Source organism: Cupriavidus sp. 05T313 (genome assembly GCF_056396665.1).
Map to the genome: position 1 here is coordinate 1 of NZ_JBFTLX010000015.1, position 55668 is coordinate 55668.

General features: G+C 65.1%; 56 protein-coding genes and 3 pseudogenes (1 of these 59 only partly in view). 24 read left to right on the forward strand and 35 right to left on the reverse strand.

What is annotated here, in order from left to right; all coding sequences use genetic code 11:
• Positions 1-173 precede the first annotated feature (173 nt).
• From icmH to AC1DKD_RS05755, 4 genes and pseudogenes are all read left to right on the forward strand, one after another.
• Positions 174-1406 carry a type IVB secretion system protein IcmH/DotU gene (gene icmH / locus AC1DKD_RS05740; RefSeq protein WP_441629334.1) on the forward strand — a complete coding sequence of 411 codons (1233 nt, stop codon included), beginning with the start codon at positions 174-176 and terminating at the stop codon, positions 1404-1406.
• A gap of 86 nt (positions 1407-1492) precedes the next feature.
• Positions 1493-1771 carry a PAAR domain-containing protein gene (locus tag AC1DKD_RS05745; protein ID WP_441629336.1) on the forward strand — a complete coding sequence of 93 codons (279 nt, stop codon included), beginning with the start codon at positions 1493-1495 and terminating at the stop codon, positions 1769-1771.
• Positions 1772-1819: 48 nt separating this feature from the next.
• The gene (locus AC1DKD_RS05750; protein ID WP_441629338.1) at positions 1820-2092 is read left to right on the forward strand and encodes a hypothetical protein; all 273 of its coding nucleotides are present in this window, start codon (positions 1820-1822) and stop codon (positions 2090-2092) included.
• Between the two features lie 167 nt (positions 2093-2259).
• Positions 2260-2433: pseudogene (locus AC1DKD_RS05755) on the forward strand (LysR family transcriptional regulator); the annotation flags it as partial.
• A 9-nt stretch (positions 2434-2442) separates the two neighbouring features.
• Here the strand turns inward: AC1DKD_RS05755 and AC1DKD_RS05760 are convergent.
• Together AC1DKD_RS05760 and AC1DKD_RS05765 are read right to left on the reverse strand one after the other, a co-directional pair.
• Complete coding sequence (locus AC1DKD_RS05760) at positions 2443-2790, reverse strand: HigA family addiction module antitoxin (protein ID WP_441629340.1); 348 nt, start codon at positions 2788-2790, stop codon at positions 2443-2445.
• 68 nt (positions 2791-2858) lie between these two features.
• Positions 2859-3626 (reverse strand): IclR family transcriptional regulator domain-containing protein, encoded by a 768-nt coding sequence (locus AC1DKD_RS05765; protein ID WP_477143065.1) that lies wholly within the window; start codon positions 3624-3626, stop codon positions 2859-2861.
• A 111-nt stretch (positions 3627-3737) separates the two neighbouring features.
• Between AC1DKD_RS05765 and AC1DKD_RS05770 the strand changes: the two are divergent.
• From AC1DKD_RS05770 to AC1DKD_RS05780, 3 genes and pseudogenes are all read left to right on the forward strand, one after another.
• Positions 3738-5366, forward strand: a pseudogene (locus tag AC1DKD_RS05770) (bifunctional sugar phosphate isomerase/epimerase/4-hydroxyphenylpyruvate dioxygenase family protein); the annotation flags it as partial.
• A 33-nt stretch (positions 5367-5399) separates the two neighbouring features.
• Positions 5400-5973: pseudogene (locus AC1DKD_RS05775) on the forward strand (beta-keto acid cleavage family enzyme).
• Between the two features lie 118 nt (positions 5974-6091).
• Positions 6092-6640 carry a shikimate kinase gene (locus tag AC1DKD_RS05780; protein ID WP_441629348.1) on the forward strand — a complete coding sequence of 183 codons (549 nt, stop codon included), beginning with the start codon at positions 6092-6094 and terminating at the stop codon, positions 6638-6640.
• A 48-nt stretch (positions 6641-6688) separates the two neighbouring features.
• On the opposite strand, the gene AC1DKD_RS05785 is transcribed toward AC1DKD_RS05780, so the two are convergent.
• Positions 6689-7912 carry a benzoate/H(+) symporter BenE family transporter gene (locus AC1DKD_RS05785; protein ID WP_441629350.1) on the reverse strand — a complete coding sequence of 408 codons (1224 nt, stop codon included), beginning with the start codon at positions 7910-7912 and terminating at the stop codon, positions 6689-6691.
• Positions 7913-8044: 132 nt separating this feature from the next.
• Here AC1DKD_RS05785 and pdxR point away from each other — a divergent pair, with 132 nt between their 5' ends.
• Complete coding sequence (pdxR, locus tag AC1DKD_RS05790) at positions 8045-9538, forward strand: MocR-like pyridoxine biosynthesis transcription factor PdxR (RefSeq protein ID WP_441629352.1); 1494 nt, start codon at positions 8045-8047, stop codon at positions 9536-9538.
• 58 nt (positions 9539-9596) lie between these two features.
• On the opposite strand, the gene AC1DKD_RS05795 is transcribed toward pdxR, so the two are convergent.
• The 6 genes from AC1DKD_RS05795 to soxC form a co-directional block, all read right to left on the reverse strand.
• Positions 9597-10484: an ABC transporter permease gene (locus tag AC1DKD_RS05795; protein WP_441629353.1), complete on the reverse strand. Its 888-nt coding sequence runs from the start codon at positions 10482-10484 to the stop codon at positions 9597-9599.
• Positions 10485-10502: 18 nt separating this feature from the next.
• Positions 10503-11354: an ABC transporter ATP-binding protein gene (locus tag AC1DKD_RS05800; RefSeq protein WP_441629354.1), complete on the reverse strand. Its 852-nt coding sequence runs from the start codon at positions 11352-11354 to the stop codon at positions 10503-10505.
• Position 11355: 1 nt separating this feature from the next.
• The gene (locus AC1DKD_RS05805; protein ID WP_441629355.1) at positions 11356-12390 is read right to left on the reverse strand and encodes an ABC transporter substrate-binding protein; all 1035 of its coding nucleotides are present in this window, start codon (positions 12388-12390) and stop codon (positions 11356-11358) included.
• Positions 12391-12458: 68 nt separating this feature from the next.
• A complete protein-coding gene (locus AC1DKD_RS05810) occupies positions 12459-13385 on the reverse strand; it encodes a TauD/TfdA dioxygenase family protein (RefSeq protein WP_441629356.1) in 927 nt (308 codons plus the stop codon).
• Between the two features lie 209 nt (positions 13386-13594).
• Positions 13595-14191 (reverse strand): c-type cytochrome, encoded by a 597-nt coding sequence (locus AC1DKD_RS05815; RefSeq protein ID WP_441629357.1) that lies wholly within the window; start codon positions 14189-14191, stop codon positions 13595-13597.
• Complete coding sequence (soxC, locus tag AC1DKD_RS05820; RefSeq protein WP_477143066.1) at positions 14178-15458, reverse strand: sulfite dehydrogenase; 1281 nt, start codon at positions 15456-15458, stop codon at positions 14178-14180. The genes AC1DKD_RS05815 and soxC overlap by 14 nt, the downstream gene beginning before the upstream one ends.
• Before the next feature lie 235 nt (positions 15459-15693).
• Between soxC and AC1DKD_RS05825 the strand changes: the two genes are divergently transcribed.
• The 5 genes from AC1DKD_RS05825 to AC1DKD_RS05845 all read left to right on the forward strand — a co-directional run bounded on the left by AC1DKD_RS05825 (position 15694) and on the right by AC1DKD_RS05845 (position 20391).
• The gene (locus AC1DKD_RS05825; protein WP_477143067.1) at positions 15694-16791 is read left to right on the forward strand and encodes an ABC transporter substrate-binding protein; all 1098 of its coding nucleotides are present in this window, start codon (positions 15694-15696) and stop codon (positions 16789-16791) included.
• 4 nt (positions 16792-16795) lie between these two features.
• A complete protein-coding gene (locus AC1DKD_RS05830; protein WP_477143068.1) occupies positions 16796-17650 on the forward strand; it encodes an ABC transporter permease in 855 nt (284 codons plus the stop codon).
• Positions 17651-17674: 24 nt separating this feature from the next.
• Positions 17675-18496 carry an ABC transporter permease gene (locus AC1DKD_RS05835; RefSeq protein ID WP_441629361.1) on the forward strand — a complete coding sequence of 274 codons (822 nt, stop codon included), beginning with the start codon at positions 17675-17677 and terminating at the stop codon, positions 18494-18496.
• 40 nt (positions 18497-18536) lie between these two features.
• Complete coding sequence (locus tag AC1DKD_RS05840) at positions 18537-19379, forward strand: ABC transporter ATP-binding protein (RefSeq protein ID WP_441629362.1); 843 nt, start codon at positions 18537-18539, stop codon at positions 19377-19379.
• A 61-nt stretch (positions 19380-19440) separates the two neighbouring features.
• Positions 19441-20391 (forward strand): TauD/TfdA dioxygenase family protein, encoded by a 951-nt coding sequence (locus AC1DKD_RS05845; protein WP_477143069.1) that lies wholly within the window; start codon positions 19441-19443, stop codon positions 20389-20391.
• A gap of 55 nt (positions 20392-20446) precedes the next feature.
• Here the strand turns inward: AC1DKD_RS05845 and AC1DKD_RS05850 are convergent, their stop codons facing one another.
• The 5 genes from AC1DKD_RS05850 to cyoA all read right to left on the reverse strand — a co-directional run bounded on the left by AC1DKD_RS05850 (position 20447) and on the right by cyoA (position 25704).
• The gene (locus AC1DKD_RS05850) at positions 20447-21559 is read right to left on the reverse strand and encodes a substrate-binding protein (RefSeq protein WP_441629364.1); all 1113 of its coding nucleotides are present in this window, start codon (positions 21557-21559) and stop codon (positions 20447-20449) included.
• A gap of 182 nt (positions 21560-21741) precedes the next feature.
• On the reverse strand, positions 21742-22107 hold the full coding sequence (locus AC1DKD_RS05855) for a cytochrome o ubiquinol oxidase subunit IV (RefSeq protein ID WP_035866677.1): 366 nt from the start codon (positions 22105-22107) through the stop codon (positions 21742-21744).
• Positions 22107-22745, reverse strand: a complete 639-nt coding sequence (cyoC, locus tag AC1DKD_RS05860) for a cytochrome o ubiquinol oxidase subunit III (RefSeq protein ID WP_035866678.1) — start codon at positions 22743-22745, stop codon at positions 22107-22109. Before cyoC ends, AC1DKD_RS05855 begins: the two co-directional genes overlap by 1 nt.
• 8 nt (positions 22746-22753) lie before the next feature.
• Entirely contained in the window at positions 22754-24730 is a 1977-nt protein-coding gene (cyoB, locus tag AC1DKD_RS05865) for a cytochrome o ubiquinol oxidase subunit I (protein WP_477143070.1), read from the reverse strand.
• 8 nt (positions 24731-24738) lie between these two features.
• Entirely contained in the window at positions 24739-25704 is a 966-nt protein-coding gene (cyoA, locus tag AC1DKD_RS05870) for a ubiquinol oxidase subunit II (RefSeq protein ID WP_477143071.1), read from the reverse strand.
• A 637-nt stretch (positions 25705-26341) separates the two neighbouring features.
• Here cyoA and AC1DKD_RS05875 point away from each other — a divergent pair.
• From AC1DKD_RS05875 to AC1DKD_RS05885, 3 genes are all read left to right on the forward strand, one after another.
• A complete protein-coding gene (locus tag AC1DKD_RS05875) occupies positions 26342-27310 on the forward strand; it encodes an aliphatic sulfonate ABC transporter substrate-binding protein (RefSeq protein WP_441629366.1) in 969 nt (322 codons plus the stop codon).
• A gap of 111 nt (positions 27311-27421) precedes the next feature.
• A complete protein-coding gene (locus AC1DKD_RS05880; protein ID WP_276288202.1) occupies positions 27422-28696 on the forward strand; it encodes an O-acetylhomoserine aminocarboxypropyltransferase/cysteine synthase family protein in 1275 nt (424 codons plus the stop codon).
• A gap of 505 nt (positions 28697-29201) precedes the next feature.
• On the forward strand, positions 29202-30014 hold the full coding sequence (locus AC1DKD_RS05885; protein ID WP_441629367.1) for a MetQ/NlpA family ABC transporter substrate-binding protein: 813 nt from the start codon (positions 29202-29204) through the stop codon (positions 30012-30014).
• 130 nt (positions 30015-30144) lie between these two features.
• On the opposite strand, the gene AC1DKD_RS05890 is transcribed toward AC1DKD_RS05885, so the two are convergent.
• Positions 30145-30561: an NUDIX hydrolase gene (locus tag AC1DKD_RS05890; RefSeq protein ID WP_441629368.1), complete on the reverse strand. Its 417-nt coding sequence runs from the start codon at positions 30559-30561 to the stop codon at positions 30145-30147.
• Positions 30562-30819: 258 nt separating this feature from the next.
• On the opposite strand from AC1DKD_RS05890, the gene AC1DKD_RS05895 reads away from it, so the two are divergent.
• Positions 30820-31818, forward strand: coding sequence for an aliphatic sulfonate ABC transporter substrate-binding protein (locus AC1DKD_RS05895; protein ID WP_441629369.1), 999 nt, complete (start codon positions 30820-30822; stop codon positions 31816-31818).
• Positions 31819-31867: 49 nt separating this feature from the next.
• Here AC1DKD_RS05895 and AC1DKD_RS05900 read toward each other — a convergent pair whose 3' ends face one another.
• Positions 31868-32725, reverse strand: a complete 858-nt coding sequence (locus AC1DKD_RS05900; protein WP_441629370.1) for an SDR family NAD(P)-dependent oxidoreductase — start codon at positions 32723-32725, stop codon at positions 31868-31870.
• A 120-nt stretch (positions 32726-32845) separates the two neighbouring features.
• Here AC1DKD_RS05900 and AC1DKD_RS05905 point away from each other — a divergent pair, with 120 nt between their 5' ends.
• A complete protein-coding gene (locus AC1DKD_RS05905; RefSeq protein WP_441629371.1) occupies positions 32846-33799 on the forward strand; it encodes a GlxA family transcriptional regulator in 954 nt (317 codons plus the stop codon).
• Positions 33800-33836: 37 nt separating this feature from the next.
• Here the strand turns inward: AC1DKD_RS05905 and dmpG are convergent, their stop codons facing one another.
• From dmpG to poxR, 15 genes are all read right to left on the reverse strand, one after another.
• On the reverse strand, positions 33837-34889 hold the full coding sequence (gene dmpG, locus AC1DKD_RS05910) for a 4-hydroxy-2-oxovalerate aldolase (RefSeq protein ID WP_441629372.1): 1053 nt from the start codon (positions 34887-34889) through the stop codon (positions 33837-33839).
• Between the two features lie 24 nt (positions 34890-34913).
• Complete coding sequence (locus AC1DKD_RS05915) at positions 34914-35879, reverse strand: acetaldehyde dehydrogenase (acetylating) (protein WP_441629373.1); 966 nt, start codon at positions 35877-35879, stop codon at positions 34914-34916.
• Positions 35880-35934: 55 nt separating this feature from the next.
• Positions 35935-36255 carry a 2-hydroxymuconate tautomerase gene (locus tag AC1DKD_RS05920; RefSeq protein WP_441629374.1) on the reverse strand — a complete coding sequence of 107 codons (321 nt, stop codon included), beginning with the start codon at positions 36253-36255 and terminating at the stop codon, positions 35935-35937.
• Positions 36197-36985: a 2-oxo-3-hexenedioate decarboxylase gene (gene dmpH / locus AC1DKD_RS05925; RefSeq protein ID WP_441629375.1), complete on the reverse strand. Its 789-nt coding sequence runs from the start codon at positions 36983-36985 to the stop codon at positions 36197-36199. Before dmpH ends, AC1DKD_RS05920 begins: the two co-directional genes overlap by 59 nt.
• A 39-nt stretch (positions 36986-37024) precedes the next feature.
• Positions 37025-37807 carry a 2-oxopent-4-enoate hydratase gene (gene dmpE, locus AC1DKD_RS05930; protein ID WP_477143072.1) on the reverse strand — a complete coding sequence of 261 codons (783 nt, stop codon included), beginning with the start codon at positions 37805-37807 and terminating at the stop codon, positions 37025-37027.
• A gap of 8 nt (positions 37808-37815) precedes the next feature.
• The gene (locus tag AC1DKD_RS05935) at positions 37816-39270 is read right to left on the reverse strand and encodes a 2-hydroxymuconic semialdehyde dehydrogenase (protein ID WP_441629377.1); all 1455 of its coding nucleotides are present in this window, start codon (positions 39268-39270) and stop codon (positions 37816-37818) included.
• 121 nt (positions 39271-39391) lie between these two features.
• Positions 39392-40324, reverse strand: coding sequence for a catechol 2,3-dioxygenase (locus AC1DKD_RS05940; RefSeq protein ID WP_477143073.1), 933 nt, complete (start codon positions 40322-40324; stop codon positions 39392-39394).
• 66 nt (positions 40325-40390) lie between these two features.
• Positions 40391-40732 carry a 2Fe-2S iron-sulfur cluster binding domain-containing protein gene (locus AC1DKD_RS05945; RefSeq protein ID WP_441629379.1) on the reverse strand — a complete coding sequence of 114 codons (342 nt, stop codon included), beginning with the start codon at positions 40730-40732 and terminating at the stop codon, positions 40391-40393.
• A gap of 13 nt (positions 40733-40745) precedes the next feature.
• Entirely contained in the window at positions 40746-41813 is a 1068-nt protein-coding gene (locus AC1DKD_RS05950) for an NADH:ubiquinone reductase (Na(+)-transporting) subunit F (RefSeq protein WP_441629380.1), read from the reverse strand.
• Between the two features lie 56 nt (positions 41814-41869).
• Entirely contained in the window at positions 41870-42229 is a 360-nt protein-coding gene (locus tag AC1DKD_RS05955; RefSeq protein ID WP_035866711.1) for a phenol hydroxylase subunit P4, read from the reverse strand.
• Between the two features lie 39 nt (positions 42230-42268).
• Positions 42269-43783 carry an aromatic/alkene/methane monooxygenase hydroxylase/oxygenase subunit alpha gene (locus tag AC1DKD_RS05960; protein WP_477143074.1) on the reverse strand — a complete coding sequence of 505 codons (1515 nt, stop codon included), beginning with the start codon at positions 43781-43783 and terminating at the stop codon, positions 42269-42271.
• A gap of 41 nt (positions 43784-43824) precedes the next feature.
• Positions 43825-44097 carry an MmoB/DmpM family protein gene (locus AC1DKD_RS05965; RefSeq protein ID WP_035866715.1) on the reverse strand — a complete coding sequence of 91 codons (273 nt, stop codon included), beginning with the start codon at positions 44095-44097 and terminating at the stop codon, positions 43825-43827.
• A 10-nt stretch (positions 44098-44107) separates the two neighbouring features.
• Positions 44108-45103, reverse strand: coding sequence for an aromatic/alkene monooxygenase hydroxylase subunit beta (locus tag AC1DKD_RS05970; protein ID WP_441629381.1), 996 nt, complete (start codon positions 45101-45103; stop codon positions 44108-44110).
• A 66-nt stretch (positions 45104-45169) separates the two neighbouring features.
• Positions 45170-45388: a phenol hydroxylase subunit gene (locus AC1DKD_RS05975; RefSeq protein WP_477143075.1), complete on the reverse strand. Its 219-nt coding sequence runs from the start codon at positions 45386-45388 to the stop codon at positions 45170-45172.
• A 1208-nt stretch (positions 45389-46596) separates the two neighbouring features.
• A complete protein-coding gene (gene poxR / locus AC1DKD_RS05980; protein ID WP_441629382.1) occupies positions 46597-48309 on the reverse strand; it encodes a phenol degradation transcriptional regulator PoxR in 1713 nt (570 codons plus the stop codon).
• Between the two features lie 176 nt (positions 48310-48485).
• Between poxR and AC1DKD_RS05985 the strand changes: the two genes are divergently transcribed.
• Complete coding sequence (locus tag AC1DKD_RS05985) at positions 48486-49442, forward strand: patatin-like phospholipase family protein (RefSeq protein ID WP_477143076.1); 957 nt, start codon at positions 48486-48488, stop codon at positions 49440-49442.
• An 81-nt stretch (positions 49443-49523) separates the two neighbouring features.
• Positions 49524-50741 carry a CaiB/BaiF CoA transferase family protein gene (locus tag AC1DKD_RS05990; protein WP_441629384.1) on the forward strand — a complete coding sequence of 406 codons (1218 nt, stop codon included), beginning with the start codon at positions 49524-49526 and terminating at the stop codon, positions 50739-50741.
• A gap of 90 nt (positions 50742-50831) precedes the next feature.
• On the opposite strand, the gene AC1DKD_RS05995 is transcribed toward AC1DKD_RS05990, so the two are convergent.
• The 4 genes from AC1DKD_RS05995 to AC1DKD_RS06010 form a co-directional block, all read right to left on the reverse strand.
• Positions 50832-51485 (reverse strand): peroxiredoxin, encoded by a 654-nt coding sequence (locus AC1DKD_RS05995; RefSeq protein WP_035862536.1) that lies wholly within the window; start codon positions 51483-51485, stop codon positions 50832-50834.
• Positions 51486-51651: 166 nt separating this feature from the next.
• Entirely contained in the window at positions 51652-52878 is a 1227-nt protein-coding gene (gene phaZ / locus AC1DKD_RS06000) for a polyhydroxyalkanoate depolymerase (protein WP_441629385.1), read from the reverse strand.
• Between the two features lie 76 nt (positions 52879-52954).
• Entirely contained in the window at positions 52955-53167 is a 213-nt protein-coding gene (locus AC1DKD_RS06005) for a DUF2905 family protein (protein ID WP_441629386.1), read from the reverse strand.
• A gap of 298 nt (positions 53168-53465) precedes the next feature.
• Positions 53466-53630 (reverse strand): FmdB family zinc ribbon protein, encoded by a 165-nt coding sequence (locus AC1DKD_RS06010; protein WP_035810592.1) that lies wholly within the window; start codon positions 53628-53630, stop codon positions 53466-53468.
• A gap of 246 nt (positions 53631-53876) precedes the next feature.
• Between AC1DKD_RS06010 and AC1DKD_RS06015 the strand changes: the two genes are divergently transcribed.
• From AC1DKD_RS06015 to fabV, 4 genes are all read left to right on the forward strand, one after another.
• A complete protein-coding gene (locus tag AC1DKD_RS06015; RefSeq protein ID WP_441629387.1) occupies positions 53877-54287 on the forward strand; it encodes a hypothetical protein in 411 nt (136 codons plus the stop codon).
• A gap of 66 nt (positions 54288-54353) precedes the next feature.
• A complete protein-coding gene (locus tag AC1DKD_RS06020; RefSeq protein ID WP_441629388.1) occupies positions 54354-54602 on the forward strand; it encodes a hypothetical protein in 249 nt (82 codons plus the stop codon).
• A gap of 133 nt (positions 54603-54735) precedes the next feature.
• On the forward strand, positions 54736-55098 hold the full coding sequence (locus AC1DKD_RS06025; RefSeq protein ID WP_477143077.1) for a hypothetical protein: 363 nt from the start codon (positions 54736-54738) through the stop codon (positions 55096-55098).
• Between the two features lie 125 nt (positions 55099-55223).
• Positions 55224-55668 carry the beginning of an enoyl-ACP reductase FabV gene (fabV, locus tag AC1DKD_RS06030; RefSeq protein WP_441629390.1) on the forward strand. Its footprint extends 746 nt past the window's final position, so the window shows 445 of its 1191 coding nt (coding positions 1-445); the start codon lies at positions 55224-55226; the stop codon falls past the right edge of the window.

Below are 55668 nucleotides of genomic sequence, written 5' to 3' on the forward strand. Positions count from 1 at the left end.
CTGAACATCATCGCCAAGACACTGAAACTGGACCTGCCGTTCAAGATCGAGGAACACGTCACCTACACCAAGGAACAGCGTGAACTCGTCAAACAGAAACTGCGCGATCTTGGCTACACCGTGACGGATGCGCCATACCCGGTTACGCCGGCGGATTGAGGGAGACGTTGACCATGGACGCGCAGAAGAAGCCCGAACCCGCGACGGACACGCCGCCCTCAGCCAGTGGCATGGCACAAGCACTGAGTAATGACGGCAAACCAGCCGCTATCAATTCGGAAGAACCCAGGCCGAAGAGGCGCGTGATTCGGCCGCCACCCACCATGGAACAGCGCTTGAAGACGATGCTGTCGGCGCCGAATCCACTGATGGAAGCCGCCTGGCCACTCGCTCTCGCTGTTGCGGAGATGCCGCCGGTGAAGGATCGGGAGATGGTTCCGCATCTCCATGACATCGTGACAGCGGAGTTGAAGGATTTCCAGGAACTGGCCGAACGGGCGAACATCAAGCACGAACATATTGTCGCTGCGCACTATTGCCTCTGCAGCGCCATCGATGAAGGCGTTCAGCGGCACGATTGGGGGCAAGGCTGGTGGACGACGAACAGCTTGCTGGTCCTGCACCATCAGGACAACCGGGGCGGCGAGCGCTTCTTTCAGCTGCTGGCCCGGCTGCTGAAAAACCCGACGGAGAACATCGACGTCATCGAGGTGATGTACATCCTGCTGTCACTGGGATTCCAAGGCCGCTATTGCAAGATGCCAGATGGAACACAGCGTATCAATGCCATTCGCCGGCGGCTGTACGACCTGCTGCTACAGCATCGCGGCCCCGTACCGAAAGCACTGTCGCCCCACTGGAAGCCCGCACCGCCTGGCCGCTTCCCCCCGCTGCGCGTCATACCTGTCTGGATCACCGTAGCGCTATCCTCGGTGATCCTCCTCGGAATGTTCATCTCGTTCAAATATCAGCTGTTGGTCAAACAGCGCGAAGTGCTGCAAATACTCACGGACATCGGCAACATGAAGCCACCGCCCCCGCCCATGCCACTACGGCTCACAGAGCGCTTGAAGGACGAGATTGCGCGCGGTGTGGTGGCCGTCAAGGACGATTACCGCCGCAGCACCGTGGTGTTTCGGGGCGACGATATGTTTGGCGCAGGCCAGGCCGAGGTACGCAGGAAACTATTACCAGCGCTCGATAAGCTGGCCGCCGAGTTCAACAAGGTGGAGGGCACGGTGCAGATCATCGGCCATAGTGACAACCAGCCGATCAAGAGCGCCCGCTACCCATCGAATCAGGCACTGTCCGAGGAGCGCGCCACCGTGGTCAGCGAATACCTCGCCAGCAGGGCGTCGCCAAGGAGCGGCTGGAAGCCGTCGGCAAGGGGGATAGCGAGCCGTTGACGGACAACGCCACCGCAACCGCACGCGCCACCAACCGCCGCGTCGAAGTGGTCGTCACCCAATAAGCCAGTTCAGGAGAACACAGGATGCAACGCAGACTCATCAAGAAGGGCGACAAGACCAGCCACGACGGCGTGGTCGCTACCGGGTCCGAGGTGGACCTGCTGGACGGCCAGCCGATGGCCCGCCTGGGCGATCTGGTGGACTGCCCCCAGCACTACCCGGACGGGCGGCCGCACGGCATCAACAAGATCATCGAAGCGACCTCCGGCCTGATGATTGGCGAGCGTCCCGCTGCCTGCGAAGGCGATGGCACCGAATGCGGCTGCGTGCTGATCGGCAGTTCGGACGCCATGGCAGGCTGACTTGGCTCGATACGCTCTACGCACCTTCCCAAACTCAAGGAAACAAGCATGCAGTATTTCGCATTCGGCATCATATCCGTGTTCTCCGCCCTCCTGTTTCCGGCGATCTATCTGGCCGGTTATGGGCTGCGCCGGATCGGCGCCTGGTTCAATCGCGCCGATCCGCCCCGCGACCGTGTTGGTGCCTATGTCATCGCCGCCCTGTTGTTCGGCTTCCTAGTGGGCTCGCTCCTGCAACCCTTGTGGGACTGCCTGCAGACCGGTGAGTCGCTAGGGACATGCGTGATGCGGCATTCGCCAACTGCCGGCCTTGGACAGTGAAGTGCAGGACTGGCTCGCCCGGGATCAACCAGTTGGCCCAACGAGCGGACGGTTCGTCGGCGGGTGAAATCCGAGCCATGGGAAAGCGCGGCACTGACCGTGGGCCTGTCAGGCGATAAGAAGTTGCGCTGCCGAGCTGGCCGCCGCTGTGATCTGCCGCAGGAAACGATGCGCTGGTGCGGGTGCTGCCGGCTGACCGGCAACCAGCCGATGTGTGGGCGGTGACGACCGCGCGGGCTTCGGGGTCGGCCAAGATGCGGGTGTGCATCGATTTTTTGAAAGCGCAGCTTACCGAAGGGCCGCATGTGCTGGCGACGGCGTTGGGGGATGGTGGGGAGTGAGTGGATCCATCACGCCGCCAGCGGCGCAATCTCGCGAGCTATCGCTTCGCCGGCGGCCGCTTGCGCAACGCGCAAGTCATAGGTCGCTTGCAGATTCGTCCAGAATTCAGGCGTGGTGCCAAAGTGCCGCGTCAGGCGCAGCGCAGTATTCGGCGAAATGGTGCGGCGGCAGCGCACGATGTCGTTGATGCGCGGTGCCGGCACGTGCAGGGCCACCGCGAGCGCATTCGCGGACATATTGAGTGGAACGAGGAAGTCCTCGCGCAGGATTTCTCCCGGGTGTGCCGGCTCGATCGTTTCACCGGTTGCGACATCCGAGAGGTCGACCTTGTTAAGGTCCGCACGTTTGATTGTCATGGTGGCCTCGGTGGTCAGTGATAGTCAGTTGGCCGGCAAACACACACTCTTGCGGCGCGCCTGGTTGCTCACAACACCCGCATGATCGATATCGCCGTATCCTGCAAAACCTGCAACACCCGCTCCAGCGCCTGCTCCGCGCTCTCCTCCCCGATCTGCATATTCACGCTCAGCGCGGCGATCACTTTCCCATGGCGATCCCGCAGCGGCACCGCCACCCCCCGCACGCCGATCTGCAACTGCTGCTCGACCAGCGCATAACCCTGCGCGCCCGCCTTCCTGATCTCGGCCAGCAGCCGGTCCTGCTGCATGATCGTGTACGGCGTGTACGGCGTCAGCACGACGTCTTCCAGCCACGCMTTGACCCTGTCCTCAGGCTCCGAGGCCAGCATCATCACGCCGGCGGAAGCCAGCGGCGCCGGCACGCGCGCACCCAGCACAAAACCCGTATTCATCACCCGGCTCGTACCCGTACGGCAGATAAACACCAGTTCCCATGCATCCAGCACGCTCAGGTACGCCGGCTCGCCGACCGCCGCCGTGATCTGCTGCAGGAAAGGCTGCACCGTGCGCGGCAGGCGCGCCGAGTCGAAGTAGGACCAGCCCACCTTGAGCACGCGGGGGGTCAGGCTGAACAGCGTGCCGTCGCTGGTGGTATAGCCCAGATGCTCCAGGGTGAGCAGATAACGTCGTGCCGCGGTACGTGTGAGGCCCGTCAGCTGGGCCGCCTGCGTCGGCGTCAGGCGCGGATGATCGTTATCGAAGGCCTCCAGGATGGCCAGGCCCTTTTCCAGTCCGGCAATCCAGTCGCGCCGGTTCAGCGGTTCTTTATCCATAGCGATAACCCTAGTTCCGAGCGCCAGTCGCTCTCAATGGCGCGATTATCGCACGTATGCGCGCGGATTGCGCTTGTTGCTGCGTCAGATCGGTCCTAACCTTCCCCTACGGCGCGCGCTGAACGCAAGTTCGACGTGATGGAGGAACTGGGCGCGCGCATGGTGCTGGTCTGCAGCAATGTGCAGGGCATCGCCATCGACGATCCCGCGCGCGCCGCCGCCGACCTGCGCGCCATGGCCGAAGCCGCGGCGAAGCGCGGGCTCCTGGTGGGCTTCGAGGCGCTGGCCTGGGCCCGGCACACCAGGCTGTGGCGGCAGGCATGGGATATCGTGCGGCGGGCCGACCACCCCGCGCTGGGCCTGATCCTGGACAGCTTCCACACGCTCTCGCTGGGCGACACGCTGGAAGGCATCGACGAAGTGCCGGCGGAGAAGCTGTTCTTCGTGCAACTGGCCGATGCGCCCCGCATGAGCATGGACGTGTTGTCGTGGAGCCGGCACTACCGCAACTTTCCCGGCCAGGGCGATCTCGCCGTGACCGAGTTTGCACGCGCGGCCATCGGCGCGGGCTATCGCGGACCACTGTCGCTGGAGATCTTCAACGACGAATTCCGCGCGGCGCCCGCGCGCCTGACCGCGCAGGATGGCCTGCGCTCGCTGATCTGGCTCGAATCCGAAGCCGGGGGCCCCGCCCTGCCAGCCGCGCCGCATTTCGGCGGCGTCGACTTCCTGGAATTCGCGGTGGACTATGTAGCCGGACGGGAACTGGGCACGCGGCTGCGTTCGCTGGGCTTCAGCCACGCCGGCCGCCACCGCTCCAAGGCGGTGGACCTGTACCGCCAGGGCGGCGTCAATATCATCCTCAACGCCGAGCAGGACAGCGCCGCCGCGGAGCACTTCCAGCTTCACGGGCCTTCCGTCTGCGCGCTCGGGCTGAAGGTGGACGACGCCCAGCGCGCCGTCTCGCGTGCGCGGGCCTTGCTGTGCAAGGAATGGCGCGAGCCCATCGGCCCGGACGAGCGCAGCATTCCCGCGGTGCGCGCGCCGGACGGCATGCTGTTCTACCTGATCGACGAGAAGGACTCGGACCGCAGCATCTACGAGAGCGACTTCGTGCTGGAACCCGGCTGCGCCGACGACACAGGCGCGGGCCTCACGGCCATCGACCATATCGCCCAGGCCTTGCCACCGCACCGGCTCGACAGCTTCGTATTGTTCTACAAGACGGTGTTCGGCCTGCAGGCCGAGGCGCTGCACGAGATCGCCGACCCGTACGGACTGGTGAAAAGCCGCGCCATGGTCAGCCCGGAGCAGAACATCCGGATTCCGCTCAACGTCTCGGAAAGCAGCCGCACCGCCACCGGCAGGTTCGTCACGGCCTATGCCGGCTCGGGCATCCACCACATTGCCTTCCGTACGCCCGGCCTGAGCGCCACGCTGGAGCGCATCGTTCCCGCCGAGGCCGCCATGCTCCACGTGCCCGACAACTACTACGACGATGTCGGCGCGCGGCTCGGACTGGACGACGCGCTGCTGGAGCGCCTGCGCCGGCAGCAACTGCTCTACGACAAGGATGCCGGCGGCGAATTCCTGCACGCCTACACCGAGCCCTTCCACGACCGCTTCTTCTTCGAGCTGGTGCAGCGCGACGGCTACCTCGGCTTCGGCGCGGCCAACGCCTCGCTGCGCATGGCGGCCCAAGCCCTGGCCAGCCGCAACCACAAGGCCCGGCCCGCCTGAGGCGGGCACCACAATCGTTCCCCGGAGTTTCAAATGCAAGAACCCTGCATCATCTCGGTGGCCATCACCGGCTCGGTCCCCCGCAAGACGGACAACCCCGCCATCCCCATCTCCGTCGCGGAGCAGATCGAGAGCACGCACGAGAGCTTCGAGGCGGGCGCCACGCTGGTCCACCTGCACGTGCGCGACGAAGCCGGGAACTCCAGTTCGGACCCCGCGCGTTTCGCGCAATTGCAGGACGGCATCCGCAAGCACTGCCCCGGCATGATCGTGCAGTTCTCCACCGGCGGACGCGGACGCGCCATGGAGCAGCGCGGCGCCATGCTCGACCTGCGCCCCGACATGGCCGGTGGAGCAACTGAAGAAGGTGCTGCCTGGCGCGACCTGGACCGCGGCGGGGATCGGCCGGCACCAGCTGGAAGTCAACCACTGGACGCTGCAACTCGGCGGCCACTGCCGCACCGGCCTGGAAGACAACGTGCGCTGGGACAAGGACACGCTGGCCGCCAGCAATGCGCAACTGGTCGGCCGGGTAGCGCAGTTGTGCGCGGAGTATGGCCGCGCCGTGGCCACGCCCGCGCAAGCGCGGCAGCTGCTCGGTCTGTGAAGCCCCTTGTACCGAAGCCGCCGAAGCAACGGAACACCGTGCCGTTTTGAGCGGCGCCCATCTCGTGCTAACGTAGAGAAGACCGAATCCGGAGCCTGCCGCTGGCTCCCCCCCACACTTGGACTTCGAAAACCTCTTCTTCATCGGCTTCATGGGCGCCGGTAAGACCACCATTGGCCGGACGGTGGCGCGCCGGCTGGGGCTGCCTTTTTTCGATACGGATCACGAAATCGAGGCGCGTTGCGGCGTGCGCATTCCCACTATCTTCGAGCTGGAAGGCGAGGAAGGCTTCCGCCAGCGCGAAACCCGCACGCTCGACGAGTTGACACAGCGTAAAGGCATCGTGCTGGCCACCGGCGGCGGCGCCGTGCTGCGCCCGGAAAACCGCGAGATGCTGCGCTCGCGCGGCTACGTGATCTACCTGAGCGCTTCACCCGCGGAGTTGTGGCAGCGCACCCGGCGCGGCCGCAACCGCCCGCTGCTGCAAGGCCCCAACCCGCGCGCCACGCTGGAAGCCCTTTACCGGGTACGCGATCCGCTCTATCGCGAGGCGGCGCACCTGGTCATGCCCCCGCACGGCGAGAGCGTGGCGAATGCCGCCGGACGCGTGCTTGCGAAGCTCGGGCTCGAAAACTCGACTCTGCTGCGTCCGCAAGGCGATAGATAAGGCCACTCCTCAGCCTGTGGCAGCGGTCGCGGCGGGGTATAAAGTGGATTAGCCGCACCTGGAACATCTGAAACTGCCATGGATCAATCCATGCACAACCAGACCGACAAGCAATCCCCAGAATGCACCGCCAAGCCCGAATAGCGTGACGTCGGCCGCTGTCGCCAGAAATGTCATCAAGGCCGTTTCACGTCCACGTGGATCGCCCAGCGCGGTTGCGAGGCTGCCGCCAATTGCCCCCAGCAAGGCGAGGCCAGCCAGCGTGGTAATGAAAGTCGCGGGGAGCACCACAAACAACGTCACCAGGGTCGTACCGAACACACCGACGAGCGTGTAGAACACCCCGCAGGCAAGGCCGGCGATGTACCGCCTGGCTGGATTTTCGTGCGCCTCCTTGCCCGTGCAGATTGCCGCCGTTATCGCTGCCACATTGAATGCATGGGAGCCGAAAGGCGCCATCAGCAGGGAACCAAGCCCGGTCACCGTAAGTATGGGATTGGCACTGGTCTTGAAGCCGTCGTTGCGCAGCACCAGCATTCCCGGCATGTACTGGCCGGTCAGCGTGATCAGGAACAGTGGGAGCGCAACGCTAAACACCGCGTTGAGCGAGAAGGCTGGCGTGGTCAGCACGGGTGCAGCCAAACTCAGCGCAACACTCTGGAAGCTGACCTGCCCCAGCCCAAGCAACAGCATGATGGCGATCACCAGTACGCCAATGATCGCATAACGCGCCGTAAAGCGGCGCAGCACTGCATAGCTGAGAATCAGTGCGCCTACCAACAACGGATCAACGCCCGCGCCACCAAAGGCACCCATGCCAAAGCGCAGCAAAATGCCAGCCAGAAGGCCTGCCGCGATGCCTGATGGGATCATCTTCACGACCCGCTCGAAGTAGCCCGACAGCCCCAGCACCACAAAACCAAGGGCGGACAGCATATAGGCGCCGATGACTTCCGGATAAGGCGTATTCGGCAGTACTGAAATGAGAAAGGCAGCTCCTGGCGTAGACCATGCCGTGATGATTGGCTCGCGATAACGGTAACTCAGCCAGGCCCCGGTCACTCCGACGCCGATCGAGATCGACCAGATCCATGAAGCGGTCAGCTGGGGGCTCAGTCCAGCGGACTTCGCGCCCTGGAGCACCAGAATAAAGGTCCCACCGTAGTTGACGATCACCGAGATCAGCGCCGCAACGATTGGATGCAGCAAGTCGTCTGATCGGCGGACCGTCGCCGTCAAGGGGGCCGTGCTTGAGTCTTTGATTGGTTGCATAGGTCCCGAGTTTGCGGTCTAAATGGTCTATTTTGAATATCCACTTATATATAATTAATCAGACCACTTTGTGACCCAAGCGCCTTTTGCAGCGCTTGCCCAGGCACACACAGACCAGACCAAATCGCCCTTGTGAAGACGCGCGCCACTGCTTATCCGATCTGGACCGGCTTCCTGCCGTCACAAGACGATCCCCTATCCCTGCGCGAGCAACTGGTGCGTTTTTTTCGCAGAGGCATCGCGGATGGCACCTTGCAGGCAGGCATCCGGCTTCCGGCATCGCGGGTACTGGCGCTGGAACTCGGCATGTCGCGAATGACTGTCACCGATGCCTACGAGCAGCTGATCGCCGAGGGGTTTCTGCAGGCGCGTCAGGGCGCGGGTACCTATGTGGCGGCCCGGATCGGCAACAAGGCGCAATCGCTATGCACGCCTGTAGCCCCGCGGCAAGCAACGATGGGGTCGGCACGCGCGCGACTGCTGGTCGGTCCCGATTCAATGTCGGTCGCGCATGCGGCGTGGCCACTGACCCCGGGTCTGCCAGCCCTGGATGCATTCCCCTACGCGCTATGGGGCCGCCTTGAGGGCCGCATCTGGCGCCGGCGCACGCCGCCGGATTTTTCGTATGGCGACCCGCAAGGTTTCCTGCCATTGCGAGAAGCGCTGGCGGAGTATCTCGGCGCGGCGCGCGGTGTAAGCTGCCGTTCGCACAACATCGTCGTTACCCCCGGCGCGCAAGCGGCAATCCTGATCGCAACGCTAGCGCTCACGGATAGCGGGGATCGCGTTTGGGTGGAGAATCCCGGATACGATGCCGCCTATCGCAGCCTTTTGCTATCCGGAGTGAGCGCGGTCGGTATTCGCGTGGATGCAGAAGGCCTGGATGTGCTCGATGGGCGCTCGCGCGCGCCCGATGCAAAGCTTGCGGTGGTGTCGCCCTCGCACCAATACCCGCTGGGCGTCACCATGAGCCTGGCACGGCGCCTAGCACTCTTGCAGTGGGCCCACGATGCCGATGCGTTCATTCTTGAAGATGATTACGATAGCGAGTTCCACTACGATTGCGCGCCGACGACTGCCCTGAAAGCACTTGATGGCGACAACGGACGCGTGATCTATATCGGTACACTTAGTAAGCTGCTGGCCCCAGGCCTGAGGCTGGGATTCCTGGTCGTGCCCGACGATCTGATCGATATTCTGCAAAAAGTGCGCAATGGCAGCGGCCACCGTGTGCCGATGTCGCTGCAGGTCACTGCCGCAGAATTTGTCGGCAACGGCCATCTCGGCACGCATATTCGCAGAACCAAATCGCTCTACGCGCAACGGCGCTCTGCCTTGCTGTCGGCTATCAGTGCCGCAGGCAGTGGAGATCTGTCCGTCTTGACCGCTACCACGGGACTGCATCTCCTTGCGGAGTTACCCGATGATTGCGACGACCAGGCGCTGGTAGCCGCCGCACGGGCACAACAGATTGGCGTCGCGCCGCTATCGGGATTCTTCGCGCCGCCGTGCACAAGCGCGCGGCAAGGCTTGCTGATGGGTTTTGGCAATACCCCCGCGGAATCCATGCCAGGCGCCATCCAGACACTGTGCCGGCTGATCGAAACACAGCGCACTTCGCGCTGAAGCCAGTCGTCGCCGCTGGCGCTCTGCCCGCTCCACGCCGTTGCGGGCCAATACCGCCTTAGTGCTGCATGCCCCAGCGGCGCACTGTCACGCGTTCCAGCGTCTTGAACACCAGGTTCTCCACCAGCAGGCCGATCAGGATCACCATGGCCAGGCCGGCGAACACGCGGTCGGTGTACAGCTCGTTGCGGTTCTGGAAGATGTACCAGCCCAGCCCGCCCTTGCCAGACGACGCGCCAAACACCAGCTCGGCCGCGATCAGCGTGCGCCAGGCGAAGGCCCAGCCGATCTTCAGACCGGACAGGATGGCGGGCAGCGCGGCCGGCACCAGGATCAGCAGCACATAGCGCAAGCCGCGCAGCCCGTAGTTGCGCCCGGCCATGCGCAGGGTGTCGGGCACCCCGCGAAAGCCCGCATAGGTGTTCAGTGCCAGCGGCCACAGCACCGAATGCACCAGCACGAACACCAGGCTCTTGCTGCCCAGCCCGAACCACAACAGCGCCAGCGGCAGCAGCGCGATGGCCGGCAGCGGGTTGAACATGGCGGTCAGCGTGTCCAGCACATCGCGCCCCAGCTCGGTCGAGACCGCCAGCGTGGTCAGCACGAAGGCCAGCACGATGCCGCCGGCGTAGCCTTGCAGCAGCACCGACATGGAGATGCCCGCCTTGGTCAGCAGCTCGCCATTGCCGATGCCTTCGGCAAAGGCGCGCGCGGTGGCGAGAAAGCCCGGCAACAGCAGGTCGTTGTCCTGCACGCGCGCGATGATTTCCCACAGGCAGGCCAGCACCGCCAGGATCAGCGCCTTGCGCAGCCAGCCTTGCTGCCACAGGCGTTGCGGCCAGGGCAAGGCGCGCGCCACCGGCAAGGCGGTGAAGGGTTCGAGCTTGCGCTCATATTCGGCGCGGACCACCGTGGTGGCGGGAATAGATGACGTGCTTGTGCTCATGGTCGATCCTGGCGGGGCTCAGCGCGCCTGCGCGGTGCGTGCCGTCGACGGCGCGGCGTGCGGCGGCTCGTCGAACAGCAGATGATGGATGCGTTGCGCGGTAGCCTGGAACTCCGCGCCCCCCTGGCTGGCCAGGTCGTACTGGTGGCTGTTGAGTTCGGCGCGCACGCGCCCCGGATGCGGCGACAGCAGCAGGATGCGGCTGCCGACCACCAGCGCTTCCTCGATCGAATGCGTGACGAACAGCAGCGTGAAGGCGGCGTCGTTCCACAGCGCCAGCAATTCCTCCTGCATGCGCCGGCGCGTCAGCGCGTCGAGCGCGGCAAAGGGCTCGTCCATCAGCAGCACCTTGGGCCGCATCGCCAGCGCGCGGGCAATCGCCACGCGCTGCTTCATGCCGCCGGACAGGGTGTGCGGATAGGCATCGGCGAAATTCGCCAGCCCGACTTTGTCGAGAAAATGCAGCGCGCATGCCGAGGCCTCGCGCCGTGACATGCCGCGTGAGCGCACCAGCGGGAACATCACGTTCTGCCGCACCGTCTTCCAGGGCGGCAACTGGTCGAACTCCTGGAACACCACGATGCGGTCGGGGCCGGGCGCGCTGACGGGCACGCCCTCCAGCCGGATCTCGCCCTCGCACGGCGGCACGAAGCCCGCCACCGCCTTGAGCAGGGTCGACTTGCCGCAGCCCGAAGGGCCAAGCAGCACAAAGCGATCGGCGGCATGGACATCAAAGCTGACCTGGTGGGTGGCCCGCACCACGCGCTCGCGGGTGCGGTACTCCAGCGAGACGCCGTCGACCTGCAACAGCGGCGTGGCTGCGGCGGGGCGCGCGGAAACCACGCGTAGCGGGGAAGGCTGCACGGCCATGTCAGCTACCCTGGGCAGTGGCCGGGTCCTGGAAGAAATAGTCTTGCCAGGATTTCGGCTGGTTGCGGATGGCGCCCACCCGATGCATGAACTCGGCCAGCGCGAAGGTGTTCTGCGGCGTGACCTTGAACTGCACCTGCGGGTTCTTCAGGATCTTGACCAGCAGCGCGCGGTCGATCCGGGCCTTGTTCACGCGGATATACAGGTCGGCCGCAGCTTCCGGGTTGGCAGTGGCGAACCGTGCCGCCTCGGCCAGCGCATCGACAAAGGCGCGATAGGTCTTGGGATTGTCATTGCGGAATTTCTCGGTGGCGTACAGCACCGTGGCCGAGCTGGGGCCGCCCAGCACGTCATACGAGTTCAGCACGATGCGCGCATTGGGGTTGCCGGCCAGTTCCTGTTCCTGGAACGGCGGGTTGCCGAAGTGGCCGCTGATCTCGGTGCCGCCGGCGATGATGGCCGCGGCCGCATCGGGGTGCGGCACCGCCACGGTCCACTTGTCCAGGCGGTTGAATTCCTTGTCGCCCCATTGCCTGGCGGCGGCAAGCTGCAGCACGCGCGACTGCACCGATACCGACACCGCGGGCAGCGCGATGCGGTCCTTGTCGGTGAAATCGGCAATGGTCTTGACCTTGGGATTGTTGCTGACCAGGTAGTACGGGAAGTTGCCCAGCGACGCCACGCCCTTCACATTCTGCTTGCCGTGCGTGCGATCCCACATCGTCAGCAAGGGCCCCACGCCGGCGCCGGCGATATCGATCGCGCCGGACAGCAGCGCATCGTTGACGGCCGCGCCGCCGGACAACTGCGTCCACTCCACCTTGACATCGACGCCCTGCTGCCTGCCGTGTTTCTCGATCAGTTGCTGGTCGCGCGCCACGTTGAGCAGCAGGTAGACTACGCCGAACTGCTCGGCGATGCGGATCTTCCCTTCCGCACGGGCCGCGCCGGACATCGCCATGCCGGCAGCCAGCGCGAGCGCGACGGCGCCACGCGGCCAGCGGGCGGAGAAGAGACGGGAACGAAGCAGGGACATGCGGAACTCCGGTGGATTCGGTTCGGTGGATTCGGTATGGGACAGGATGATCCGGACGTGCGTGCCGGTCAGACCGGCAGGTCGCCCTCGATCGTGGTGCGATACATCACGCGGCGCAGCGACTCCGGGCAGCCGGCGGCCAGGTGCAGCAGCGAGCGGTTGTCCCAGAACACCAGGTCGTGCTCCTGCCATGCGTGGCGATAGACGTGTTCCGGCTTCACGCTATGCGCGAACAGTTGCGCCAGCAGGTCACGGCTTTCATCCTCGGGCAGCCCGGCGATGCGCGTGGTGAAATGCTCGCTGACGAACAACGCGCGGCGGCCGGTCTCCGGATGCGTGCGCACCACCGGCTGCAGCACCGGCGCCACCTGCGCGATCTGCTCGGGCGTCAGGTTGGGACGCCACGGGCTGCGTTGCTGCAACTCGGCGTACCTGGCCAGGTAGGTGTGCTCGGCATTGCGCCCTTCCACCGCGCTCTTCAGGTGCGCGGGCAGCGTCTCCCAGGCCAGGTGCATGTTGGCGAACAGCGTATCGCCGCCCTCGGCCGGAAGCTCCTGCGCATGCAGCAGCGAGCCCAGGCTGGGCTTTTCCTTGTACGAGAGATCGGAATGCCAGAAATGCCCGGCGTCGCCCAGGCCGATCGGCTTGCCGTCCTTGAGCACATTGGAGACGATCAGTATCTCGGGATGACCGGCGAGCTGGAACTGATGCAGCACATGGATCTGCAACGGCCCGAAGCGGCGGCTGAAGGCGATCTGCTGTTCCGGCGTGATGCGCTGGTCGCGGAACACCACCACGTGATAGTCGAGATGCGCGCGATGGATGCGCGCGAAGTCTTCCGCGGACAGCGGCTCGGACAAGTCCAGGCCGATGATCTCCGCGCCGAGCGGCGCCTCGAACGGACGGATCTCGAAAGCGGCGCTGCCGGAAGCAGCGGCTGAAACGGCGGGGGCGGCAGCAAGCGTGAATGAGGCCGTGTGGGTTCCAATCGTCATGACAGGCTCTTAAGCGGGGGACCTAAAACGGAAGACCTAAAGTGCGGATCCGATATCGGATCCAGGTGCGATGCCGTTTCCGGCAAAAGCCGGGCCCTGCACCGCTCGTTCTCAAGCTTTGCACTGTAGAGTTCCAGGCCTGCAGCGGTCAACGAATGAAATCGCTGCCGCTTATCCGTTTAACGCATATCCATGTCTTTACATTGGACTCAGGGTCGCGCCGCACAGGCGTTGCGGCAGGGCACGTTGGCGGTATCGGGCCGGCCGTCGGCAACGAAGCCATCGCGGTTCGGCATCCGCACCTGCGGTAGGGTCCGCGCATCGAGCACAGCCTCCGCGGGCACAATGCCGTTCAGATGCAGCAGGTAGGCCGTGACCGCATAAACCTCGTCCGCTTTCAGGCTTTGCGGCGCGTTGTAAGGCATCGCGCGATTGATGAAATCGAACACCGTGGTCGCATACGGCCAGAAACTGCCGATGGTCTTCAGCGGCGGCTTGCCATTCGCGTGCGCGCTCTTCAGACTCCCTTGCGCGCCCACCAGCGCATCGGCCGGTTTGCCTTCGCCCTTGATGCCGTGGCACGCGGCGCATAAGTTTTCGTAGACCTGCTTGCCGCGCGCCACGCTGCCACTGCCCGGCGGCAGGCCGGCGCCATCGGGCGTGACGTCGATATTCCATGCGGCGAGATCGCGCTCGCTGGCCAGCAGGCCCAGGCCATAGGTCTGCGCCTGTGCCCGCGGGCACACCGCGACCATCGCCAGCAGGACAGCACCAAGGGATCTACGGAGAGTGTCAGGCGCGCGCATTGGCAATCCTCCCGTCGGCGCCCACGCGCCATGCCTGGATGGCGTTGTAGTGATAAGTGGACTCGTAGCCGCGCGCGGCCACCAGTTGATCCGGCAAGGGCTGCACATTGCCGGCCTCGTCGATGGCGCGGCTTTGCAGCACCGCGGGGCCGCCATCCCAGCGCCACGACAGCCGGAAGCGCGTGAGCGCACGGTCGAGCACGGGATCCTGCAGCTTTGCCTCGCGCCAGCTGCGGCCGCCGTCCACGGATACGTCCACGCGCCGGATGCGGCCATGGCCGGACCACGCGAGCCCGGAGATTTCATGGAAGCCCCTGTCGCGCAGCACGTGATCCGGCGCGGGAAACGTGATCACCGATTTCACGTCCATCAGGAAGGTGAACTGGCGCGCGCTACCGTCGGGCAGCGAGTCGGTGTACTTCGCGGTTTCCTCGCGCGTCATGAACGGCTCGCGCCCGAGCTTGAGGCGGCGCAGCCACTTGATGCTCATATTGCCTTCAAAGCCCGGCAGGAACAGCCGCAGCGGATAGCCGTGCTCGGGCCGCAGCATCTCGCCGTTCTGCGCGTAGACGAGCAGCGCATCCTCCAGCGCCTTGGCCATCGGCACGCTGCGCGTCATCGCCGCGGAATCGGCTCCCTCCGCCAGCACCCAGGCCGCTTCCGGCTGCACGCCCACCTCTTCCAGCACGACGGAGAGCGGCACGCCGGTCCACTCGCAGCACGACAGCAAGCCGTGGCTGATCTGTACCGAAGTGGCGCTCGGCGCGCGCCATTCGCGCCCGGTATTGCCGGAGCATTCGAGAAAGTGAATGYGCGACACCGATGGCAGCCGCACCAGGTCGTCCATGGTGAAGATGCGCGGACGATCCACCAGCCCATGCACGGCCAGCCGGTGCAGGGCAGGATCGATCAGCGGGATGCCGGCGTGGTGGCGCTCGAATACCAGGCCCGTGGGCGTGATGATGCCGTGCAGGTCTTGCAGCGGCGTCATCGATGAGTTGGCGCCGGGCATCGGCGCGGCGCCCCGGTTGCGCCGGATCACGTTCTTCTCGAACTCAGCGGGCTGGCCGTAGGCGCGCCACAGCACCGGCTCGCCGGGCGCGCGCGTCCACGGCGGCACCGTCAGCGCTTCGGCACGCGCCGTGGCTGGCGCAGCCGCCGCGAGGGCACCGGCGCCAAGCGCCACGCCGCCCAGTCCTGCACCCTGGCGCAGGAAACGGCGCCGGCCGGATTGCGGCTGCGCGTTCTTCTCGTTCTTGTTCGTCATGGGCTCGCCAAGGTCACGGTTCGAAAATGGCGCACTCTATGCCACCCCGCTGCTTCGCGGAACGAAGGATAACGCATGCCCTTATGCGTGGCCGCGCAAACATTGCCACCTGCGGCGCATATGCGCGCAGCCCATAACCAAAGCCAAAAACATTCCTTCTGCCGCGCCGGCAGCACCGCGTATCTTGAGAGCCGTCGATTCACTCTTCACCGCTTTGCACAGGGATACAGCCAAGATGGCAATCACGCGACGAACCCTTCTCAAACGCCTTGCCGTATCCAGCCTGGGTGCCGCCGCTTCCGCCAGCCCGCTGAGCGCATTCAGCGCCAGCGGCGCCGCCAGGCCCGACGTGATCCGCATTGGCGTGGCGCAGCCGGCCACCGGCACGCCGCCGAGCTTCGCGGGTAGTTCGATGGCCATCGCCCATGCGCGCGGATGGCTGGAGGAAGCGTTCAAGCCCTCGGGCACGCCTATCGAATGGTTCTTCTTCAAAGGCGCGGGCCCGGCGGTGAACGAGGCCATCAGCACCAACCAGCTCGACTTCGCCATGCAGGGCGACCTGCCCGCCATCGTGGCGCGCGCCGCCGGCCTCAAGACGCGGCTGGTGCTGGCCACGGGCGTGCGCACCAATATCTATATCGGCGTGCCGCCCGACTCCCCGCTCAAGACGGTGTYGGACCTGCGCGGCAAGCGCGTGTCGCTGTTCAAGGGCACCAATATGCATCTGCCGGCATTGCGCCTGCTTGAGGCCAATGGCCTCGCCGAAAAAGACCTGCGGCTGCTGAACCTGGACACCGCCGGCTACCTGGCCGCGCTGACAACACGCGATATCGACGGCGCCATCGGCGCCATGGACATCCTGCGCCTGCGCGACAAGGGCGCGGTGCGCATCCTTTACTCCAGCAAGAGCCAGTCGCCGATCTACACGCGCCAGAGCCATGTGCTGGTGACCGACGCCTTCGCCAGCAAGTATCCGGAAGCCACCCAGCAACTCGTCAAGGCGGCGGTGCAGGCCGCGCGCTGGGCCTCCGACGAGAAGAACCGCGAAGACGTGCTGCGCACCTGGGCGCGCGCCGGCACGCCTTACGAGCACTGGAAGGAGGACTATGAAGGCGAACCGCTGCGCGTGCGGCTGAACCCGAACTTCGACCCCTTCCTGGTCAGCCGCTACAAGGACGCCACCGAGCAGGCCTACCGCCTGCGCCTGTCGCGCGCCAGGTTCGATGTCGACCAGTGGATCGATACGAGCTTCCTCAAGAACGCGCTGAACGACCTGAGCCTGCAGAGCTACTGGCCGGTCTACCAGCCGAACGGCAAGATTCTCGGAGCCTGACGCGATGGCCGCCGACGATTCCCTTGCGCTGGCCCGGCCTGTTTCAGCCGGGCCAGCGCCCGAGCACGGCGGCAAGGCGCACCGCCACTGGCGCCCCGGCCTGCATCACGCCGCCTGGCTGCTGGCCTGGCCGGTGCCGCTGGCGCTGCTGCTGGCCTGGTACGTGGCGGCACGCTTCGCATGGATCCCGCCGCAGGTCCTGCCCGCGCCCGACGCGGTCTGGCACACGCTCGCCGAGCTGTACCAGAGCGGCGAGCTGCAGGCCAACCTGGCCGTCAGCGCGCTGCGGGTGGCGGGCGGCTTTGCCCTGGGCCTGGCCGGCGGGCTGGCGCTGGGCGTGGCGATGGGCCTGTCGCCCGGCTTCCGCGATTACGTCTATCCCACCTTCAAGGCCTTCAGCCAGGTGCCCGTGCTGGGCTGGCTGCCGCTGCTGATGCTGCTGGTAGGCATCGACGAAGCGCTCAAGATCATCCTGATCGCCAAGGCCTCGCTGGTGCCGATCGCGCTCAATACGTACAAGGGCATCCAGAACGTGCCCACGCGCTATATCGAAGTGGCGCGGGTGCTGAAGTTCACGCGCTGGCAACTGCTGTCGCGGGTGGTGTTTCCCGCCGCGGCCGCGCCGGTCTGGAATGGCATCCGCTATGGGCTGACGCACGCCTGGCTGGCGCTGGTGGTGGTGGAGCTGCTCGCATCATCCGAAGGGCTCGGCTACATGATCGTTTATGGCAGGCAACTGTTCCAGCTCGATATGGTGATCGCCGCGGTGATCGTGGTGGGCGCGGTCGGGTTCGCGCTGGACAAGGTGCTGGCGCTGGCCGAGCGCGCGGTGCTGCGCTGGYGCAAGCCGGGCCTTTGATCGCTGCAATACAAGGAGGCCAGGATGGCCAATGCAATCACGACGCCAACCACCCGATCCGCCAGCGCACGTGCCGTGCGCATGCCTCGCGCGCTGCGCGGCTGGGTCCTGCCGGTCGCGCTGATCGTCCTCTGGTGGGCCGCGGTGCGTTTCGGCTGGAGCACCTCGCCGCTGCTGGTGCCGGTTTCCAAGGTCTGGGACACGGCGGTGCAGCAGGTGCGCAGCGGCGCCCTCTTCGTGGCGCTCTCCGCCAGCCTGTGGCGCGACCTGGCGGGCTTCGCGCTCGGCGCCAGCGTGGGCCTGGTGTTCGGCACCGCGCTGGGGCTGTCGCGGCTGTTCGAGCAATTGTTCGGCCCGACCTTCCACACCATCAAGCAGATCTCGCTGTTTGCGTGGATTCCGCTGATCTCGGTGTGGTTCGGCCTGGGCGACACCGCCAAGGTGGTGTTCCTGTCGCTGGCGGCGTTCTTCCCCGTGGTGCTCAATACCTTCGAAGGCATCCGCGGCGTGCCCGCGGACCTGCTGGAAGTGGCCCGCGTGCTGAAGTACTCGCGCTGGCAGGTGCTGCTGCGCGTGGTGCTGCCGTCGGCCTCGCCGTCGATCTTTGCCGGCATCCACCTGGCCCTGATCTACGCATGGCTGGCCACGCTCGGCGCCGAGTACATGCTGGTCTCCGGCAAAGGCATCGGCAATACCATGACCGATGGCCGCGAGAATTTCTGGATGGACCTGGTGATCTTCGGCGTGATCGTGGTCGGGCTGGTCGGCTTCACGCTGAACTGGATCGCCAGCCGTATCGAAAGCCGCCTGCTGGCATGGCGCGGCCGCTCCGTCGCCGCGTTCTGAATCGCCGGCTCTCCCAACAACTCACTGGAGAAACCCGCTCATGGCCCATGCCGGCACGCTCAGCATCGAGCACCTGCGCAAGCAATATGAAGTCAAGGGCGAGCCCTTGCCCGTACTGGAAGACATCACCCTCTCGATCGCGCCCGGCGAGTTCGTCAGCATCGTCGGCGCCAGCGGCTGCGGCAAATCCACGCTGCTGCGGCTGGTGGTGGGGCTGGAGGAGGACTACAAAGGCGAGATCCTGCTCGACGGCAAGCGCGTGGCCGGCACCAGCCTGGACCGCGGCATCGTGTTCCAGGAGCACCGGCTGTTTCCCTGGCTGACGGTGGAGCAGAACATCCGCATGGCGCTGCTCAACGCCGACCTGACCGAGGCCGGGAAACGCCGCACCGTGCGCGAGCATATCGGGCTGGTCGGGCTGGCCGGCTTCGAGACCGCGTTTCCGCACCAGCTCTCCGGCGGCATGTCGCAGCGCGTGGCCATCGCCCGCGCGCTGGTCACGCGCCCGGAGATCCTGCTGCTGGACGAACCCTTCGGCGCGCTCGATGCGCTGACCCGCGCCTACCTGCAACAGGAGCTGCACCGCATCTGGCAGGCCGAGGGCATCACCATGATCCTGGTCACGCACGATGTGGAGGAAGCCATCTACCTGGGCGACCGCGTGGTGGTGATGGAACCGCGCCCCGGCCGCATCCGCCGCATCCTGCCGGTGCCGCTGGCGCATCCGCGCGACCGCGCGGCGCTGTCCTTCGCGCGGGTCAAGGACGATGTGCTGCAGGAATTCACCGGGCGCCCGGCCGACCTGGCCGAAGCGCCCATCCGGCGCCTGCCGGATCCCGACGCCGGCGGCGGGTTGCCGCCGCATATCCGGTTCGCGATCTGAATCGCACCCTATATTGCTCCCCTGATCGCGCCCTTTATTGCCACCCACAGGAGAATCCCAGATGACCCAGCAGCAAACCGCAGCCCAAGTCACGCTAGACATCCACCCGGTAGCGGGGCGCATCGGCGCCGAGATCCGCGGGCTAAAGCTGGCGCCGGACCTCGATGCCGCCACCTTCGGCGCCGTGCGCGCCGCGCTGTTGCGCCACAAGGTGCTGTTTTTCCGCGGCCAGGACCACCYCGACGATGCCGCGCAGGAAGGCTTCGCCAGCCTGTTCGGCACACCGGTGCCCCACCCTACCGTGCCCTCGCGCGACGGCACGCGGTTCCTGCTCGAACTCGATTCCGGGCACGGCGGCCGTGCCAACTCCTGGCATACCGATGTGACATTCGACCTGGCCTACCCGCAGGTCTCCGTGCTGCGTGGCGTGGTCATTCCGGAGGCCGGCGGCGACACCGTGTGGGCCAATACGGCGACGGCCTACCTGGATCTGCCGGAGGCATTGCGCGAACTGGCCGACCGGCTCTGGGCGCTCCACACCAACGACTACGATTACGCGGCCACCCGCAATACGGCCAGCACCGAGGCCATCAAGCGCTATCGCGAAGTGTTCACTTCCGCCATCTACGAAACCGAGCACCCGGTGGTGCGCGTGCATCCGGAGACCGGCGAGCGCACGCTGGTGCTGGGGCATTTCGTCAGGAAGCTGCTGGGCTACTCGTCGTCCGATTCGCAGCATCTGGTTTCCGTGCTGCAGGATCACGTGCATCGCCTGGAAAACACCGTGCGCTGGCGCTGGCGCGCGAACGACGTGGCGATCTGGGATAACCGCGCGACGCAGCACTATGCGATCAACGACTACGGCGACGCGCACCGCGTAGTGCGCCGCGTGACCATAGCGGGCGATGTACCGGTCAGCGTGGATGGGAGGCGGAGCGTGGCGGTGAAGTCGGGGGCGCCCAGGCACGGCGAGCCGGCTAATCACGCTGCCCCGGCAAGCGCGGCGGCCTAAGGCAACGGCATGCGGGTCCGCGCCGGGCGGTTCGCGCCCGGCCACTTTGCATTGCCTAGCTGATGCCTTGCATGCACTCCTTCGGATCGACAACCCCCAGGCTTTTGACAATCCTGAAGCTGCCGTTGCTTGCCTGTGCAATGTACATGTTCATGCGAACGTGATGCTGACCGGGCACCATTTCAGCCGGACCACCGGGCCCTTCAGCAATCCTTGCGTGGTCTAGCGCCTTGATGACATCCTCCTGCTTTAGCGAGCCCGCCTCCTTGACCGCAGCCTCCCAGAGCCTCAGGCCCCGGTACATGCCCGAACACGCGCTGCCGGCAGTGAACCTGGCAGTGCCCGGATAGCGCTTGTCGTACTGATCGATCAGTGTCTTGCTGAAGGCATCGCTGACGTTCTGGTAGTAGTCGAGGCAACTGTACAGGCCCTCCACATGCGCGGCCGGCACCAGGTTCAGGAAATTCTCGTCGAAATACGTGCAGACTATGTATCCGCCTCGCTGCGTGAAACCGGAGCGGTAGAGCTGCTCGAGGAACGGCGTGAGCCCGGGAGGGACGATGGTATTGAATACCACCTCTGCGCCAGTGGACGCGATCAGGTCGATTGTCTTGCCATAGTCGGCGTGATCGAGGGGAAAGTACTCCTCTCCGGCAATCGAGCCGCCGTGGGCCGTGACAACCTGACGGACCTTCTTGTTCATCGTGCGCGGCCAGATATAGTCCGCTGACGGCAGGTAGAATTTCCTCGCCCCCGTTTGCTGCATCAGCCAGGGTATGAGAGGCTCAACCTGCTGCGCTGGCACCGGGCCTGTGCAGAAGATCAGCGGGTCACATTCCTGTCCCTCGTATTGCTCCGGGTAAATGTAGAGCTTCTTGCCATTCACTACGGCAGGACCCTTGATCGCCTGCCGCGTGGAGCTGTAAATGCCACCGAAGAGCACATCGACCTGATCCTGCCGGATGAGCTTGGCAGCTTTGGCTTCCGCTACGCTGTCCGTGGTCGCGCTGTCCTCAAGGTACAGATCTATTTGCCGCCCCAGCAAGCCACCCGTTGCGTTGATGTCATCGATCACCATCCTGGCCACGTTTGCATTGGCGATTCCCGCGAACGAGAGCGGCCCCGTCTGGTCCGTGATGACGCCCACCTTGATGGATGATTCCTTCATGGCGCATCCCTCCTCTCAAGAATGCTGGCGGTAACGGCGCTCGCCAATTCTTGCTGCTGTCCTTCGCACTCAACCAGCATAGGTCAATTCAGGACCGTCCCGCCAGGATCGCGCCCATGCCGGGCGCAAAACGACAAAGGCGGCCCGGAGGCCGCCTTTGTCAGCGCTGATGCACAGATCGCTCAGTGCACCATCATATTGCTGTTCATGTTGTGCATGATCCACAGCGAGCCCGCCACCACGATCAGCAGGATCAGCGCGGTGAAGGCCAGCGCCATCACGTTCCAGCGCTGCTCCGAGGAGCTGTCCAGATGCAGGAAGTAGACCAGGTGCACAACGATCTGCACCACGGCCAGGCCCAGGATCACGGCCAGCGTGGTGGAGGCTTCCAGCGTGCCGCCCATCACCAGCTTGAACGGGATGACGGTCAGGATCACCGCCAGCACGAAGCCGATCACATAGGACTTGACGCTGCCGTGGCTAGCGCCGGCCGACGTGGTGCCATGCGCGTCGTGCGCGCCGGCGGTAGAAACGTTGCTGTGTTCCATTACATCGCTCCCATCAGGTAGACCACGGTGAACACGCCGATCCAGACGATGTCCAGAAAGTGCCAGAACAGCGCGAAGCAGGCCAGGCGCTTGGTCATGGTGGCGGTCAGGCCCTTGCGGGAGATCTGCCACATCAGCACGGCCATCCACAGCAGGCCGCTGGCCACGTGCAGGCCGTGGGTGCCCACCAGCGTGAAGAAGGAGGACAGGAACGCGCTGCGTTCCGGACCCGCGCCTTCGGCGATCATGTGATGGAACTCGTTGATTTCCATGCCGATGAACGCCACGCCCAGCAGGAAGGTCACGCCGAGCCAGAACTGCAGGCGGGCGCGCTGGCCGTTGTGCAGCGCGATCATCGCCATGCCGGAGGTCAGGCTGCTGAACAACAGCAGGAAGGTCTCGACCAGGACGTAGTTCAGTTCGAACAGTTCCTTGCCCGAGGGGCCGCCCGCCACTTCGCCGCGCAGCACCGCGAAAGCGGCGAACAGTCCGGCGAAGATGATGCAGTCGCTCATCAGGTACACCCAGAAACCGAACACCGTGTTGGCACTGGTGTCGTGATGGGCGTGGTCGTGCGAGTGGGCATGCGCCGCGTCGGCGGCATGCGCGGGATAACGATGTAGAGCTTCAGTCGTCATGATTCGATTCAGGCCTGTGACGCGATGCGCTGGAAATGGCTCGACTCAACCGCCTCGACTTCACGTGCGGGCACGTAGTAGTCGATATGGTCGTCGTTGCTGCGGAAGATGAAGCTGACGATCATGCCCACCAGGCCAACCGCCGCCAGCCACCAGATATGCCAGGTCAGGGCGAAGCCGAGCGCCAGGCTGAAGGCACCGATGTAGAAGCCAGCGCCGGTGTTCTTCGGCATGTGGATCTGCTCGTAGTGCGCCTGCATCTGCGGCAGCTCGCCGCGTGCCTTCATGTCGGCGAAGGCGTCGAGGTCACGCACCACCGGGGTGTGCGCGAAGTTGTAGAACGGCGGCGGCGACGAAGTTGCCCACTCCAGGGTACGGCCACCCCAGGGATCGCCGGTGACGTCGCGCAGTTCGTTGCGGCGGCGCACGCTGACAACGATCTGCAGGACCTGGAACACGATGCCGAGGCCGACAAACAGCGCACCCACCACGGCCACGTACAGGTACGGGTTCCACGCCGGGTTGTCGGTATGGTTCAGACGGCGGGTCATGCCCATGAAGCCCAGCGCGTACAGCGGCATGAAGGCCAGGTAGAAGCCGATGATCCAGCACCAGAACGCGCACTTGCCCAGGCCTTCGTCAAGCTTGAAGCCGAACGCCTTGGGGAACCAGTAGGTAATGCCGGCCAGGTAGCCGAACAGCACGCCGCCGATGATCACGTTGTGGAAGTGGGCGATCAGGAACAGGCTGTTGTGCAGCACGAAGTCAGCCGCCGGCACTGCCATCAGCACGCCGGTCATGCCGCCGATCACGAAGGTGACCATGAAGCCCAGCGTCCACAGCACGGGCGTGGTCATCTGCACGCGGCCGCGGTACATGGTGAACAGCCAGTTGAAGATCTTCACCCCGGTCGGGATGGAGATGATCATCGTGGTGATGCCGAAGAASGMGTTSACGYTGGCGCCSGARCCCATSGTGAAGAAGTGGTGCAGCCAGACCAGGAACGACAGCACCATGATGGCGCTGGTCGCGTAGACCATGCCCTTGTAGCCGAACAGCTTCTTGCCCGAGAACGTCGAGATGATTTCCGAGAAGATGCCGAACGCCGGCAGGATCAGGATGTACACCTCGGGGTGGCCCCAGATCCAGATCAGGTTCACGTACATCATGGCGTTGCCGCCCATCTCATTGGTAAAGAAGTGCATACCGAGATAGCGGTCCAGGCCCAGCAGGCCCAGCGTGACGGTCAGCACCGGGAAAGCGGCGATGATCAGCACGTTGGTGCACAGGGCGGTCCAGGTGAACACCGGCATGCGCATCAGGGTCATGCCCGGCGCGCGCATCTTGAGGATGGTCACCAGGAAGTTGACGCCGGTCAGCAAGGTGCCGAGACCCGAGATCTGCAAGCTCCAGAGGTAGTAGTCCACCCCCACCCCGGGGCTGTACGCAATCCCGGACAGCGGCGGGTAGGCCAGCCAGCCGGTACGCGCGAACTCGCCAACGCCCAGGGAGACGTTGACCAGCATGGCGCCGGCCACGAACAGCCAGAAGCTCAGCGTGTTGAGGAACGGGAAAGCCACGTCGCGCGCGCCGATCTGCAGCGGCACCACCAGGTTCATCAGGCCCGTCATCAGCGGCATCGCCACGAAGAAGATCATGATCACGCCGTGGGCGGTGAAGATCTGGTCGTAGTGCTCGGGCGGCAAAATGCCGGTGGCGCCGTTGGTGGACAGGGCCAGCTGGGTACGCATCATGATGGCGTCGGCAAAGCCGCGCAGCAGCATGATCAGCGCAACCACGGTGTACATGATGCCGATCTTCTTATGGTCGACCGAGGTGAACCAGTCGTTCCACAACCACTTCCACTTGCCGAAATAGGTGATCAGCGCGCATAGCGCCACCCCACCCAATGCCACCATCGACAACGTGCCCATGATGATGGGCTCGTGGAACGGGATGGCATCCAAACTCAATTTGCCAAACATCTTAACTCCTAGGAATTCGAGCCCGGCGCCGGCGTAGCGGGCGCGGCCATGGACACCTGGCTCACGCCAAGGGTGTTGCGCGAGGTGCAGACAGGACCGAACGACGTGCCGTTACCGGCGATCGCGCCGCCTGCGCCGTCCATGTACTTGTGCAGGATGCCGTGGTACAGCTGCGGATCGACCTTGGCGTAGAGCGCCACGGGATTCGCCTCGCTGGGCTTGGCCAGTTCGCTGTAGTCGGCCAGGGTCAGCTGGTTCGACGAAGCGCGGACCTGCTTGACCCATTGTTCGAAGTCGTAGTTGGAGACCGCCTTGGCCTTGAACTTCATGCCGGAGAAGCCGCCGCCGCTGTAGTTGGCCGACATGCCGTCAAAGATGCCGTTCTCGTTGGCGATCAGGTGCAGCTTGGTCTCCRTGCCCGCCATGGCGTACACCTGGCTGCCCAGTTGCGGGATGAAGAAGGAGTTCATGATCGAATCGGACGTGATCTTGAAGTTCACCGGCGTGTTGACCGGGAACGCGATCTCGTTGACCGTGGCGATACCCAGTTCCGGATARATGAACAGCCACTTCCAGTTCATCGCCACGGCCTCGATGGTGACGGGCTTGACGTTGGATTCGATGGGCTTGTAAGGGTCCAGGTCGTGAGAGGACTTCCACGTGATGATGCCCAGCACCAGGATGATCAGGCAGGGAATCAGCCACACCACCACTTCGATACCGGTGGAGTGCGACCAGTCCGGCTCGTAGCGGGCCGACTTATTGCTGGCGCGGTACTTCCAGGCGAAGGTAAAGACCAGGACGATCACCGGAATCACGACCAGCAGCATCRGCCAGGTCGCGATCAGGATGATGTTTTTGACGTCGGCGCCAATCTGGCCCTTCGGATCTAGCACGGTCATGTTGCATCCGGCCAGCAGCAGGGCGGCGCAAGGCAGTAACCGCGTCCAACGCGGAAGTTTGGGTATCTTCATGTCACGACTGGTTGAGTTGGCCACGGCAGCGACGGCGCGGCGCGGTTTTGCTGCCGGATGCGGGAGCAAGCGGCAGGCTTAAGGCTGGGGGAAACTGGGTCAGATCCGGGTCAAGCGCCCTGTGTGCCAGGCGACGCACCGATCAGGGGCAGGCTGGCTTGGTCCTTGTGGGACGGATCATTGTGGGACTGCGGTGGTCCACACAGGAGGATGTCGGCACGGCGACGCCCGGTATGTTCGCCCGGCGGGCAAACAGGGTATTCAGGTGAGGGTCGCGGTACGTCTGACATCGTGGCGCGAAATCTACCGCATCGCAGCATTGAGGGTAAACCCGTGAGCTAGAACACACTGTTCAGCAAATCGGACAATGCAACTTCTCCGCCCATCCCACGTTCAACTCCGCACTAGTTCAGGATAATTTTGCCTGCGGCAAGGTGTCGCAGGGGTGCGCACCCTTGAAAGCAGCTGCACCAATCCAGGAAGGGGCGCCATCACACGCGGAGCGTGACATCGATCACATTCATGGGTATCACCCGGCGCCGTTCTATTCAAATGCAATAAGCTTCGTTCCCCTCCCCGCGCGATTTCGCAACCATAGGGCCGCAGACAAACCAAGACCCTTCCCGGAGAAATCGCAATGCATCCTTTCCGCCGCTGGCTGCCCTTCGCGGGCCGCGCCCTGGCTATCGCCGCGCTGTCCTGGTCCGCCGCCGGCCATGCCGCCGACCTGGCCGTGCGCGTGGGCTACCAGAAGGCCGGCCTGCTTGCCGTGCTAAAGGCCCAGGGCTCGCTGGAGAAAAAGCTCGCCCCGCTCGGCTTCAAGGTGGAGTGGAAGGAATTCCCCGCCGGCCCGCAACTGCTCGAAGCGCTCAACGCCGGCGGCATCGATTTTGGCTACACCGGCGCACCGCCGGCTGTCTTCGCCCAGGCCGCGCGCGCCAACTTCGTCTACGTCGGCGCCGAGCCCGGTGGCAAGACCAACGAGGCGCTGTTCGTGCCGGAGAAATCCTCCATCCGCTCCGTGGCCGATCTCAGGGGCAAGCGCATCGCCCTGCAGAAGGGCTCCAGCTCCAACTACCTGCTGGTGCAGTTGCTGAAGAAGCATGGCCTCAGCCTGCAAGACATCCAGCCCATCTACCTGCCGCCGGCCGATGCGCGCGCCGCCTTCGAGAGCGGCAACGTGGACGCGTGGGTGGTCTGGGACCCGTACTACGCGCTGGCGCAAAAGGCGCTGAAGGTGCGCACTATCGCCGACTACGAAGGCGTGCCCTCGCCCTTCAACTTCTATGAAGCCGCCAACGGCTTCGTCAAGGCGCAGCCGCAGATCGTCAACGCCATCCTGGAGCAACTGCGCACGACCGGGCTGTGGGTGGTGAAGAACCCCGGCGAGACCGCCGCCCTGCTGGCGCCCGCCGTGGGCCTGGACATACAGGTGGTCGAAGCCTGGCTCAAGCGCGTGCCGTACGGCGCCACGCCGGTAACGCCGGAGGTGGTCGCCGTCCAGCAGCAGGTGGCCGACCTGTTCCATGAGCAAAAACTGATCCCCACCGCCGTCAAGGTGAAGGACAACGTCTGGCAGGCAAGCTTCCCGCTGGCCAGCCACTGAGCGGATCCGCGGCGGCCCCGGCCACGGTCCGCCACGGTGACATGCGGGAGCCACGACTGCTACCATGCCTGCTCCTGAGCGCCATCATTCCAACAAGAAGACAACGACATCATGAAAATCGAGACGATTGCCGTTCACGGCGGCTACTCCCCGGACCCGACCACCCGTGCGGTGGCCGTGCCCATCTACCAGACCGTGGCCTATGCGTTCGACAACGCGCAGCACGGCGCCGACCTGTTCGACCTCAAGGTGCCCGGCAATATCTACAGCCGCATCATGAATCCCACCAACGACGTGCTTGAGCAGCGCCTGGCCGCGCTCGAGGGCGGCGTGGGCGCGCTGGCGCTGGCGTCCGGCATGGCGGCCATCACCTACGCCATCCAGACCATCGCCGAGGCCGGCGACAACATCATCTCGGCCAGCCAGCTCTACGGCGGCACCTACAACCTGTTTGCCCACACGCTGCCGCTGTCCGGCATCGAGACCCGCTTTGCCGACGGCCGCAATCCCGCCGCCTTCGGCGACCTGGTGGACGCGCGCACCAAGGCGATCTTCGTCGAATCCGTGGGAAATCCGCTGGGCAATATCGTCGACATCGAAGCCATTGCCAAGGTGGCGCACAACCACGGCATCCCGCTGATCGTCGACAACACCGTGCCGTCGCCCTACCTGTGCCGGCCCTTCGAACACGGCGCCGACATCGTCGTGCACTCGCTCACCAAATACCTGGGCGGCCATGGCAACAGCGTGGGCGGCGCCATCGTCGACAGCGGCAAGTTCCCGTGGGCCGAGCACAAGGCACGCTTCAAGCGCCTGAACGAACCCGACGTGTCCTACCACGGCGTGGTCTACACCGAAGCGCTCGGCGCCGCCGCCTATATCGGCCGCGCGCGCGTGGTGCCGCTGCGCAATACCGGCGCGGCGCTGTCGCCGTTCAATGCCTTCCTGATCCTGCAAGGCATCGAGACGCTGGCGCTGCGGCTGGACCGCATCACCGAGAACGCGCTGGCGGTGGCGCGTCACCTGAAGGCCAGCCCGAAGGTGGAATGGGTCAACTTCGCCGGCCTGCCCGAGCACCCGGACCACGCGCTGGTACAACGCTACCTGGGCGGACGCGGGCCGGGCATTTTGTCGTTTGGCCTGAAGAGCGGCGGCCGCGAAGCCGGTGCACGCTTCCTCGATGCGTTGCAGCTGTTCACGCGCCTGGTCAACATCGGCGACGCCAAGTCGCTGGCAACGCATCCGGCATCGACCACGCACCGTCAGCTCGACGCGGCGGAACTGAAGGCCGCCGGTGTCAGCGAAGACATGGTGCGGCTGTCGATCGGCATCGAGCATATCGACGATCTGCTGGAAGACCTGGAGCGGGCGCTGGCTGCGGCCTGAGTCCTGCGTGTGTAGCGCCGCGGCGCGGCGCTGGCGAAAAAGGCCGGTGGCATGGTGCCACCGGCCTTTTAGCTTTCTGCCGTCCGGTTTCCGCGCGTTGGTCCTGATGTCACTCCGGAGACTACGACGCTTGCTCCCAGTCGCGCAGCATCGTTTCCGCCGCCTCAATAAAACCGGCGCCGTGCATGCAGTGACCCAAATAAAAACGCCCGCTGGTTAAGCGGGCGCAAACCCAATTCCCTTGGGGGGAACGGAGGAGACGTCTCAATACTAGCCGCAATCCGGGTTATCCCGCAACGATGCAATTGCCATATGCATATTCCGCAGCGCAATAACCGATGCCTGTACAAAGCGCCTGGAATCGCAATCCTTGCTTATGCACCAGCGTTATATGACCATGCACATTTACTCGTTCCTTGAACGTATCAACTTCCCTACAATGGCCTGCTTGTTGGCGCCACGCCGGCACGCCACGATGCACATAATCCAATAAGGGGAGCTTTAGATGAAGATGGGTTTCGGGATTCGACTGATTGCCGCGGTGCTCGCGCTTGGCGTTATCCAGACGGCCGGCGCGGCCGATCCGGACAAGAAGGAAATCCGCTTCGGCGCCACCGCCGGTCCGTACTCCGACCAGATCCGCTACGGCATCAAGCCCCTGCTGGAAAAGAAGGGCTACAAGGTCACCATCGTTGAATTCAGCGACTACGTGCAGCCCAACCTGGCGCTGGCCGATGGCGCCATCGACGCCAACGCGTTTCAGCACGTGGCCTACCTGAAGAAGTTCTCCGGCGACCGCAAGCTGCAACTGTCCGAAGTCATCCAGGTGCCCACCGCGCCGATCGGCATCTATAGCCGCAAGCACAAGTCGCTGACGGAAGTGAAGCCGGGCGCTTCGGTGTCGCTGCCCAACGATCCGTCCAACCTGGCGCGCGCCATCGCCATGCTGCAGCAGATCGGCTGGATCACGCTGAAGGCCGGCACGGACCCGATCCGTGCCAGCGAGCGCGATATCGAAGGGAATCCGAACAAGCTCAAGCTGATCCAGCTCGAAGCCGCGCAACTGCCGCGCTCGCTCGACGACGTGGACTATGCCTTCGTCAACGGCAACTTCGCGTTGTCCTCGGGCCTCAAGCTGACCGAGGCGCTGAGCCTGGAGAAGATCCCCGACTACTACATGAACCTGGTTGCCGTGCGCACCGCCGACACCGGCAAGCCGTTCGTCAAGGACATCCGCGACGCGTACCAGTCGCCGGAGTTCAAGGCCACCACGCAGCAGCGTTTTGCCGGCTTCCTGCCTCCGGCGTACCAGCGCTAAGCCAGGCCGCGCACCGATGGCGCGGCGCTGCCAGGGAGCCCCCATGCGGGGCTCTTTTTTTTGGCTCTTCGCCGATCTGCGTGATGGGGTGAGGGTCTCAAAACGACGCTAAGCGGAAGTTGGTCCGATGCTATACAAGCTCTGCGAGTCGCATTTCAATGGTCGAGAGTGCATTTCTGAACAGCCAATGCCACCGATCCGATGGAGCGTGACCTAACGGATGCCAAAAAAATCTGAAGTCATGACCGCCATCGTCCTTTGCGTGATGCACCCAATTGTTCGGTAGCGAACGGGTCGCCTCACAGATGTGCAGAGACCATATCTGGTGTTCGTAACCGGATTGCCATAAGCCCAAGTCGACCGTAGCCACTCCATTTACACCAGACTCTTCGCACAGTTCGCGGACGGCGGCATCCGCGGGATGTTCTTCGGCCTCGATAGTGCCCTTGATAATCTGTAGACCGGCCAGGGGGTGCTCAAATGCCAGGATCTCAAGGCGGTTCTGCGCTGTTCTCAGCACGACAGGACATGCTTTGGTCGGTTTCATATGGGATTCTCTGCGAAAGGACCTAGTAGATATCAGAATCACAGCGTCGAGCTTGATGAAGTCTAACGCACTCGACCCAGCCGATATTCATTGGACCTTTCTTTGACGCGCCATCATGCACATCGGCACGCACCGGCGCCGGCTTATCCACACCTCCCCGCATAAGCAACTGCGGCATTCTTCGTTCCCCGCCCCCGTGCCATGCCCTACGCTCTTGTGCTGATGATGGAGTCGGCGGAACACACGGGGAGAGYGACAATGACAAAGTTGACAAGGGCATTCGACAGGCGGCGCCGGCAAATCGTGGTGGGCAGCCTGGCCACCGCGGGCACCGCAGCGACATTCGGCCTGGCCTTGCCCGCGCGCGCGCAGGCGCAGGCGCAAAAACACACGCTACGCATCGGCTTCCAGAAATCGTCCACGCTGATGATCCTGCTGAAATCGCGCGAGACGCTGGAGAAGGCACTGGCGCCACTGGGCGCGTCGGTGCAATGGTATGAATTCACCTCCGGGCTGCCGCTGCTGGAGTCGCTCAATATCGGCAATCTCGACCTGAGCGCCGACGTGGCCGACGCGGTGCCGCCCTTCGCGCTCGCTGCCGGCGCCAACCTGACCTACTACGCCATCGAGACGCCCTCGCCCGAGGCGCAGGCGATCGTGGTGCGGCAGGATTCGCCGATCAGGGAAATCGCGCAGCTCAAGGGCCAGCGCATCGCTTTTGCCAAGGGGGCGGGCGCGCATTACCTGCTGCTCGAAGCCCTGGCCAGCGCGGGCCTGTCGATCCGCGACATCGAGCCCGCCTACCTGAGCCCGGCCGACGCGCGCGCCGCCTTCGAGCGCGGGAGCGTGGCGGCCTGGGTGATCTGGGACCCTTTCCTGGCAGCCGTGCAACGCCAGGCCAACGCCCGCATCCTGCGCGACGGCAAGGGCCTGTCGAGTTACCGGCGCTTCTACCTGGCCGCCACGCCCTATGCGCAGCGGCATGCGGACGTGCTGGCGGTGGTCTACGATGAGCTGCGCCGCGCCGGCGAATGGATCAAGCAAAACCCCGCCGTCGCCGCGCAATGGCAAGCACCGCTGATTGGCCTGGACGCACCCACCGTGGAAGCCGCCAACCGCCGCCGGACCTACCAGGTGCAGACCGTGGACGCGGCATCGCTCGACGAGCAGCAGCGCATTGCGGATGCCTTCACCAGCCAGAAGATCCTGCCGCGCAAGGTGGTGGTGGCGGAGTCCCCGGTGTGGCGGCGCGCCTGAGCTTTCGGGACGCCAGCCACTGAAGCTTGCGTCCCGGCCACCGTCAGCCTCAGCTTGCCGCAGCCACCTTGAAGCGCGCCGCCGGCACGCTGCGCGACAGGTTCGGCCCCAGCGCCGCGCGGGCGGCCTCGAAGGCGTCCCAGTCGGCCGCGTCCGGCAGAGACGGCAGCGTCACCACTTCGCCCTGGTCCAGCCCGGACAGGGCCGCGTCGACCAGGTCGTCCGCGCTCATCACCCACCCTTGCGGCAGGCTCTCCACCGGCTTCCCGGCCACATCCCAGAACTCCGTGCGGATCGCGCCGGGCAGCACAGCCTGCACCCGCACCCCCTTGTCCGCCAGCTCGTGCTGGAGCGACTGCGTAAAGGCCAGCACAAAGGCCTTTGATCCGCCGTACACGCCGTTGAGCAGCTCGGGCGCCACCGCCACGATCGACGCAATGTTGATGATCGTCCCCCTGCCGCGGGCCACGAGTCCATGCGCGGCGGCGTAGGTCAGCCGGGTCAGCGCCGTGACATTGAGTGCAATCATCGCCTGCATCTTGGCGGCATCTGACTCGAGCAACGGACCGGCGGCGCCGATGCCCGCATTGTTGACCAGCAATGTGATGCTGGCGTCGGTGCGCAGCAGCGTCTCAAGGCGGCCGACGTCGGCGTCCGCGCCAAGGTCCGCGGTCACGATCTCGACGGAGCGCCCGGTCTCGCTGGTCAGGCGGCCGGCCAGCCTGGCGAGCCGTTCGCGGTTGCGTGCGACCAGGATCAGGTCGTAGCCGCGCCGGGCAAGCCGGTCCGCGTAGACGGCGCCGATCCCCGAGGATGCCCCGGTAATCAAGGCCGTGCCGCGATGCAGCGTGGTTGCTGTGGTTGCTGTGGTTGCTGTGGTTGCTGTGGTTGCTGTGGTTGCTGCCATGTTCGTTCTCCGATGCTGCTGCCGGCCCCATGCCGGCCCTCACGGAACGAAGATTAGGTGCATAATCCAGTGGCATCAATGTCATAGATGCCACCTTTTCCGCCATCGTCGGGATTCGCCATGCTACGTATCGGAATCGTCCTTTATCCTGGGTTCCAGGTCATGAACCTGGGCGTCACCACGGTCCTGGAGTTCGCCAACCGCACCGCCGGCAAGGCCCTCTACGACGTCCGCCTGCTGTCCGAGCATGGCGGCCCGGTAGCCACCTCGGCCGGCTTTTCGGTTACTACCGAGCCATTCGGCGATGAGGCGTTCGATACCCTGCTGGTAGTCGGCGACAACGATATCCAGCCCGCGTCGCCGGGCCTGGTGGCGTTCCTCCGGCAAGCGGCAACTTCCACCCGGCGCGTCTGCGCCACCTGCACCGGCGCGTTCAACCTTGCCGAAGCGGGCCTGCTCGACGGCCGCCGCGCCACCACCCACTGGTTCTATGCGGCCCGGTTGCGGCGTGCCTATCCCGGGGTCAGCGTGGAGGAAGACCGCATTTTCATCATCGACGGGCCCGTGTGGACCTCGGCAGGCATGACCGCCTGCATCGACCTGGCGCTCGCGCTGGTCGAGAAGGATGCCGGCGCCGTGATCGCGCGCCAGGTGGCGCGCAAGCTCGTGGTCTATCACCGCCGCGCCGGCGGGCAATCGCAGTTCTCCGCGCTGCTGGAACTCGAACCCAAATCCGATCGCATCCAGTCCGCCCTCGCCTTTGCCCGGCAAAACCTGCATGAAGGCTTGTCGGTCGAGCAACTGGCCAACGCCGCGAACCTCAGCCCCCGCCAGTTCAGCCGCGCCTTCCGCGAGGAGACCGGGCAAACCCCGGCCAAGGCGGTGGAACACCTGCGCATCGAAGCCGCGCGGCTGATGATGGAGTCCGGCCGGCACCCGGTCGACGTGGTGGCGCGCGAGACCGGTTTCGGCGATCGCGAGCGGATGCGGCGGGCGTTCCTGCGGGCATTCGGGCAGCCGCCGCAGGCGATACGGCGGATGACGAGGGTGGAGGAGGAACCGGCGCAGGCTTGAGGGAAGCGGCGCCCGCGCCCGACGCGGGCGCCCTGCCTTACGCCGCGATCCGCGTTGCTCCCGCCTCGCGCCGCGCCACCAGATCCAGCGCCACATCGACGATCATGTCTTCCTGGCCGCCCACCATGCGGCGCTTGCCCAGTTCCACCAGGATGTCGACGGTCTTCAGCGCATAACGCGCGGCCGCGGCCTCGGCATGGCGCAGGAAGCTGGAATAGACGCCGGCATAGCCCAGCGCCAGCGTCTCGCGATCCACCCGCACCGGGCGGTCCTGCAGCGGGCGCACGATCTCGTCGGCGGCATCCATCAGCGTGTAGAGGTCGCAGCCATGGTGCCAGCCCAGCCTGCTCGCCGCGGCGATGAATACCTCCAGCGGCGCGTTGCCGGCGCCCGCGCCCATGCCGGCCAGGCTGGCGTCGACGCGGTCGCACCCCTCCTCCACGGCGACGATGGAGTTGGCCACGCCCAGGCTCAGGTTGTGGTGCGCGTGCATGCCGGTCTGGGTTTCCGGCTTGAGCACATCCTTGAAGGCGCGGAAGCGGTCGCGCACGTCGTTCATATTGAGCGCGCCGCCGGAATCCACCACATAGACAGTCTGCGCGCCATAGCTTTCCATCAACCTGGCTTGCTGCGCCAGCGCGGCGGGCGTGGTCATGTGGCTCATCATCAGGAAGCCCACCGTGTCCATGCCGAGTTCGCGCGCGTACTCGATATGCTGGCGCGAGACATCGGCCTCGGTACAGTGCGTGGCAACCCGCACCACGCGCGCGCCGGCGTCGTACGCGGCGCGCAGGTCGTGCACGGTGCCCACGCCGGGCAGCAGCAGGGTGGCGACCTTTGCATGGCGTACCGTTTCGGCCGCGGCGGCGATCCATTCGAGATCGGTATGCGCGCCGAAGCCGTAGTTGAAGCTGGAGCCGGCCAGGCCATCGCCGTGCGCGACTTCGATCGAATCCACCCTGGCCGCGTCCAGCGCCGCCGCGATGCGGCGCACGTCGTCCAGGCTGTACTGGTGGCGGATGGCGTGGCTGCCGTCGCGCAGCGTGACATCCGAGATATAGAGTTTCTTCTGCGTGGCTTGCTGGGTCATGTGTTGTCTCCGTGCGCCCGCCGCTTACGCGGCCAGCCGGGTTTCCGCCAGGCGCTCGGCGCAGGCGAGCGCGGCGCTGGTCATGATGTCGAGGTTGCCGGCATAAGCGGGCAGGTAGTGGGCGGCGCCTTCCACTTCGAGGAAAATCGATGTCTTTAGCCCGCTCATCGGCCCCAGCCCCGGGATGTTCAACGGCGCGGACGGATCGATGCGCTCGAACTGCACGCGCTGCTTGAGCCGGTAGCCGGGCACATAGGCCTGCACCGCCTTCGCCATGGCTTCCACGCTGGCTTCCATCGCCGCTTCGTCGGCGTTCTCGGATAGCGTAAACACCGTGTCGCGCATCATCAGCGGCGGCTCCGCCGGGTTCAGCACAATGATGGCCTTGCCGCGCGCCGCGCCGCCTACCGAGCAGATCGCCTGGCTGGTGGTCTCGGTGAACTCATCGATATTGGCGCGCGTGCCCGGCCCGGCCGACCTGCTGGAGATGGACGCGACGATCTCGGCATAGTGCACCTTCGCCACGCGCGATACCGCCGCCACCATCGGGATGGTGGCCTGGCCGCCGCAGGTGACCATATTGATATTGCTGGCGCCGAGCTGCTGGTCCAGGTTGACCACCGGCACAACGTAAGGCCCGATCGCGGCCGGGGTCAGGTCGATCACCTGGATGCCGTGCTGCTGCAGGATCTTGTTGTGGTGCGAATGCGCGCCGGCAGAGGTGGCATCGAAGGCGATGCGGATCTCGCCGAATCCGTCCATCCTCACCAGGCCTTCGATGCCCTCGGCCGTGGTGGGCACGCCCAGCCGCGCGGCCCGGGCCAGGCCGTCCGACGCGGCGTCGATGCCGACCATGGCACCCATCTCCAGATGCCGGCCGTGGCGCATTACCTTGATCATCAGGTCCGTGCCGATGTTGCCCGAACCGATGATGGCTACCTTGTGCTTGCCGGGCGGATGGCTGCCGCCGGCGCCTGCTTTCATGTCCATGTTGTCTCCGTGCCCGGGCAGTCCAGTGCCGCCAGGCATTCCGTATGCCGCTCCCTCAGCGGCCGAGTTCCTTCGCTGTCTTGCCCGCGATGCCAAACTGCGTCTTGGGCACCTCGGTGATCATCACGCGCACGCTCTCGATCGGCGCACCGATCGATTCCACGGCGGCGTCCGTCAGCGCGCTGATCAGGCGGGCCTTTTGTTCTTCGGTCCGGCCTTCGATCAGAAACACTTGCATGATGGGCATGGCTCTTCTCCTGCTGTGTGGGTTGAGTGGGCAATATCGTACAGCGCCACCATCACGCTGGCCTGGCGCATCAGACGAAGCGCATCGATACAGCGCCGAGATGCTGGTAGCGCACCGTGATGTTGTCACCGGCCGCCACCGCGATGGCCTCGGTCACGCCGCCGGTCATGATGAAGACGCCCGCCGGCAGCTCGCGCCCACGCGCACCGAGCATGTTCGCCAGCATGGCCACGCTGCTGGCCGGATGGCCCAGCACCGCCGCGCCGGCCGCCGTGGCGACCACTTCGCCGTTCTTCTCCAGCACCACGCCGAGGTTCTTCAGGTCGATGCCTTGCGCGCTGCAATGCGTGCCGCCCGCCACGAAGCGGGCCGACGAAGTGTTGTCCGCGATCACGCTCTTCAAGTCGAAACGGAAGTTCTCGTAGCGCGAGTCGATCACCTCCACCGCGGGCAGCACGAAATCGGTGGCGGCGAGCACGTCGCCGATATGGCAACCCGGCCCCTTGAGCGGATGCTTGAGGACGAAGGCGATCTCGGCTTCCACCTTGGGATGGATCAGCGATGCGGTATCGATGGCGCCGCCGTCCATGCAGGCGCCGTAGTCGGTCAGGAAGCCGTAGACCGGTTCGGTCACGCCCATCTGGCGCATCTTGGCGAAGGAGGTCAGCCCCATCTTGAGGCCGGCGATGCGGGTGCCGCGCGCTTCCTTGCGTGCCCGGATCGCGTCCTGGATGGCATAGGCGTCATCCCAGTCCATGTCGGGATGGGTGTCGGTGATCTTGCGCACGGGCTCACGATTGAGCTCGGCGTTTTCCAGGTGCTCGGCGAGCTGCTGGATGATGTCTTGGGTGAGTTTCATGGCGATGTCCCGGGCTGCTTATCCAGATCTGGGGTCCGTTCAAATGAAGCGCACACCGGCCGAGCCGATGCCGCCCAGGCTGATGCGAAGCTGGTCGCCGGCCTTGACCGGCACCATCGCGGCGAGCGAGCCGGACAGGATTACCTCGCCCTTCTTCAGCCCGATGCCGAGGCGGCCCAGCGTATTGGCCAGCCACGCCACGGCGTTGGCCGGATGGCCGAGCGCGGCGGCGCCCGCGCCAGTGGCGACGATCTCGCCGTTCTTCTCCAGCGTCATGCCGACCGTGCCGAGATCGAGGCCGCGCGGGTCCACCGCCGCATCGCCCAGCACGAATACGCCCGAGGACGCGTTGTCCGCCACCGTGTCCTGGATGCGGATCTTCCAGTCGCGGATGCGCGAGTCGACGATCTCGAAGCACGGCAGCACGTAGGCGGTGGCGCGCAGCACATCGGCATTGGTCACGCCCGGGCCTTCCAGGTCTTCCYTGAGCACGAAGGCGATCTCGCCTTCGGCCTTGGGCGCGATCAGCGTATCGGCGGCAATGGCCGCGCCATCGGCGTAGACCATGCCGGAGAGCAGGTGCCCGAAGTCCGGCTGGCGCACATCGAGCATGTCCATCACTACCCGGCTGGTCACGCCGATCTTCTTGCCGATCACGTGCTCGCCGGCGTCCAGCCGGTGCTGCACCATGGCGAGCTGGATGCGGTAGGCATCATCGATGGACAGCTCGGGGTAGCTCCCGGTCAGCGGCGCGACGGCCTGCCGCGTGGACAGCGCGTGGTGCAGGCTGGCGCCGATGTCGAGGATTTGTTCGGGTTTCATGGACTGGCTCACAGTTTCACGCACACATTGCGCAGCTCGGTATAGAACTCCAGCGAATGCACCCCGCCCTCGCGGCCGATGCCGGATTGCTTGGCGCCGCCAAAGGCGGTGCGCAGGTCGCGCAGGAACCAGGCGTTGATCCAACAGATGCCGACGTCCAGGGCGCTACCCATGCGGTGGGCGGTGCCCAAGTTGGATGTCCACACCGTGGCGGCCAGGCCGTAAGGCGTGTCGTTGGCAAGGTGGATCACTTCTTCCTCGGTATCGAACGGCGCGATATGGCAGCAGGGGCCGAAGATCTCCTCGCGGATCACGGCCGCATCCTCGGGCAGCCCGGTCCAGATGGTGGGCTGCACCCAGGCGCCTTCGGCCAGCGCGCCGGGCATCTCGGGCACGCCGCCGCCAGTGACCACGGTGGCGCCCGCCTCCGCCGCCTTCTTGTAGTAGGACAGCACCTTGGCGCGATGCTCCAGCGACACCAGCGGGCCCATGTTCACGCCCTCGTCGCCCGGTCGGCCAATGCGCAAGCCCTCGGCCCTGGCCTTGAGCGCCGCGACGAAGCGCTCGAAGATGGGCCGCTGCACGTAGACGCGCTCGGTGCCCAGGCAAACCTGGCCGCTGTTCTCGAAGGCCGAGCGGGTGATGCCGGCGACTGCCTTGTCGAAGTCCGCGTCGGCGAACACGATGCCGGCGTTCTTGCCGCCCAGTTCGAACGAGACGGGGCGCACGCCATTGGCGGCGGCTCTCATGATGGCCTCGCCGGTACGGGTCTCGCCGGTAAACGTGATGCCGTTCACATCCGGGTGCGCGCTCAGGAAGGCCCCGGCGGAATCCGGGCCGAAGCCGTGGACCACGTTATAGACGCCCGGCGGCACACCGGCCTCGTTCATCACTTCGCCYAGCAGCGTGGCGGTGGCGGGGGTTTCCTCGGACGGCTTGACCACGACTGTATTGCCGCATGCCAGCGCCGGGCTGACCTTCCAGGTCATCAGCAGCAGCGGCAGGTTCCACGGGCACACCACACCGATCACGCCGCGCGGCGAGCGCACCGCGTAGTTGATGGCCTCGCCGCCGTCCGGCGTGGCCATGGCGAAGCTCTCGGTCGGCACATTCTTGATCAGGTCGGCGAAGACCTTGAAGTTGGCCGCGCCGCGCGGGATATCGATATGGCTGGCGAGGGACAGCGGCTTGCCCGTGTCGGCGATCTCGGCTTGCAGGAAATCGTCGAAGCGGCGGTTGATGCCGTCCGCTACGGCGTGCAGTATCTCGACACGCCGTGCCACGGTCATCTTGCCCCAAGGGCCTTTCAGCGCTTGCCTTGCCGCTGCGACCGCGGCATCGACCTCGGCCTGCCCGGCTTCGTGCACACGGGCGATCAGGCTGTTGTCGACCGGGTTGCGGTCGTCGAACTGGCGGTTGGTGGCCACCCATTCGCCGTTGATGAAGTTCTTGAACTCTTTCATGTTGTCTCGCTGGTTGCGGCAGCGTGCGCCGCATCTTGCTGGTGATTCGCCTTTCTCCCCTCTCCCGCAAGCGGGAAAGGGGAGAAAACACTTGGCATCGGCCGTGACGCTACGCCGGGAATCAGGTCAATACACTCAGGAACGCATCGTTCAGCTTCCGGTCGTGATAGAAGATCGCCCGGCCCAGTTCGTTGTCGGTCCAGGTGATGGTCGGCTTGTCTGGATAGTGGATATACCCGCCGGAGAAGACCTCATTCCGGTTGCCAGAAGGGTCAAAGAAGTAGATGGTGGCGCCGCGCGTAATGCCATGCCGCGTCGGCYCGATATCGAGCGACACATCCTTCTTGGAAATGATGTCGGCGGCCTTCAGCACCTCGCCCCAGTTGTCCAGGTTGAACGACGCGTGATGGAACTTGTTCTTCTCGGCATGACGAATGAACGCAATGTCATGCGCCTTGTTGGAACAGGTCAGGAAAGCGCCGATCATCATCTTGTCCGGGCCGGCCACCACCTGCTCGGCCAGCGTGAAGCCAAGCACGTCGCGGAACAGCCTGACGGTGCCATCCAGATCGTCGCCATACAGCAAGCAATGATCGAAGCGGCTGGGCGCCATGCCGCGCAGGTCGTCCGGCCACGGGTCCGGGTTGCTGTCGCCGGTCAGGCAGCCCAGCTTGTCCTTGTCGGCGAAGAGCTCGATCGGATGGCCGGTGGGAATGGTGAAACGGAAGCGCACGCCGGTATGCGGATGCTCGCCGGCAGGAATCCACCGGAAATCCGATGCGAGGCCGGACTGCTCCACCTCCCGCGCCAGCCGTTCCAGCGTGCGGCCGCTATCGACGCGGAAACCCATGTAGTCCATGCCCGGGCTGTCGGCCTCGCGCAGCACCACGCTGTGGTGGTCGTGCTCGTCCCAGGCCTTCAGGTAGACGCGCCCTTTGTCGTCGCGCGCGGTTTCGATCAGTCCGAGTACTTCGGTGTAGTGTTTCAGCGCCGGTTCGAGTTCCAGCACGCGCAATGCCACGTGCCCGGGGCGCAATACGCCTGTCAATGCCATGACGGTCTCCTTGATGATGGGGTTATCGGTCCATCTTTTTTATTGCTACGTTTTGCTGCAAGCTTGCTACGTTGATCCCTTCGCTTCCTGTTCATCCCACCGCTCCCGCTGCCGGTCCAGGCAGCGCTGCAGCAGCGCCACCGGCCGCAGGCGGATATCGCTGTCCGGATAGGCCTTGCACGCCAGCACCAGGCCACTGCCCTCCTCCTCGGCCGACAGGCAGGCCCGGCTCATCTTGCCGGTGCGGTAGCGGCCGGCCTCGATGCGCACCTTGCAAACCCCGCAGCCGCCGCCACGGCAGCCGGCGGGTATGCCGCGCTTGCCAAGCGCTTCCATCGCGCGCAACAGGTTCTGCTCCGGCGCGCACGGATAGCGCTGGCCGCTTCCCGCGATCTCCACGGTATGCATGGCGCTCTCTCCTTCAGATCTTGAACAGCGGGCTGCGCGCGCTGTTCTGCGCATCGCCGGCGGAGATGAACTTCTCGGTGTGGATGTCCTCCTCGAACAACCGGCCCTGCATCAGCGTGCGGATGCAGGCTTCGATCATCGGTGGCGGTCCGCACAGGTAGGCCTTGTGCCCCCGGAAGTCAGCGGTGGCGCCATTGGCGTAAAGCCCGTGCAGAACTTCATGCACGTAGCCGCGCGCGCCATCCCAGCCACTGCCGGCCGGTTCGTCGGATAGCGCCGGCACATAGCGGAAATTCGGATGCGCGTCGGCCAGTGCGCGGAACGCCTCGTCGTAGTACAGCTCCGCGCGATTGCGCGCGCCTTGCACCAGCGTGATCGGCAAGGTCTCGCCGGCAGCCAGCATGTCCAGGATCATCGCGCGCGGGCTGGACAGACCGGAACCGCCCGCCAGGAACAGCATCGGCACCTGCGCGGACTTGCGTACGAAGAAACGGCCGTAGGGCGCCGAGAAACCAAGCTCATCGCCAACCGCGAGCTGCTCGTGCAGGTAGGCCGTAGCCTGGCCGCCTTCCACGCGACGCACATGCAGTTCCACCAGGTCGTCACCCGGACGGTTGGCCAGCGAGAAGGCGCGCGGCTGTTCGCAGCCGGGCACCCGCAGGTTGAGGTACTGGCCGGCCTGGAAGGCGGCGGCATTGCCGTCCTTCACGCGCAGCCAGATGCCGCGGATGGTGGGCGTCAGCGCGCGGGTCTCCACCACTTCGGCGCGGTAGTCCGCCAGCGGCAGCCCGAGCGAGTCGGCATCCTCCTCGATGTCGGCCTCGATCACCATGTCGGACTGCGCGGTGGCGCAGCAAGCCAGGCACTGGCCGCCGTCGCGCTCGAAGTCCATCAGGGCGAAGCTGGACGCTTCGCCATGCTCGAACTCGCCCTTCACCACCTGCACCTTGCAGGTGGCGCACAGGCCGTGGCAGCAGGCGTGCGGCAGCCACACACCGTTGCGCAGGCAGGCATCCAGCACGGTCTGGCCGGGCGCGATCGGGATGGTCTGCCCGATCGGTTCAATGGTCAGGGAATACATCTTGTGTCTCCTACTAGCCTACTAGGCTTTCTGATCGTTCCAGCCACGGCGCCGGCTTAGCTGCAACTGCCGTCGATGCCGTCCAGCCCCGGCGTGCGGAAGCGGATTACTGCCTTGTGGCCCAGGCCGTTCTCTTCCAGCGTGCGGTCCAGGTCCGGCTGCCAGGGCGCGTTGCCGCGCAGCCATTCCACGCGGCTCCAGTCGATGCGGGCAAAGTCGGGGTGGTAGCCGTACACGCCGGGTAGCACGTTCTCCACGACATCGCGCAAACGCATCGACGGCGGAAAAGGCAGGCAATGCGGCGCGCAGAACAGCAGGTGGCGGTCCCAGCCGATGTACAGCAGGCGGTTGCCGTGGAACACGGCCTCGCGATCGGCCGGTTCGAACTCGTAGGGGCCAATGGATACGACGGACATGGTGGTCTCCTTATCTTCTGTCTCTTGTCGGTTGCGCGCTCAGGCCGCCGTGTCGGGCACGCCCTTCCAGGTGTTCCAGTTCTTCTGATCCTGCGACCCTTCGAAATCGAGGTTGTCCGCGCCGACGTTGATGCGGTACCACTTGAGCACATCGTCCAGCGAGGCGCCGCCGCAATTGCCCTGGTAGATCTGGTGCACGGGCAGCCAGGCCTGGGCGTACTTCTGCGGCTCGCCGTCGAAGATGTCCTTGCAGCCGTCCGAGCAGAAGTGAAACTGCATGCCGTGGTAGGTGCTCTCGCGGTAGCAGGTCTGGGTGGGATCGTCAGGCTCCGAGAACACCATCGGGATCTGGCAGGTCTGGCACAGCATGGGCAGCGTTCCGTTATAGAAGCGCTCGCCTTCCTGCTGGCGTTCCAGCCAGTAGTCGAGACGCGGCTTGTAGTAGCGCGCGAAGGTGTCGGGATACTTCTCCGTCAGCCAGGCCATTTCGTCCTGCTTGGGCACCCAGGTATGGAAGCCGGCCGCGGCGGCGTAGTTGTAGAAGGTGCCCCAGGCCTCGTGGGTGATGCGGTCCTTGGTCTTGGTGGCCACCTCGTGGTACTTGGGCATGCGCAGGCCGTAGCGCTCCAGGTCCTTGAACAGCGCGCCGCCGGCCTGCTCGAAGTACATCTCCCAGGCTTCGGCCCACGACATCACGCGCTTGGGCAGCATGTAGTCCATCATCATGCCGACCAGCGTGAGCAGGCGGAAACCGCGCCAGAACCATTTGTCCAGCCACTTCTGCAGGATCGGGATATTGTCCGGGTCCTGCTGGCACAGGAACTTCACCACCTCAAGGCCCAGCGTCATATGGCRCGATTCGTCGGACTGCGCGGAGAAGCCGAACGTCACCGTAGCCATATCGCCGTTGTAGGCCGCGCCCGACATGAAGGGCATGAACAGCAGGTTGGTCAGCACATATTCGAAGGAGAACGAGATCGCGGTGATGAACTCGAACGGCCCCGCGCTCATGGCGTCCTCGAAATAGGACTTGGGCACGGACAGGTACCAGACCCGGTCGTGCATGTGCTGCCACTCGCCGAAGCCGTTGAAGTACTTGTTGTAGACCGACAGCGTGTGCATCTGGGTCTGGGCATGGCGCAGCTCGTCGATCGACTGCATCTGCGCCGCGACCCGCGCACCGGCGCCGCGGAAGTGCCGCCCGAGATGGGCGTAGCCGCGGTGCGCCGCGTATTCCAGCGGGGTCACGCCGGTCAGGAACAGGCGCAGCGCATTCAGATAGCGCGGGTCCGAGACGTTGAGGTGGCCATTGTTCTGCACGAAGGAGTCGATGATGGCGTACAGCTTGCGCTCCTTCTCCGACTGGTATTTCCAGTAGGCGTCCATGGTCATGCGGAACGGGTCTTCCCACTTGTCCCAGTCGTGGATCTTGATGCCCTCGTACTTGTCGTAGGGAAAGACCTTGTCCATCGGCTCGTAGGTGGTTTCCCAGCCGAGGTCGCGGGTCATCGTCGCGTATTTTTCCCGCAGGTTCAGCTTCTTGCGTGCGTCCATGGTGTTCTGTCTCCGTTTTTCTTTGCGGTGGGCGGGCCGTCTCAGGCGTTCCAGTGCAGGGTGAAGGCGTCGTCGTCTTCGTCGATGTTTCCCGACAGCGAAATCAGGTTCAGGTGGATCTCCTGCAGGTCCCACTCGCGGCCGAGCTTTTCCGACACCAGTTCGCGCACGATGGTCAGGTGGCCCGGCGCATCGATCTTCACCATGGCGGGAAACTGCGACACCACGGCGTGCGGGTTGGCCTCGGTGATGGCTTCGATGATGGGACGGGTGTCGTCGTTGCTTTGCAGCGCGATATAGACGTTGGCGGTCATGGCGGGCTCCTCAGGCGGCAAGGCCAAGCTTGTTCAGGCGTACGTCGAACTGCTCCAGGCACAGCGCGATCACCTGCTCGCCACCCTCGCCCAGCAAGGTGTCGGCCACCGGCACCAGCGCCTCGGCCACCTGCGTGCGCGCGGCGCGGGCCCAGCCGGACAGCAGCACGCGGTTGGCGTCGGATTCGGCAGCGGCGGTTTGCACCACCGAGTCGACCCAGCGCGCATGCTCTTCACGCCAGTCGTTCATGAACTCGGTCAGCACCGCCAGCCCCGTGCCGCAGCCGCGGACGATGGCGGCGTCGGCGTGCTGGTACACCATCGGGTAAAGCAGGCCGTCGAGCACCAGGTTCTGGGTAACGAAGGTCTCGAACCAGTCCTCGATCACGAAGCTGCGCTCGACCAGCCGGCGCATCGGCTGCCACGCGGCGCTCTCCATCCAGGCCACCTTGGCGCGCTCCAGCGCCACGCCGGTATTGCCGTCGAGCAGCATGCCGATGCGCGTCAGGTACTGGGCAATGCCGAGACGGTCCATCGCGCAGTAGGTGCAGGCCTGCGTGATGGCCGTGCCCCAGCCGTAGTCGGCGCAATAGAAGTTGTTCATGTTGGCGCCCCACTCCACATGGCGCAGCGGCAGCAGGCCGTCGGCCAGGCGGTCCTGCCATTCGGCGGGCAGCGCCTGCAGCAAGCCGCGCTTCTCCACGAAGGCGAAGCTCTTCTCGGTGGCGTCCTGCTGGCGGCCGCGCGCCGTCACGTAAGCGCCGTAGAAGTACTGGCGCGGGTCCTTGAGCGCGTACCAGTCTTTCATCACGATGGCGGTGCGGCGCTTGTCGTAGATCTCGTGCTGCGGATCCCAGGTCGGGCGGTAGTGGAAATTGACCTCCGACTGCACGTCGTAGGTTGCCTCCTGGTAGCGCGAGGCGGGCTTGTCGCCGAAGCGGCGGGCCACGTGGCCGTAGGTCTGGCGCAGCGGCTGGATCTGCTGGGTCTTAATGTCGACTTGCATCGCTTTGGTCTCCTGGGTCTTGCTGTTTTTTATGTGGGGGGAACGGGTGCGCGGGGCTTGGCGTGCTCAGTCGTCCTGGCCGGCCACCGGAGTTTCCGGGGGCAGGAAGCGCACGTGGTTGACGCTGCAAAAAGCCTCGAACATCGGCTCGGGCATGATCAGCTCGACGTTGAGCTCCGGGTCGGACACGCTGAAGKCAAACTGCACGAAGCCTTCCGGCGTGCGACCGCCGACGCGGACGTAGCGGGGCGTGGCTTCAAACAAGGGGACCGACTGGTTGATCATGGCGCTGCTCCTTCGCTTGGCTTGTATGGCCTCTATTGCGAAGAGCGTGCCAGCGGATGCAAATCACGACGGCACAAGGGATCCTGGGAATCTTGCCGGACCGGCTTGCGCGTTTACCCGAAGCGATGCCCGCGCCATAGCTCTATCAATTGATGAAGATGGCGGCGACATTTGATCAATTGATCAAATGTCGCGCCGGGCGGTGGTTTGCGGGGAGTCGGCGGAATCGCGGTAAGGCTGCGGCGCTGCAACAGTGATGGGGGCGGGGGGAGGTTAGAGGTAGGAGGGGGAAGGGATTGCGGGCGCATGCGGCGCAACAACCGGATTGGTCACTTGCTTGGGGTGTGGATTGCTGACTGCATCAAATGATTAAATGGCTTTTGGGTGGTGGGTGGCGCGGTTTGTTTGAGCGGCGTTGGTTTTTGCACCCAACAGCTATACGACATCCCCCTGCGAGGGTGGTCGGTGTTTGTTTGAGCGGCGATGGTTATTGCACCCAAGTGCGTACGACATCCCCCTGCGGGGGACGCCGGTCACTCTTCTTTGCTTCGGCAAAGAAGACTAACGAGAAGAAAGCCGACCCTGCCGGGGGCAGAGCCATCAGGCTCTCGAATATCGATGATTTCGTCGTACAGCCCAGAGTGCCGGCGGGCTTCTGCCGGTACCGGCTTGACTGGCCACGATCCTGCCAGCTTCCGGGATTCGTGGTGAGGCCCCCGGTAGCAGACATCACTTGCTTCAAGCCGTCTGTCGCTCGCGTAGTGGCCGGCCACGAAGTTTCAGGCGGTCCGGTTCCGTCGTGGGCGCGGTGGCACCGGGTGATATGCCCCAGGCCTTCACCACCGCGCCCGCCCCACCACGAAACCATTGGCATGTGGTGTGTCGTGGTGGTCCGTGCCGGTAACGGCAGATGTGGGAATGGTCACCACACACGAGGTCAAGGGCATCACCACGAAACCCATGGATCATGCCATTGCGATGCCCTACAAGCTGGTAACGGCAGATGCCAGCAAAACTGCGGCCGTACGACGAAACCAGCGCCCCTCGCCCCCGCGATTGCTCTGCTCCCGGCAGGGTCGGCTTTCTTCTCGTTAGTCTTCTTTGCCGAAGCAAAGAAGAGTGACCGGCGTCCCCCGCAGGGGGATGTCGTACGCACTTGGGTGCAATAGCCATCGCCGCTCAAACAAACACCGACCAACCCAACCAAATCACCCCCCCTCCCCCCGAATCCCCCTCGTCTTCCACCGATACGCCAACTGCGGCCGCGTAATCCCCAACAACCGCGCCGCCTGACTCATATTACCGTTGGCGCGCTGCATCGCCGCTTCCATCAACACGGTCTCGACATCGCCCAGCGCGAGCTGCTGCTCGGCCATATGGTCAAGCAGCCCGTGCACCGCCGCTTCGCGCAGTTCCGGCAGCGTGCCCCTGACGCCCAGGCGCGGCGCGGTGTCCATCGCCTGCGGCGCGCTGCTGGGCAGGAACAGGTGGTCCGCGGAAATCTGCCCGCCATTGCTGGCCAGGATCACGCCGCGCTCGATCACGTTTTCCAGTTCGCGGACGTTGCCCGGCCAGTCGTAGCGCCTGAGTTCCGCCAACGCGCGGTCGGTGATGCCGACGATCTTCTTGCCGTGGCGCGCGCCGTAGCGGGCAATGAAGCGCTCTACCAGCAGGCGGATATCGTCGAGGCGCTCGCGCAGCGGCGGGATGGTGACGGGATAGACGTTGAGCCGGTAGTACAGGTCCTTGCGGAAAGTCCCCTGCTTCACGGCTTCGGCCAGGTCTACGTTGGTGGCGGCCACCAGCCGTACGTCCACCTTGCGCGGCTCGGCGCCGCCCACCCGCTCCACCTCGCCTTCCTGCAGCACCCGCAGCAGCTTGGACTGCGCCGACGCCGACAACTCGCCCAGTTCGTCCAGGAACAGCGTGCCGCCATGCGCCCGCTCGAAGCGGCCGGGGCGCGACTGGTGGGCGCCGGTGAAGGCGCCCTTCTCCACGCCGAACAGCTCGGCTTCGATCAGTTCATCGGGGATCGCCGCGCAATTGACGGCGATGAAAGGCTTGTCGGCCCGCGCGCTGACCGCGTGCAGCGCTTGCGCGAAGCGCTCTTTGCCGACGCCGGTCTCGCCCAGCAGCAGCACCGTGACATGGCTTGCGGCGGCGCGCTGCAACAGGCCCCAGGCAGCGCGGAACCCGGGCGCGCTGCCCACCAGATCGGCGGGCTTGCCGTTGTTGCGCTGCAGGGCGCGCAGGTGCTCGACCTCGCTTTGCAGCTCCAGGATGGTCTCGATCACCGGGTCGGGCTGGTAGAGCTTTAGCACCTCGGCACCGTCCTCCCACGCTTCCAGCGGCTTGCCGACGATGCGGCAGTGATCGTGGCCGCAGGCGATGCACTCCACCTCGCGGTAGAGGATGGTGCGGCCCATCAGGGCCGAGGTATAGCCCGTGGCGTAGCCGATCTGCATCCAGCAGGCCGGCTCATCGACGATGCCGAACAACTGGCGGTGGACATCGCCTTCGAAGGAGTCTTCCCACAGGAATTCGCCGTCGTAGATGCCGGCGGCGATGTCGATATCCACCTTCACCGGGGTCACGCGCACCACGCCTTCGATGGTGTGCAGGCAGGGCCCGATCTCCAGCAGGCCGAAGTCGCTGTCGCCGGGGCGCAGCTTCTTCGCCAGTTCCGCGTCGCGCATGCCGGAATGGAAGCCCATGCGCATGAACAAGCCCCGCGCGCGCTCCATGCCCATGGTATCCACCAATTCCTTGCGCAACGCGCCCAGCGCGCCGGTGTGGATCAGGATCATGCGCTGCTCGTCCAGCCAGATGGAGCCCTCCTCCATGGCAAAGCGCAGGCGCCGCGCGAGATTGGCCAGGCCATCGCGCATGGTGGCCGAAAACTTGTCGGTTGAACTGCTCATTGTCTCCTCTCTTGGCGGCCTCGAAATCTTGGCGCGCGCGTGCTTTTTCTGGCACTGTATGCACATTATGTGCCATCGGCGCCCTCCGCCCGCGGCAGACGCCTGTCGCGCAGGCGAAATGTCGCCTATGCTTCCTTTACAGGATTCCCCTGCGCTTTCGCACTGCACCACAGACCATGGAAAAAACCGCATTTGTCTTCGCCGGCGGCGGCAGCCTCGGCGCCGTCGAGGCCGGCATGCTGCGCGAGCTGGTGGCGTGGGGCATCAAGCCCGACTTCGTCGTCGGTGCCTCCGCTGGCGCCATCAACGGCGCCTACTATGCCTGCAACCCGCACGTGGCCGGCACTACCCAGCTGGAAACGCTCTGGCGCGGCTTGCGCCGCGCCGAGGTCATGCCGTGGTCGTGGCGCAGCCTGTTCGGCATGTTGCGCGGGCAGCGCGCCCATCTGGTCGACTCCGCCGCCCTGAAGCGCCTGCTGTCCCGCCATTTCGGCGACATGCCGCTGGAGCGCGCCGAACTGCCGCTATATGTAGTCGCCACCGACATGCAGACCGGCGCGGAGGTAGTGCTGTMCTCCGGCAGCCTGGTCCAGTCGGTGCTGGCCAGCGCCGCCATCCCCGGGGTGTTCCCGCCGGTGGCACTGGGCGGGCGGCAACTGATCGACGGCGGCGTGGCCAATAACACGCCGGTCTCCACCGCCATCCGCCTGGGCGCCACGCGCGTGGTGGTGCTGCCCGCGGGCTTTGCCTGCGCGGCGCGGCGCGAACCGCGCGGCCCCATCGACCATGCCTTCAATGCGCTGTCGCTGCTGGTCGCGCGCCAGCTGGTACAGGACCTGGAGCGCTGGGCGGACCACGCGCATATCTCGGTCGTCCCGCCCTTGTGCCCGCTCGACGTCTCTCCGTACGACTACACGCAGTGCGGCACGCTCATCGACCGCGCGGCCGCCGCCACGCTGGCATGGCTCAACGCCGACGGGCTCAGCAGCCGGCATATCCCCGGCGCGCTGCACCCGCATTCGCACGACGAAGCCAACCCGAGTTGCGACTTCGATCCGAACCAGGCGGCGCAGCACGAGCACGGCCAGCACAAGTCCCACGCCGGCCACACCCACGCTTCCGCCTCGCCGTAAGCCGGCTTCCGCATTGGCAAATTGCGTGCACGGCAAATCCCGCGAATGATGCGGGATCTCTACTTCCCGGATGGCAGGCACATGAGCGCAATTCTCGAAGGCATCAAGGTACTCGACCTGACGCGCGTGGTGGCGGGCCCATGGGCCACGCAGAACCTGGCCGACATGGGCGCCACCGTCTACAAGATCGAGAAACCCGGCGACGGCGACGACACCCGCAAGATGGGCCCGTTCCTCACCGACGCGCAAGGCGCGGCCACCAACGACTCCGCCTTCTACCTCGCCTGCAACCGCGGCAAGCAATCGCTCACCATCGATATCTCCAGGCCCGAAGGCGCCGAACTGGTACGGCAACTGGCCGCGCGCTGCGATGTGGTGGTGGAGAATTACAAGGCCGGCAGCCTGAAGAAATACGGGCTCGACTATGAGTCCATCCGCGCGCTGCGCCCCGATGTGATCTATTGCTCAGTCACCGGCTTCGGCCCCGACGGCCCCTACGCCGCCCGCCCGGCCTACGACTTCATCCTGCAGGGCATGGCCGGACTGATGAGCACCTGCGGCCAGCCGGACGGCACCCCCGGCGGCGAGCCGATGCGCACCGCCATCCCCATCACCGACATCCTCACCGGCCTCTACGCCACCGTCGCCCTGATGGGCGCGCTCTATCACCGCCAGGCCACCGGCGAAGGCCAGTACATTGACGCCGCCATGCTCGATGCCTCGGTGGCGGTCAATGGCCACCTGGCGCTGGGCTACCAGATGACCGGCAAGCTGCCCCGGCGCGCCGGCAACACCAACCCGGTGGCCGCGCCCTCCGAAGTGTTCGCGTGCCGCGACGGGCACCTGATCATCGCCTCCGGCAACAACGGGCAGTTTGCCGCGCTGTGCAAGCTGCTTGGCTGTCCGGAACTCGCCGCCGATCCGCGCTTCGCGCAGAACGTCGACCGGGTCGCCAACCGGGAGACCTTGCGCGAAGCGATTGCCGCGCGTGTTGCCGGGCGGGGTTCGGCTGAATTGCTGGATACGCTCGAGCGTGCCGGCGTGCCTGGCGGGCCCATCAATGAGCTCGACGAGGTGTTCGAAGATGCGCAGGTCAGGCATCGCGGGTTGCTGGTGCGGTTGCCGCATGGGCGGGGGGTAGATGCGCCCAGCTTGCGCAGTCCGCTGCGGTTTTCGGCCACGCCGGTGGAAATGCGGTGCCCGCCTATGCTGGGGGAACATACGGAGGGGGCCCTTCGCGCTGAGTTGGGGCTCGGCGAGGCTGAGTTGGGAGGGTTGAGGGAAAGGGGGATTTTGTAGAGAGACTGGTACACCCTGACGGCCCGCTTCGCATCACGTGGGCGGGGAGGCCCTGGCGGGCCTACCCGCCCACGTGGCGGGTGCCTAGCCTTACTTCGGCTGCGCCACTACCCGCAGGTACGGTTTGAGCGTCTTGAATCCTTGCGGGTACTTCTTCTTTGCGTCTTCGTCGGATACGGAGGTGGGGATGATCACATCGTCGCCCGGCTTCCAGTTGACCGGCGTGGCTACCGTGTGTTTTGCGTTGAGCTGCAGGGAATCCAGCAGGCGCAGCACTTCGTCGAAATTGCGGCCCGCGCTCATCGGGTAAACCAGCATTGCCTTGACCTTCTTGTCGGGCCCGATGAGGAAGACCGAGCGCACCGTGGCGTTGTCCACGGCAGTGCGCGGGCCACCACTTGCGTTCGGGTGAATCATGTCGTAGAGCTTGGCGACCGTGAGGTCGACGTCGCCGATCATGGGATAGTTGACAGCGTGGCCCTGCGTTTCCGCGATGTCCTTGACCCAGTTCTGGTGGTCACTGACGGGGTCCACGCTGAGCCCGATGATCTTGGTATTGCGCCGGTCGAATTCCGGCTTGAGGCCGGCCATATAACCCAGTTCGGTAGTACAGACCGGCGTAAAGTCCTTGGGATGGGAGAACAGGATTGCCCATTTGTCCCCGATCCATTCGTGGAAATTTATCTTGCCTTCCGTGGTATCTGCCGTGAAATCGGGGGCTTCGTCACCGATGCGAATCGACATATTCAGTCTCCATGTGATGGGTGGGTGCAAATCTGCGGAAGGCCGACGATAGCGGCTGCATCCCGACGCTACGCTGAGCGTTGCAGGCGTCTAGCCCAGTATAGTGGGCCGTGACGAGAACAAGTATGGAAACAAGCGGCGCAAACGCTGCTCCGGCACAAGGACGCTAGGCGTACTCCCGGATCAGGTCGCGGACCACGGGATACACCTCGGTCCGCCACAATTGCCCGGAGAACAGCTCATAGTGGCCGCACTGCGCCGCCGTGAGCTGCCGCCTGTGGCGCGGCGCGATGCCGCTGCACAAGTCTTGCGCCGCGTGGGTCTGGCCGCGGCCGGAGATGTCGTCCCGCCCGCCCTCCACGGTGAGCAGGCCGATATCGCGCATGTCCCGGGGACGCACGGCGTGGCCCTGCACGCTCCAGTTGCCGCGGGCTAGCCGGAACTCCTGGAACACGATGCGGATGGTATCCAGGTAGAACTCCGCCGCTATGTCGAGCACCGAGTTGTACTCATCGCAAATGCGCCGGTGCGCCGGCGCGTGCTCGGCATCGCGGTGCACCAGGTCAAGGTAGTAGTCCCATTGCGCACCGACCATGCGCGCCGGATGTGCCATCACCAGGCCGGCATGCTGCAGGAAGCTGGGGTACACCTTGCGGCCCGCACCAGCATAGCGGGCCGGCACCGTGCAGATCAGGTTGCTCTCGAACCACGCCAGCGGCTGGCGGGCTGCCAGGCGGTCCACGGCGGTCGGGTTGCGGCGGGCGTCGATCGGGCCGCCCATCAGCACCAGGCTTCTTGGCACCGGCTCGCCTGCGCTGGCCAGCAGCGATGTCGCCGCCAGTGCCGGCACGGTTGCCTGGCAGACGGCAAGCACGTGCAGGCGCTGCCCGCCGATATGCCGGATGAACGCCTGTATCTCGCCGACGCAGTCGTCCAGGCGGAACGGCCCCTCGGCCGCGGGCACGTGACGCGCATCGCGCCAGTCCGTCACATAGACTTCATGAGCGGGCAGCAGCATTTCAACGACTTCTCGCAGCAGCACGGCGTGATGGCCGGCCAGCGGCGCGCACACCAGCACCGCCGGCCGGCGCTCCGGCGCGGCGGCTGCCTCGTGGGCAAAACGCAGCAGCCGGCAAAATGGCCGTTCCAGCACGACCTGCTCGTCCACTGCCGCGACGCGGCCATCCGCGTCGTACGCGGTGACGCCGAAGGCGGGCTTCCCATAGGTCTTGCCCAGCCGGTAGAGATACTCATAGCCCGCAGCAAAGCAAGACGCCCCAGGGACATGGGCGAACGGGCTGCCGGGGTCAGTGAATGCGTTCGTGGCCTGCGCCGCCCACGCTGTCCACGGCTCGATCAGCGAACGCTGGTACTCGATGAACTTGTACAGCATAGGGGGCTGTCAGGAAGAATGCGCTGGAAAGGCTTTCAATATATGCCGGACCGGCGCGGGACACCAACCGCGCGCTTCACCGGCCCATCAGCCAGAGGATGAATGATGCGGCGGCACTGACGAGCAGAGACGTCGCAATCGGAAGGACAAGGTGAAAGTGATGACGATGGATGACGATATCCCCCGGCAAATGGCCGAGGCCAAGGCCGATCCCGAGCCCGTAAAACCGTGGCCAGAGGAGTCCGGCTGCCAACAGGATCAGGACGATGAGAATCAGCTTGCGCGGCATGACTGGCCTCCGCAATGGTTGGTGCACGCTATCGGTGCTGGCTGGCGTATCGTGGGACGGTGCCGCTGATGGGAGGAGAAGGCGCGGTGGCAGGCAAAGGACCCGCAGGCGAAACACTGGCCGTTCCGGGAAGAGGACGGTGCGGCCGGTCATCCTTGCGCCGCGGGCAAGGGGCGGCCCGAGGCAACGAGGCTGCCGCAGAGAAGCAAACAGCACACGGTGACGCAATTCGCCCGGCGTCCTGCCCGGCATCCGACAGGGCCACGCGCTCTTCCTCGCTATCAGGGTCAGGCAGGCCTCAACTCTTCCTCGCCGTCTTCGCAACGAACGGTGTCGGCATGTGCTGGACCGTTTCGCTGCCGCACTTAGGGCAAGGCGGATGGGCCGTCGCGTGTTCCGCGAGATGTTCCGCGTGGTCGAAAACCTGACCGCACTTCTCGCAACGATACTGATAGGTGGGCATGACGCGCCTCCAACCTGTATGGTGCCGGACTCGCTGCCGCTGGTCTGCCAGCGACTTCCGGCAACCTGGGATTTCATTCTAGGACACCGTGCTGGGCAAAACACGGCCTGTCGTTTCGCATGACCGGTACCGCATCAGGCACCCCGGCTTCACATCGCGCTCCTTGCGTGCTTATTATGGAAACATGCGCATGCTTGCTTGCGGCATGACCACGATCGTCGCTCGATCGTCGCTCAGGAGCAGACCATGAAAAAGCCACACAAGGTCGATTCCGGCAAGACGCGGCGAACCGGATTCCCCGATCGTCCGCGACCGGAGCGCCGTCTTCCCGGCATGCCGGATTCCGCCGGAGCCGAAGACTTGTGGGAGAACATCGACGAGACCATTGACGCATTCGCCGGGCAGACGGCAGAACCGATCGATTTCCGCCATGGCCACGAACCGGACGAGGATGACGCACCGGAAGAAGGCATGGACGAGATCACTCGCGCCGCCGAGAGTATTCCCGCGGACACCCCCGCGGACCGCGCGGACCATAGCGCGCAGCGCGAAGAGCACCCGCCTGCGCCGCCCAGCATTGATGACGTGCTTGACAAGGACCTGATTCCCGATCCGGCCGAGGATGCGCCGCACGTCGGCAAGCCGCGCAAGCGCTGAGGGCCACGGCGTTGACGCTTGTGCTATCTTGGAAAAGTGCTGCGTTCATGATTGGAGGAACGCAAGATGTCAGTAATCGCACCGGACGAAAAGGCGGAATTCGTCGCCATCCTGCACCGCCACCGGCTTGACGAAGCAGACTTCCTGCTTCAGGAAGCCGGCACGTCGGATGTCGTTGACGAGGTCTATCCGCTGCAGGGCCATGTCACCATCGTTCGCAAGTCGACGCTCAAGGAGCGGGGCTACCGGATCGGGCATGGCACCGCATGGACCATCGAATTCGAGAAAGACCTGACGCGGGGTTCGTTCGGGTGAGCGGGACCGGAGGCAACCGCGCCCCCTCGAACAAGCAGCCGGTCCTGCGCGCGCCGGCCAACGCGGAAGACCTGCGCGCCATGGGATTGGGTACCTCACCCCGATGGACTCGTCCCCGGAAACGGAGCACGCCATGACTTCAGGCGGATTCGAATCGTTCAAGTCCCACTTGTCCATGTTGCTGCGCGACCTGCCGGCGGGAACCACCGCGGACCTGACCGACGTGGCCGTGGCGTACTGGGACGGTACGTGCATCGTGGGCACCTACCTGCGCGATGGCGGACGGCTGGACGAGGCGTTCGACTTTGACGAGAACGCGTGGGAGAACTGGCACGACGAGTTTGTTGGCTGGCTGGCCGCGCCGACCTTCACGGAACGCGATGAACTGCGGACACGCCTGTCGCRCGCGGTCCGGCACGCCGACGATCCCGCAGGCCCGGACACCAGCGGCGCCTCTCAGGGCTGGCTTCAGGTAGCGTACCGCCAGCAACGCTGAAAGGCCGGCGCCCGCCGCCCGGCACTCCCGCGGGGCGGGCGGCCTCGCCTTTTGCCTCCTCATTTACAATGCGCGAAGTTTTTCGCCTTCTAAATCAGGCTCGGCATCTAACAAGCGAGGTCTTCATGATCATCAAACCGCGCGTGCGTGGCTTTATCTGCGTTACCACCCACCCCACAGGCTGCGAAGCCAACGTCAGGGAACAGATCGACTACGTCACGGCAAAAGGCCCCATCGCCGGCGGCCCGAAGAAAGTGCTGGTGATCGGCGCGTCGACCGGATACGGTCTCGCAGCCCGGATCACCGCCGCATTCGGTGCCGGCGCCGATACGCTCGGTGTCTTCTTCGAACGTCCCGGCACCGACAGCAAGCCGGGCACGGCCGGCTGGTACAACACCGCGGCCTTCCACCGGTTTGCCGCCGACAAAGGGCTGTACGCGAAGGGCATCAATGGCGATGCCTTCTCCGACGAGATCAAGCAGAAGACGATCGATACCATCAAGCGCGATCTCGGCCAGGTCGACCTGGTGATCTACAGCCTCGCCTCGCCGAAACGGACGCACCCGAAGA

What these genes read in the sequence shown, in the direction of transcription:
- icmH (WP_441629334.1), top strand. Translation starts at nt 174, where the DNA reads ATGGACGCGCAGAAGAAGCCCGAACCCGCGACGGACACGCCGCCCTCA.
- AC1DKD_RS05745 (WP_441629336.1), top strand. Translation starts at nt 1,493, where the DNA reads ATGCAACGCAGACTCATCAAGAAGGGCGACAAGACCAGCCACGACGGC.
- AC1DKD_RS05750 (WP_441629338.1), top strand. Translation starts at nt 1,820, where the DNA reads ATGCAGTATTTCGCATTCGGCATCATATCCGTGTTCTCCGCCCTCCTG.
- AC1DKD_RS05760 (WP_441629340.1), bottom strand. Translation starts at nt 2,790, where the DNA reads ATGACAATCAAACGTGCGGACCTTAACAAGGTCGACCTCTCGGATGTC.
- AC1DKD_RS05785 (WP_441629350.1), bottom strand. Translation starts at nt 7,912, where the DNA reads ATGCAACCAATCAAAGACTCAAGCACGGCCCCCTTGACGGCGACGGTC.
- AC1DKD_RS05795 (WP_441629353.1), bottom strand. Translation starts at nt 10,484, where the DNA reads ATGAGCACAAGCACGTCATCTATTCCCGCCACCACGGTGGTCCGCGCC.
- AC1DKD_RS05800 (WP_441629354.1), bottom strand. Translation starts at nt 11,354, where the DNA reads ATGGCCGTGCAGCCTTCCCCGCTACGCGTGGTTTCCGCGCGCCCCGCC.
- AC1DKD_RS05805 (WP_441629355.1), bottom strand. Translation starts at nt 12,390, where the DNA reads ATGTCCCTGCTTCGTTCCCGTCTCTTCTCCGCCCGCTGGCCGCGTGGC.
- AC1DKD_RS05810 (WP_441629356.1), bottom strand. Translation starts at nt 13,385, where the DNA reads ATGACGATTGGAACCCACACGGCCTCATTCACGCTTGCTGCCGCCCCC.
- AC1DKD_RS05815 (WP_441629357.1), bottom strand. Translation starts at nt 14,191, where the DNA reads ATGCGCGCGCCTGACACTCTCCGTAGATCCCTTGGTGCTGTCCTGCTG.
- AC1DKD_RS05835 (WP_441629361.1), top strand. Translation starts at nt 17,675, where the DNA reads ATGGCCAATGCAATCACGACGCCAACCACCCGATCCGCCAGCGCACGT.
- AC1DKD_RS05840 (WP_441629362.1), top strand. Translation starts at nt 18,537, where the DNA reads ATGGCCCATGCCGGCACGCTCAGCATCGAGCACCTGCGCAAGCAATAT.
- AC1DKD_RS05850 (WP_441629364.1), bottom strand. Translation starts at nt 21,559, where the DNA reads ATGAAGGAATCATCCATCAAGGTGGGCGTCATCACGGACCAGACGGGG.
- AC1DKD_RS05855 (WP_035866677.1), bottom strand. Translation starts at nt 22,107, where the DNA reads ATGGAACACAGCAACGTTTCTACCGCCGGCGCGCACGACGCGCATGGC.
- cyoC (WP_035866678.1), bottom strand. Translation starts at nt 22,745, where the DNA reads ATGACGACTGAAGCTCTACATCGTTATCCCGCGCATGCCGCCGACGCG.
- AC1DKD_RS05875 (WP_441629366.1), top strand. Translation starts at nt 26,342, where the DNA reads ATGCATCCTTTCCGCCGCTGGCTGCCCTTCGCGGGCCGCGCCCTGGCT.
- AC1DKD_RS05880 (WP_276288202.1), top strand. Translation starts at nt 27,422, where the DNA reads ATGAAAATCGAGACGATTGCCGTTCACGGCGGCTACTCCCCGGACCCG.
- AC1DKD_RS05885 (WP_441629367.1), top strand. Translation starts at nt 29,202, where the DNA reads ATGAAGATGGGTTTCGGGATTCGACTGATTGCCGCGGTGCTCGCGCTT.
- AC1DKD_RS05890 (WP_441629368.1), bottom strand. Translation starts at nt 30,561, where the DNA reads ATGAAACCGACCAAAGCATGTCCTGTCGTGCTGAGAACAGCGCAGAAC.
- AC1DKD_RS05895 (WP_441629369.1), top strand. Translation starts at nt 30,820, where the DNA reads ATGACAAAGTTGACAAGGGCATTCGACAGGCGGCGCCGGCAAATCGTG.
- AC1DKD_RS05900 (WP_441629370.1), bottom strand. Translation starts at nt 32,725, where the DNA reads ATGGCAGCAACCACAGCAACCACAGCAACCACAGCAACCACAGCAACC.
- AC1DKD_RS05905 (WP_441629371.1), top strand. Translation starts at nt 32,846, where the DNA reads ATGCTACGTATCGGAATCGTCCTTTATCCTGGGTTCCAGGTCATGAAC.
- dmpG (WP_441629372.1), bottom strand. Translation starts at nt 34,889, where the DNA reads ATGACCCAGCAAGCCACGCAGAAGAAACTCTATATCTCGGATGTCACG.
- AC1DKD_RS05915 (WP_441629373.1), bottom strand. Translation starts at nt 35,879, where the DNA reads ATGGACATGAAAGCAGGCGCCGGCGGCAGCCATCCGCCCGGCAAGCAC.
- dmpH (WP_441629375.1), bottom strand. Translation starts at nt 36,985, where the DNA reads ATGAAACTCACCCAAGACATCATCCAGCAGCTCGCCGAGCACCTGGAA.
- AC1DKD_RS05945 (WP_441629379.1), bottom strand. Translation starts at nt 40,732, where the DNA reads ATGCATACCGTGGAGATCGCGGGAAGCGGCCAGCGCTATCCGTGCGCG.
- AC1DKD_RS05950 (WP_441629380.1), bottom strand. Translation starts at nt 41,813, where the DNA reads ATGTATTCCCTGACCATTGAACCGATCGGGCAGACCATCCCGATCGCG.
- AC1DKD_RS05955 (WP_035866711.1), bottom strand. Translation starts at nt 42,229, where the DNA reads ATGTCCGTCGTATCCATTGGCCCCTACGAGTTCGAACCGGCCGATCGC.
- AC1DKD_RS05965 (WP_035866715.1), bottom strand. Translation starts at nt 44,097, where the DNA reads ATGACCGCCAACGTCTATATCGCGCTGCAAAGCAACGACGACACCCGT.
- AC1DKD_RS05970 (WP_441629381.1), bottom strand. Translation starts at nt 45,103, where the DNA reads ATGCAAGTCGACATTAAGACCCAGCAGATCCAGCCGCTGCGCCAGACC.
- poxR (WP_441629382.1), bottom strand. Translation starts at nt 48,309, where the DNA reads ATGAGCAGTTCAACCGACAAGTTTTCGGCCACCATGCGCGATGGCCTG.
- AC1DKD_RS05990 (WP_441629384.1), top strand. Translation starts at nt 49,524, where the DNA reads ATGAGCGCAATTCTCGAAGGCATCAAGGTACTCGACCTGACGCGCGTG.
- AC1DKD_RS05995 (WP_035862536.1), bottom strand. Translation starts at nt 51,485, where the DNA reads ATGTCGATTCGCATCGGTGACGAAGCCCCCGATTTCACGGCAGATACC.
- phaZ (WP_441629385.1), bottom strand. Translation starts at nt 52,878, where the DNA reads ATGCTGTACAAGTTCATCGAGTACCAGCGTTCGCTGATCGAGCCGTGG.
- AC1DKD_RS06005 (WP_441629386.1), bottom strand. Translation starts at nt 53,167, where the DNA reads ATGCCGCGCAAGCTGATTCTCATCGTCCTGATCCTGTTGGCAGCCGGA.
- AC1DKD_RS06010 (WP_035810592.1), bottom strand. Translation starts at nt 53,630, where the DNA reads ATGCCCACCTATCAGTATCGTTGCGAGAAGTGCGGTCAGGTTTTCGAC.
- AC1DKD_RS06015 (WP_441629387.1), top strand. Translation starts at nt 53,877, where the DNA reads ATGAAAAAGCCACACAAGGTCGATTCCGGCAAGACGCGGCGAACCGGA.
- AC1DKD_RS06020 (WP_441629388.1), top strand. Translation starts at nt 54,354, where the DNA reads ATGTCAGTAATCGCACCGGACGAAAAGGCGGAATTCGTCGCCATCCTG.